This is a genomic window from Actinomycetota bacterium, assembly GCA_035759705.1.
Lineage (GTDB): Bacteria > Actinomycetota > CADDZG01 > JAHWKV01 > JAHWKV01 > JAJCYE01.
In genome coordinates, this window is sequence record DASTUJ010000107.1 from 1 (window position 1) to 48,893 (window position 48,893).

The following is a 48,893-nucleotide window of genomic DNA, read 5'->3' on the forward strand; positions in this document are numbered from 1 at the left end:
ATCCTCGAACGCGACATCGCGGCCCTGCTCGCCGTGCTTGAGCAGCGCGCCGTCGAGTTCAAGGACACCCTCTGCATGGGCCGGACGCACGGCGTCCACGCCGAGCCGACCACCTTTGGCCTCAAGGTCGCCGGTTGGGCCTTCGAACTGGACCGGGGCCGGGATCGCCTCCGGCGGGCCCGCAAAGCGGTTTCAGCCGGAAAGTTGTCCGGCGTCGTCGGCACCTTCGCCGGCGGGGACCCGGACATCGAGGTCTACGTCTGCGAGAAGCTCGGTCTCGACCGGGACCCGGGCTCGACGCAGGTGGTCTCCCGGGACCGCCACGCCGAGTTCACCGCCGCGATGTCGATCCTGGCCGGGACGCTCGACCGGATCGCCACCGAGATGCGCCACCTCGCCCGCACCGAGGTCGCCGAGGTCCAGGAGCCGTTCGTCACCGGGGAGCAGAAAGGGTCATCGGCCATGCCTCACAAGCGCAACCCGTGGCGCTTCGAGCGGATGAGCGGCATGGCCCGCATCGTCCGGGCGGCTCTCACGCCGGCCATCGAGAACCAGGCCCTGTGGCACGAGCGGGACATCTCCCACTCCTCGGTCGAGCGCGTGATGCTGCCCGACGCCTGCCTGGCGCTGGACTTCATGCTCAACGAGGCCACGGTGCTGCTGGACAAGATGAGCGTCGACACCGAGAAGATGCTGGAGAACATGGACATCTCCTACGGGCTGATGTTCTCGCAGAACGTGCTGCTGAAGTTGATCGACAAAGGTTTGCAGCGGGACGAGGCCTACCGGGTGGTCCAGAAGGCTGCCGGGACCGCCTGGGAGACCCGCTCCCACCTGCGCAGCGTGCTCAGCCACACGCCGGAGGTTACATCTGCGTTCCGGGCCACCGAACTGGACGACTTGTTCGACGAAGCGCGGTATCTTGAGCACGTGGACCACGTGATCAAGCGGCTCGACGAGATCGAGTCATGAGCCCCACCGCCGCCACCTTCGACCTGCCCCTCGAGCTGATCGCCACCGGCAAGGTGCGCGACATCTACGCGCTGGACGACGAGCGCCTGCTGTTCGTCACCTCCGACCGCATCTCGGCCTACGACGTGGTCATGAACGAGCAGATCCCGGACAAGGGCCGGGTACTCACCGGCATGACGAAGTTCTGGCTGGAGCGGGCGGCGGGCGTGCCCAACCACCTGATCTCGATGTCGGTATCCGATCTTCCAGACGAAGCGCAACCCTTCGCCGAGGACCTCAACGGCCGGTTCATGATCGTCCGCCGGTTGAACATGATGCCGGTGGAGTTCGTCGTCCGTGGTTACCTGGTCGGCTCCGGCTGGTCGGAGTACAAGCGCAACGGGACGATCGCCGGCATGCCGCTGCCCGAGGGCCTAAAAGAGGCCGACAAGCTGCCCGAGCCCCTATTTACCCCGGCCACCAAAGCCGTCACCGGCCACGACGAGAACATCTCGGAGGACGCCGCCGGCGAGATCCTCGGTGAGGCCCGCATGGCGGAGGCCCGGGACCTGGCGATCGAGCTCTACAAGTCCGGCGCCGACTACGCCGCGGGGCGGGGGATCATCCTGGCCGACACCAAGTTCGAGTTCGGCGTGGACCCGGAGGGCAAGGTCGTCCTGGCCGACGAGGTCCTGACCCCCGACTCGTCCCGATTCTGGCCCGCCGAGGAGTGGAAGCCCGGCACCAACCCGCCTTCGTTCGACAAGCAGTACCTCCGGGACTGGCTGAGCGGGCTCGACTGGAACAAGGAGCCTCCGCCCCCGGCGCTGCCTGCCGACGTGGTCAGCGGCACCCGCAGCCGCTACCTGGAGGCGTACGAGAAGATCACCGGCCAATCCTTCGACGACTACCTGAAGGAGGTCGGCTCGTGAGCAAGTTCGCTGCGCAGATCAACGTGATGCCCCGGGCCGAGATCTCCGACCCCCAGGGCCAGACGGTGGAGCGGACGCTCCCGTCGATCGGCTTCGAGGGCATCACCGGGGTCCGGGTCGGCAAGCGGATTACGCTGACCGTCGAAGCGCCGGACGAGGAGTCCGCCCGCACGATCGTCTCCAACGCCTCCGAGAAGATCCTGGCCAACCCGGTGATCGAGGACTACGAGCTGGAGCTGACGCCCCTTTGATCCCCACCGTCGGGGTGGTGGTGTTCCCCGGGTCCAACTGCGACCGGGACGCCAACTACTCCTTCGACTACCTCGGCGCGAAGACCCGGTTCATCTGGCACCTGGAGACCGACCTGGAGGGCATCGACGTCATCGTCCTGCCGGGCGGCTTCGCCTACGGCGACTACCTGAGGACCGGGGCGATGGCCGCCTGGTCGCCGGTGATGGCGTCGGTCAAGGAGTTCGCCGCCTCCGGCAAACCGGTGATAGGCATCTGCAACGGCTTCCAGGTCCTCTGTGAAGCCGGCTTGCTCCCCGGCGCCCTGCGCCGCAACAGCGGCCTCAAGTTCCGCTGCATGCCGGTGCGCATCCGGGTCGAGACACTCGACTCCCCGTTCACCTCCGGCGGCATGTGGCCGGGCCAGGTGCTGACGATCCCTATCGCTCACTTCGACGGCAGCTACTACGCCGACGACGAGACCCTGGAGGAGCTCATTGCGACCCGGCGGATCGCCTTCCGCTACTGCGACGAAGAGGGCGAGCTGACCGACGAAGCCAACCCCAACGGCTCGCGCCTGCACATCGCGGGGATCCTCAACGAGGAGCGCAACGTGCTCGGCATGATGCCGCACCCGGAGAGGGCGGTCGACCCGGCGGTCGGCGGCACCGACGGCCGGCTGATCCTGGCCTCGGTCCTTTACGCTCTGCAGCCTGCGGGCGAACCTTCCTAGTGGCGCCGGCTACCACGGAGCAGCCCCTCCACCGGTCCCTCGGGCTCACCGACGACGAGTACGAGAAGATCCAACAGATCCTCGGCCGGGTCCCCAACCACGCCGAGCTGGCGATGTACTCGGTTATGTGGTCCGAGCACTGCTCCTACAAATCGAGCCGGGTCCACCTGAAGGACCTCCCCTCCGACGGCCCGCACGTGTTGATCGGCCCGGGCGAGGGCGCCGGGGTCATCGAGGTCGACGGAGTCGCGGTCGCCATGCGGATCGAGTCCCACAACCACCCCTCGTTCGTCGAGCCGGTCCAGGGGGCCGCCACCGGCATCGGAGGTGTGGTCCGAGACGTGGTCTCCATGGGGGCCCGCCCGATAGCCCTGCTCGACTCGCTGCGCTTCGGCAACCTCCCGGGCGACACCGGCGCCGACCAAACCGCCGACCGCAACAAGTGGCTTACCGACGGCGTGGTCCACGGCATCTCCTCCTACGGGAACTGCATCGGCGTGCCGACCATCGGCGGCGAGATCAAGTTCGAGGCCTCCTACTCCGGCAACCCGCTGGTGAACGTGATGTGCGTCGGGGTGGTGCCGATCGACGGGATCATGCTGGCCCGAGCCCCCGGTCCGGGGAATGCAGTGCTGCTGCTGGGCTCGACCACCGGCCGGGACGGCATCGGCGGGGTGTCGGTGCTGGCCTCCGCCGCCTTCGACGAGGAGGCCGCCACCAAACGCCCCAGCGTCCAGGTCGGAGACCCGTTCACCGAGAAGCTTCTTATCGAGGGGTCGCTGTCGCTGATCGAGAAGGGCCTGGTCGTCGGCATCCAGGACCTAGGCGGCGCCGGGTTGTGCTGCGCCACCTCGGAGTCGGCGGCCAATGCCGGGACCGGGATGACCATCGACCTGGACACGGTCCCCCTCCGGGAGCCCAACATGGAGCCGTTCGAGATCCTGACCTCCGAGTCCCAGGAGCGGATGCTGGTGATCGTCAAGCCGGAGCTGGTAACCGGCGCCATCGACGAGTGCACCCGCCTGGGCCTAAGGGCCACCCAGATCGGTACCGTCACCGATACCGGTCACCTGACCTGCACCCAGAAGGGTGAGGTGGTCGCCGACGTCCCGGCGGCGTCGCTGGGCGACGGTCCCCTCTACCACCGCCCGTTCACCGCCCCCACCCAACGGCCGGTCCACCAAGTCGACGCCCCCGGCCCGGACACCAAGCCGGACCAGGCGCTGCTCAAACTCCTCGGCTCGGCCAACATCGCTTCCAAGCGCTGGGTGTGGGAGCAGTTCGACTACCAGGTGATGCTCAACACGGTCGCCGGGCCGGGCAGCGACGCCGCCATCCTCAGGCTGCCGGGGACGCAGACCCGCATCGCGGTGACCGTCGACGGCAACGGCCGCTACGGACAGGTCGACCCCCGGGAGGGCGCCCGCCACTCGGTCGCCGAGGCCTACCGCAACCTGTGCGCGGTGGGCGCCGAGCCGGTCGCAGTCACCAACTGCATGAACTTCGGCAACCCCGAGATCCCCGAGGTGATGTGGCAGTTCGTCGAGGCGGTCCAGGGCATGGGCGACGCCTGCCGGTCCCTCGAGACGCCGATTACCGGCGGCAACGTCTCCTTCTACAACCAGACCCTCGACGAGGCGATCTACCCGACGCCGATGATCGGCATGATCGGGATCATCAAGCCGGGGGTACTCGCCCCGCCGGTGGCGCTGCAGGACGAGGAGGACGCGATCGTCCTGCTCGGCCGGACGAAGGACGAGATGGGCGCTAGCGAGTACCAGCGGACGATCCTCGGAACCCTCGAAGGCCCCCTTCCGGACCTCGACCTGAACGCCGAGGCGTCGCTGGGATGGCTGTTGCGGGAGCTAATCGGACGCAACCTGCTCAAGAGCTCCCACGACTGCTCCGAGGGAGGGGTCGGCGTCGCCCTGGCCGAGATGGTCGCGCAGGGAAAGTTCGGCGCCGAGATCAAGCCGGAGCCCGGACACGATCTGACCCGCTGGCTGTTTTCCGAGACGACCGCCCGTGCGGTGGTAGCCCTGGCCCCCGGCGACGTCGCCGAACTGAAGAGCCTGGCGAAAGGGATCGGGTGCCCGGTCTTCGAGCTGGGATTCGTCCGGGGCCGCAAGCTTTCCATCCGGGGGATGGCGGAGATCAACCTTCGGGACCTGAAAGGCGCCTACGAAAACGGCTTTGCAGGAATGATGGGTTGACTTTCGGGGAATAGTCCTTTAAAGATCGCCGTTTTGTACCGATAGCAAACGGTACACAAGCAAGGCGGAGGGACTATGAAGAACACCGGCAAGAAACTGACCCTGGCACTCTCGGGCGTTTCCAAGTCTTCTTTTCCCCGCCGGCTCCGCGGTGAACTTCAGCTACAGGACCGCATGGGCAACGTCCTCCTTCGTACGAGCGTTCGCGGCAGCCGCTAGCACCACCTCCCGCCGGCAATCTCACGGTTAACAATCCTCTGAATCAGGTACCTTGCTTTCGTTGCGCGTCCGGGCGCAGCTAGGAGCGAAGGAGAACCGTGGCTACGAAGAACGTCGAGGAGAAGAAGGCCGACCGTGAGGACCCGGGCGAGAAGCTCGACCGGGAACTCGCCGAGTTGCACCAGGAGTTGCGAGTGACCCTTCCCGGGGTCGAGGTCCTGTTCGGTTTCCAGCTTGGGCTGCCGTTCACCCAGCGGTTCAACAGCATCACCGCCTTTCAGGAAGTGGTCTATCTGGGATCCTTCCTGGCAACGGCCGTGGTGAGCTGCCTTCTCATCGCCCCGGTTGCCTTCCACCGCCTGCGCTGGCGGCAGTACGACAAGGAGAAGCTCCTGCGGCTGGGCAACCGGATGCTTGTGACCGGTCTGGCTTTTCTGGCCGCGTCGCTCGCCGGCATGGTCTTCGTGGTGACCGACATGATCCTCGGCCGCAGCTTCTCGGCCGTCATGGCCGGGGTTCTCCTCTTGCTGTTCGCCTGGTTGTGGTTTGCCCTGCCGCTCAGCCGCAGGTTGCAGGAGGACGACTGATCTGCCACTCAGGGTGTTGGCTGTTACTCTCTAAGTAGGCCATTTTCATCGAGCGGGCCGGGTAGGAGACGGTTTTTGTTGCACCAACCACTCTCCTTCAGGAGGGCTTTCGCCTCTCTTCTGATGCTCGCCGCCATTTTTACGACGGTGGTCACCTTCGCACCGCCGTCAGCCGCTGCAACCGGGTTCTCGGTCAGCCCCGACTTTCCTACTGCTGTGACTCCCGGCCAGACCAACGTCCCGGCCTCGGTGTTGCTGGTCAACAACTCGAACCTCATCGAAGCGATCGGGGAGGTCCAGGTGACCTCCCTTCGCATGGTGCCTTCCTGCTCGAACCCGGCCGACACGGGGTGCGACGACCCGGGATCGGTAGCCGACCCGGGCGCCTTCGTAGTCAGTCCCACCGGAACCGGGCGAGCCGGCACCGGCTGCGCCAACCAGTCGTTCGACATCACCACGACCTCACCCGCCACCGGCGAGGTGAGGTTCGCACCCATCAACCAGGGCCTTTTCCTGCTCCAGCAGCCTCTGTTGTCGAACGAACAGCACCGCTGCGTCATCGACTTCACCTTCAGCGTGAACCGGGTCCCCAACCACGATGCCAACGCGGTCGCTCTCGGAGTCCAGACCTCCCAGGTGGCGCGGGTTGAGGGGGCCCACTGGCTGCTCGGCTCGCCGGGCGCGGCCGCGGGCACGGACGTCACAACCGTTACGCCCCCGCCCCGGTCGGACTCGGCCCTTGCCGATTTCAACGGGAATGGGAGCACCGACGTCGGGGTGTGGCGTCCATCCTCGAGCCAGTGGTTCATCAAGGACCAGTTTGTGCGGAGTTGGGGGTGGACCGGCAACATCCCGGTTGCGGGCGACTACGACGGCAACGGCACCAGCGATGTCGCGGTGTTCCGTCCCCCGAGCGGCCAGTGGTTCGTCGCAGACCAGAGCACGACCTTCTGGGGCCTGCCCGGTGACGTCCCGGTGCCCGCCGACCACGACGGAAACGGCTCGACCGACATCGCCGTGTGGAGGCCCTCCTCCGGGCAGTGGCACATCCCAGGGCAGCCGGCCGTCAGCTATGGCCTCTCCGGCGACATCCCGCTCCCCGCGGACTACGACGGCAACGGCACCGCCGACCTGGCGGTCTGGCGCCCTTCCAGCGGCCAGTGGTTCGTCCGCAACCAGCTGACCCAGAGCTGGGGCCTCTCCGGCGACATCCCGGTTCCTGCCGACTACGACGGCAACGGCACGGCGGACCTGACGGTTTGGAGGCCGTCGAACGGCGCGTGGTACACGTTCAACGGGCCGATAGTGAGCTGGGGCCTGCCGGGCGACGTCCCGGTTCCCGGGGACTACGACGGGAACGGCACCATGGACCGGGCCGTCTACCGCAACGGCCAGTGGTATTTCCACGTCAATTCGACGACCCTCAGCTACGGCTTGAGCGGCGACGCCCCCACGCCGCTTCCCCCCGCCCTCTATATGCGCCTGGTCGGCCAGGGAGGTTGACGTCCCCCGGGGTCTCGTCTAGACGCACATTTCTCTGCAATCGACCCGGCCGTACGGCTAGATCAGGCACTGTGTTTCCCGTTCCGGTTAAGGTGGAAGCAAGGAGATGCGATGACTTCGGGCGACGATAAACCTCAAGAGGCGTGCGGAGTCGTAGGTATCTACGCTCCGGGGCAGGAGGTTGCCAAACTTACCTACAACGCCCTTCTCGCCCTCCAGCACCGCGGCCAGGAGTCGGCCGGCATCACCGTCGTCGACAACGGACTGATGACCACCTTCAAGGAGATGGGCCTCGTCGCCCAGGTCTTCAACGAGAACGTGCTCAACTCGCTGACCGGCGACATCGCCATCGGCCACGTCCGCTACTCCACGACGGGCTCCAGCACCTGGGAGAACGCCCAGCCCATCTACCGTCACTACGGCAAGCTCGGCGCCGCCCTCGGGCACAACGGCAACCTGGTCAACACCATGCAGCTTGCCGCCGACCTGGCCGGTGACGACGAACGCCAGCGTGGGGTGTCCAACGACTCGGACGTGATTGCCGAGATGATCGTCACCTGCGGCAAACCCACAGTCGAGGAGGGCATCCTCGACACACTCCCCAAGCTCCAGGGAGCGTTCAGCCTGGTGGTCCTGGACGACCACACCGTCTTCGGTGCCCGTGACCCTCACGGCCTTCGCCCGCTGGTGCTCGGCGCCCTGGGCGCGACAGGCTACGCCCTGGCCTCCGAGACCTGCGCCCTAGACACCATCGGCGCCACCTTCATCCGGGAGGTTGAGCCGGGGGAGATGGTGGTCATCGACGACACCGGCGTCCGCAGCCACCGCTACGCCGAAGCCACTCCGTCGCTCTGCGTATTCGAGTACGTCTACTTCGCCCGCCCGGACTCGATCCTCTACGGCAAGAGCGTCCAGAAGGCCCGCTACCAGATGGGCATGAAGCTGGCCGAGGAGAGCCCGGCCGACGCCGACATCGTCATCCCGGTCCCCGACTCCGGCCGGGGGGCGGCAGCCGGCTACTCGCAGACCTCCAAGCTCCCCTACGTCGACGGCTTCGTGAAGAACTCCTACGTCGGCCGCACGTTCATCCAGCCCTCCCAGGCGATCCGGCAGCGGGGCATCGGCAACAAGCTGAACCCCATTGCCCACCTGATCGAGGGCAAACGCCTGGTGGTCGTCGACGACTCGATCGTCCGGGGCAACACCACCCGGCAGATCGTCCGCCTGCTCCGCCACGCCGGGGCGAAGGAGGTCCACATGAGGATCTCGTCGCCGCCCATCAAGTGGCCCTGCTTCTACGGCATCGACACCGCGAACCGGGACGAGCTAATCGGCGGCCACAAGAGCGTCGACGAGATCTGCGCCCACATCGAGGCCGACTCGCTGGCCTACCTCTCCGAGGAGGGGATGATCGAGGCCACCGAGACCGCGGCCGACAAACTCTGCACCGCATGTTTCTCCTCGAACTACCCGATCCCGGTGCCGGTCGAGGTCAAGCTGACCAAGAAGATGCTTGAAGTTGAGGGTGCCCCGCAATGACACCCCGCACGACGCTGATTTGACCCCCGAAACCCCCACCGGTTCCCGCTCCGCCACCTACGCCGACGCAGGCGTCGACATCCAGGCCGGCGAACGTGCCGTCGAGTTGTTCAAGAACCGCGTCCGGGCGACCGACCGTCCTGAGGTGGTTGGAGGCATCGGCGGCTTCGCCGGGCTGTTCTCTCTCGGCCGCTCCAAGTACTCCCAGCCGATGCTGGTGTCGGCCACCGACGGCGTCGGAACCAAGCTGATGATCGCCCAGGCGCTGGGCAAACACGACACGATCGGGATCGACCTGGTGGCCATGTCGGCCAACGACGTCGCGGTACAGGGGGCCGAGCCGCTGTTCTTCCTGGACTACATCGTCACCGGCAAGGTGGTTCCCGAGACCATCGAGCAGATCGTGTCGGGTGTCGCCGAGGGGTGCCTGCAGGCGGGCTGCGCGCTGCTGGGCGGGGAGATTGCCGAGCACCCCGGCCACATGCGGGAGGGCGACTACGACCTGGCAGGCTTCTGCGTCGGGGCGGTCGACGAGCGCAAGGTTCTGACCGGCGCATCCATGGTGCCGGGCGACGTGCTGATCGGCTTCAACTCGTCCGGCCTGCACTCCAACGGCTACTCGCTGGTGCGCAAGGTCATCGAGGAGAGCCTGTTCGATCTGAACGACCATCCTGCCGAGCTGGACCGTCCGCTCGGCGAGGAGCTGCTCACCCCCACGATCATCTACTGGAACGCGGTGGCCGCCCTGCAGGCGGAGGGGCTGGCCCGGGGGTTCGCCCACATCACCGGCGGCGGGCTGGCCCACAACCTGGGGCGAATCATCCCGCCCGGGTTCCAGGCGGTGGTCGAGCGGTCGGCGTGGACGATCCCGCCGATTTTCCGGGTGATCGCCTCCGAAGGGGTCTCGGTGCCCGAGATGTTCAAGACCTTCAACATGGGGATCGGGATGGTCGGAGTGGTTGACGCCGACGACGCCGGCCGGGCGCTGGAGGTCATCAGAGAAGCCGGCTACAAGGCGCAGCAGATAGGCGTGGTTCGGGCCCGCCCGGACGGGGACCCCGAAGTTATACTGCCCTGAACCTTGCTTTACCCCGGGGAACTTCGGGGAAGCGGCTCTTCGCTGCGGCCCCGATGTCGTTAGGAGGATCCATGCGAAAGTCGGTCGCATTGCTTGCTGCTTTGTTCCTGCTGCTCCTTTCCGCCTGCGGCGGGGGAGACAGCGACTCGGGATCGGACACGGCGGAGCCGGAGGCTACCGCCACCGCGTCGAACATCGAGGATAGTGCCGAGGACCCCACCTGTGAGCCTCAGGGAGCCGAGGTGAACGTGGTCTCCAAGGACAACGCCTTTGACTCGGACTGCTACGCCGCCCCGGCGGACACCGAGTTCAAGCTCACGCTGAAGAACGAGGACCCATTCGCCCACAATCTTTCGATCTACAAGACCAAGGGGGGTGACCGGTACTTCGAGGGTCCCTACGTCCAGGGAACGGAGACCCAGACCTTCGACATCGGAGGCCAGCCGGCACAAAATGCTTACTTCGTGTGCGACATCCACCCCCAGATGGAGGGGGTGTTCATCTTTGGCTAATTCCAATCGTTTGCGGCTGGGAGTCCTTGCGGCGGTAACCGGCTTGCTCCTGATCACGCCCGGGGCTGTGTCGGCGCAGACCGGCGATGATGACCTGCGTGCGCCGGCCGGGCCCGAGGTGGGGTTGGAGCTTCTCGCCGATGGTTTGACCTCACCGGTGTTCCTCACCGAGTCGCCGGACGACTCCGGAAGGCTGTTCATCGTCGACCAGGCGGGACAGATCCGGATTCTGGACGAGGAGGGGTCCCTCGTCGACGAACCGTTCCTGGACCTGTCCGACAAGCTGGTTGAGCTGACGCCGGTCTACGACGAGCGTGGCGTGCTCGGCCTGGCGTTTCATCCGGACTACGCAAACAACGGCCGGCTGTTCGTCTACTACTCGGTGCCGTTGCGCGACGGAGCGCCCGAGGGCTGGAACCACACCGCACGCTTCTCCGAGTTCAAGGTCGACTCAGACGACGAGAACCGCGTCGACCCCGAGTCGGAACGGGTTGTTATGGAGATCGACAAGCCGCAGGCCAACCACAACGGCGGCCACATTGCGTTCGGCCCCGACGGGTTCCTGTACATCCCGATGGGCGACGGGGGCCGGGCCAACGACGTCGGCCTCGGGCACTCACCGGGGGGCAACGCCCAGGACCTTACCAACGTACTCGGCGACATCCTGCGGATCGACGTCAACGGAGCGGAGCCCTACGCAGTCCCTCCCGACAACCCGTATGTGGGCCGGGCGAACGTAAAGCCGGAGATCTGGGCCAACGGCTTCCGCAACCCGTACCACATCAGCTTCGACCAGGGCGGTTCCCGCGAGCTGTTCGCCTCGGACGCCGGCCAGGACCGGTTCGAGGACGTGAGCATCGTCACCAAAGGGGGCAACTACGGGTGGAACATCAAGGAGGCCGCCCACTGCTTCGACCCCGAAAAGCCGGCCCAGCCGCCGGCGACCTGTCCTTCGACCGGGCCGGCGGGTGAGCCGTTGATCGATCCGGTGATCGAGTACGGCAGGCTGGAGATTCTGGGCTCGACGGTGGTCGGAGGCTACGTTTACCGGGGCACCGAAATTCCCGAGCTCGACGCCGCCTACGTCTTCGGCGACTACAGCCGCGACCGGGTCAAGCCGGACGGTACGCTGTTCGTCGCCCGCCGGGCCGAGTCGGGCCTATGGCCGGTGGAGGAGGTCAAGCCCTACCTCCCAGCGGAGGACATCGACGGGACGCTCGGTGAGTTCGTCCTGGGCTTTGGCCAGGACAACGACGGCGAGATGTATCTTCTGACCAAGGACGCCGGAGGTCCCGAAGGTGAAACCGGATCGGTTTACCGCTTCGTACCCCGAGCCTCGGTCGAGGCGGCGCCCGATGGGGCCGGCAGCGACGAAGATTCGCCGGGCGGTGGGATCAGCCCGTGGATCTGGGCGATCGGCGTTCTGGTTCTGATCGGCCTGGCGATAGTGATCGGCAGCATGAGGTCTTCGGACAGCTAGGAAGCCATCGAGCCCGGGCCGCCCCACCTCACTAAAGGGGAGGGGCGGCCCGGGCCATCCTGTCCCTGTTCCTGCTACGGTGGAGGGATCACCTACCGGAAGGCAATGGACATGGCGGCCAAGTTCAGCATCCGTACCAGCAAGAACGACCAGTTCCACTTCGTGTTGGTTGCAGGTAACGGCGAAGCGGTCGCCAACAGCGAGATGTACGCCTCGAAGTCCGGAGCGGTCAAAGGCGCCGAGGCCTGCCAGCGGGCCGCCGCAGCGGCAACAATCGTCGACGACACCGGAGCGTAACTACCAGCCGGGAGAGAGCTCTCCCGACGGCGACACGAAATGCGGCGCCCACGCCAAGGCCAGCAGTTGGACCGAGATATCCGTCTTCTTCGGTTTGACCGTAACCTTCTCCAGCGTCTCGGTCATCGGATCGGCTGCTGCCGACAGGGCGTTGGCGTCCTCCTGAAACTGCACCTCCAGGGCGTCCAGCTGGGACCTTAGGGCCCCTACCGTCTCCTCGGCACGCTTCACGTCCCCCGACTGCTGAACCGCCCGGCCGACGCCCCGGGCGGCCGTAGTGGCGCGACCCAGCGACCCCAGGCCCTTCTTCCGGCCCAAGAACGCTCCCAGCACCGTTCCGCCGATGGAGATGGCGGTCTGCAGCTTGGCCTGCTTGGCCTGCTCGGCCTCACGTTCGGTGGCGGCCATCGCCTTGCGCAGCCGCTCCTGGAGCGTGGCGGTCTTGGCGGCGTACTTCTTGCGCAGCTCCTCGGCGCCGGCGTCCCGCTTCTCCCGGCCGGCCTGCTGGAGCCGGATGCGGAAGTCGGCCTCCGACTCGTCCGGGGTCGAGAACGCTTTGTAGGTAGGACTCGAGAACAGCTCGATCGACTGGCTGCCGTAAACCCACTTCGCCAGGTCCCGCTCCCAACCGGCATAAGAGGTCTTCTTTCCGGCGGCGGCGGGAAGCTCGCCGTAACCCGAGCTCGGCTCGGGCTCGGACTCCAGGTCGGAGGGACCGAACTCACAGGGGACCGACTCGTCCCAGTCGGCCGGCACCGGCCGCTCGATCAGGGGCGTAAGCAGGTTCAGGCTGGTTGAGGTGTCGACCCCGGTCTTCGCGTCGGCAAACCGGACTTCGACCGCCCCGAACAACATCGGCTGGTAAGCCACCTCGCCCTGTCCCCTCACCGGCAGGAAGTACTGCGGGATGTCCGGGGGCAGGACCGGCCGGGAAGCCGGGAGTGGTCCGTCGGTTGTCGCAACCGGGGCGGCTGCCGGAACCGCAGGTGCGGGAGCCGCCGGCGGTTCGGAAGCATCCCTGTGAGCCGGCAGCCCGGCCTTCACCGGGTCCATCAGGGTCCGGATCTGGGACTGGGTGATCGGCCCCGCCAGGTAGGACAGGGTCCACCGGGTCTGGAAGATCACCGGCTCGTCCTCGTGGACGTTGTTCATCAGGAAGACCCGCTTGCCGAGGCCGGCCAGCGTCTCCTCCATCGCACCCCGGTCGAAGCCCGCCGCGCTGCCCGCTGAGGCGCCTTCAAGTCCTTCGAGCACCCGTTCTTTGTCCCGGGCGGTCTGCAGCCGGCCGATAAGCCAGGTCCCGGCGTTCGAAAGTCCCTTGTAGTCCAGGTCGACCGGGTTCTGGGTCGCCAGCACCACTCCGACCCCGAACGCCCGAGCCTGCTTCAGCAGGGTGAGCAGCGGGGCCTTGGACGGCGGGTTGGCGACGGGCGGGAAGTACCCGGCGATCTCATCCATGTAGATCAGGGCTCGAAGGCTGGTCGTGCCTGCCTGTGAGCGGGTCCAGGCAAGCATCTCGGAGAGCACAAGCGAGACGAAGAACATGCGCTCGGTGTCGTTCAGGTGGGCGATGGAGAGGATCGAAAGCCGGGGCCTGCCCTCCGGGGTTCGGAGCATCGCGCCGATGTCCAGCGGCTCGCCCTCCATCCACGCCTCGAATCCGGGAGAGGCAAGCAGCGCGTTGAGTCCGAGGGCCAGCTCGAACCGGTCCTTGGAGGGGAAGAAGCTTTCGACCTCCATCACCCCGACCCGGGTGACGGGCGGGTTCTGGATCAGCTGGATGAGGTCGCCCAGCTCCAGGTTGCGGCCCTCCCGCCACGCGCCGCCGACGATCGTCGACAGCAGGATGTGCTCCCGGCTGCGGATGGGGTCGGCCTCGATCCCGGCCAGCGACAGCAGGGCGCTCACCGTGCCGGAGACCCGGTCGCCGAGCGCTTCGGGGTCGGCCATTATCGCCGGCGAAGGAGCGGTGAAGGACTTGAGGACCGACACCGGGATGCCGGCCCGGCTGCCCGGCGTGTAGATCGCCACCTCGGCGGCGTCCTTCAGCCGGCGGATGCGTTCGCCGTCCTGCCCCCAGTCCGCCAGGCCGTTCCGCCAGAGATCGGCCTGCTTGGCGGCAAGCTCGGGCACCGAGATGCCTTCCGAGGCGGCCTGGTCGGCGTTGACCCACGGTTCCAGGTCGGCGGGCGCCAGGTCGGGGAAGGTCAGCATGAGGTTGGCGAGGTCGCCCTTGGGGTCGATGAGGATCGCCGGGATGCCGTCGATCGCCGCTTCCTCGATCAGGCCCAGGCACAGACCGGTCTTGCCGCTGCCGGTCATGCCCACGCAGACCGCGTGGGTGGTCAGGTCCTTCGAGTCGTAGAGGAGCAGGTCGGGTTGGCGCTCGCCGGCGGCCAGGTCGAACTTACGGCCGAGGTAGAACGACCCGAGCTTTTCGTAGTCGGTATCCATGGGTTCGGCCATGTTATCGGTATCGCAGCCCCATCTCTTTCAGCTCCAGCCGGGCGAGCGGGGCGTAGTCGCCGGTGTGGAAGGCGCGGATCGCCTGCCGGGCGTCCTTGGTGCGAAGTTCGGTCAACGGCCGGTTGGAGATCGCCCGCAGCGCGAACAGGTAGAGGTTCTCCGGGTCCTCCCGGAGTCGTGCGGCCGCGGACGCGTCCCGGATCCAGCCGGCTCGCCTCCACAGCCACACCGTCAGCGCCAGCAGAATCGGCAGCAGCGCCACAATGACCCCCACCCAACTCGACAGGGTGTCGACCGTGGCCACCTGGCTGTTGCCCGAGTCCTGCAGCGACTGCCCGACGCCCACCAGCCCGTCGAAGCGTTCCTTCAGGAAGCTGCCCAGGACCGGGACCCTCACGACTGTACCCTGCACCGAGGAGGCGGTTCCCTCCAGGTCCTTTCCGGCGTCTATCAGCATCCGCCCGGCGGCGGACAGCTTCTCCACCAGGTCGTTCATGTACATTCCGACCCGGATCCAGGCCCAGCACCAGGCGACCAGGAAGAGGTCGAAGAATGCCTGCCGGGACCTCTGGGTAGGGAGTTCGGCGTAGAGCTTCATGGTGTCCTCCAAAGCTTCCGGCGGCGGGGATTCGTCCGGGTTCTAGAATCGCACCATCGAAACCTTTCAGGAGAAACGAATGATCGTTCGCTTACACATCGCCAACGTGGCGCCCGACGTCACCGAGGACGACCTCCGCGAGGAGTTCGGCATGGTGGCGGAGGTGATCGACCTGAGGCTGGTGATGGACGACCTCACCGACCGGCCGACCGGCACCGCATGGGTCCAGATGGCCAGCCAGCACGACGCCGACGAGGCGGTCAGGGCTCTCGACGGCGCCAAAGTCGGGGGCCGGACCCTCCGGGTGTACGAAGCGGACGACGACTAGATCAGTTAGAAGCGGGGCTTCCGGTCCACGATTCGGCGTACTGGACCGGCGTGCCGTCGTTCCTGACCAGCTTCTTGCCGTCGTTCAGGGTGAGCTCGTAGGTACCCGACCCTTGGGCGTCGCCCTCGGCGTTGACTGTGCCCTCGAAGGTGCCTTCGAACGTGAGCCGGTTCGGGGGGAAGCCCGGCTGCACCGAGGTCTCCACGCCGTTGACCAGCCTCCCGGTGATCCGGCCTGAGGCATCGACGGTTGCGTCCACGTCGAACCGCAACTCCCCGCCGTTGTCGTAGGGCAGCCGGCAGCTGCCGGTGACCTTTCCCGCCTGGTAGTCGATCCGCAGGCGCAGATGGTTGTCGTACGCGCCGTTTTGGACCCGCCCGCAACCCACCCTGCCGCCGCGGTAGTCCACCACCACCTCGATGTTGGGCCGAGCGCTCGGCGTCTGGTCGTCGCTGCCCCTTACCGTCAACGAAAACGGGATCGGGGCGGGAGGGGCGCCGGCCGCGGCGGTCGAGGGCCCGGCCAGCCCGAACACCAGCGCGACGATCTTCACCTTGCCCAGGTTCGGGGAAAACCGCCTCAGCCTTCCCACCTCAACCGTGGCCGTGTCCTCTCCTCCACCGAGAAGGCCGATGGCGACGGCGTGTTTGCGAAAGCACGAGATGACCTCTTTGGTTCGGGCGGTCTTTTCTTCGGGGCCAATCGACTGGTTGCAGTACGTGAGGTTGTCGGAGTCGTCGCCCTTGACGGCGAACAACAGGGTCCGCACGGCCTCCGCTTTGCCCGACGACACCCCGAAGGTCAGTGTGTCCCCGTCGCTCGCCCGGTCCATCTGCCCCATCTGCAACCTGACCAGTTTGTGGCCCAGCACCGGGACCGTGCCGTCGACCTTCGAGGGAAGCGAACCCCAGGAGACCGTGGCGTCGTTCCGGGCCACGTATCCGAGTGCCGCGTTGGTCCGGTGGTTGACCCCGCTTCGAATGAACCCGGGAAAGTGCAGGTCGGTTATCGCCCGGAGGTAGATCACGTTGAACTTGTTCAGGTCGACGCCGCCGGAAGGGTCGGCCGCCAGAGTCTTCAGCAGCGACTGCGAGGAGCTGACCCCCGGCGCAGCCTCCTTTAACCACCGGAGCATGGTCGTAGGGTCGTCGCCGGTCTGAAAGACGGCCTCGTCGGCAAAGAAGCTAGCTTCGTACGCCTTCTCGTAGTTGGCGTCGGTCACCGACGGCCAGTCGAAGTAGCCCACGTCGAGCAGGCCGGCTCCGAACGACGAGTAGGCGTTGGGGTCCGGGTACTGCCTCTGCGTGAAGGTCGCGAAGCTCTCGGTCTGCCAGTAGTAGCCGGGCCGCTGGAACAGCTCCGACTTGCCCAGAGCCCTCAGCAGGTACATGTGAGCCACGTGGAATACCTCGTGGGCGATGCGCGGGCGGTCCATCGGCTGGTACTCGCCGGACTTCCACTGGGCGGGTTCGAAGTAGATCATGACCTGCGGGATACATTCCGCCCGGTCCTGCACCGGGGCGTTGCTGCACGGGTTGGCGGCGCCGTGCCGGAACGAAGCAACGTGGGTCATCGCAGCGAACGGCCTGCGGTCGGTGGTGATCAGGACCCCGAAGCGCCGGGCCCTCGCCGCGTCGACGAAGTTGAACGCCGGGTCCGGGTAGAACGCGGCGAAGTGGGCGGCCCCGCCCGCAACGCCCTGGCCTACGAAGGTGACGAAGTCCGGCGGCACGTCGCCGTCGACCCGGACGTCGGCGATCTCCGCCAGAGGCGGCGGGGCCGCGGCGGGCTGCGCCCGGAGAACGATCTCTTCCAGCGACGGAGGCGGGGCGAGGTAGTGGGGCTCGGCCGGGGGGCCCGGGGCGGAGAACAGCGTTGCGAGTGCTGCATCGTCCATAAGAAACGGTTCATCGAGCCCGGCGGTCAGCTGCTCCGACAGCCGGTCCTGGTCCTGGGAACCGTCGACGGTGGACCCACGGTCGTCCAGACGGGGGATGATCACAGCAGCCGCAACGGCAACCACCGCTGCCACCGCCAGCGGGAGCTTCCCGCGCCTCCGCCGCCCGGCGATGTCGGGATCCCTGGGCGCCTCCTGCCGGGAGGCGGGATCGTCCAGAGATTTCCCGCACCAGGGACAGAACTTCCCCGGGTCTTCCAGCGGCTTCCCGCACCAGGGACAAAACGCCATCCGTGCGCCTAGAAGAAGCTGTAGGCGGCCCGGGCGAGCTTGAAGCCTTTGCCCGAGGCGAGGTTGGTGCAGGTCACCCCTTGTTCGGACACGTCACACCGGAAGTTCCCCCGCTGGGCCGAATTCCCGTAGCCCAGCGTCACCGGGCCACCGAGAACGGTGTCGCCCGCGCATACGGTGTGTGCCCCGACGTCCCTGACCATCAGGCCCTGACCCCAGTCCAGGTTGCACAACGGGGGCTTCGGCGGCGTAGGCCAGTCCTTCTCGGCAATGTCGCATCGAGCGCCCTCGGCGTCCAGGTAACAGCCGATGTTGCCCGAAGGCGTGACGAAATGTTCCGGGCCTGTGCCGGAGGGGGTTACGACGGTCTGGATGACCACCGGTTCAGTCGGAAAGACCGGAATGGTCGGCTGGGTCTGCGACTCGGTCGGGCTGGGTGAGGGGCTCGACCGGGCGGTTGGCTGCGGTGTGTCCTTTTGGGACTGGTCGACGTACCAGTAGAAGATCAGGAACCCGATGATCAAAAGGGCCCACCAGAGCTTCTTGACCTTCGAGGGCTTGGGTTTGCCGGCCTCGGCGGGACTTGCTCCAACCGGCACCGTGGGTGTGTCTTCTTTGCCGGACACTGCGGCGCCGCAGTTCCCGCAGAAGGGCGCCCCGGGGACAAGCTCGGCGCCGCAGTCTAGACACCTGCCGGACGTGGGGGGCGGCTCGGAAGGGGGTGGGGGAGAAGGCGCCGGCGGGGGAGGCGGCGGTGGAGGCGACTCGGAGGGACGCGGCGGAGGCTCGGGCGGAGGCGGCGGAGGCGGAGGAGCCTCGGACGGAGGCAGCGGAGGCGGAGGAGGCTCGGGCGGAGGCGGCGGCTCCGAGGGCGGAGGGCCCGGCGGCGGCGGGACGGAGCTCAAACCGCACCCCGCCCTTCCAGCCGCCGGCCGTCGACCCAGCCGGTCCAGCCGTTCCAGCCCCTGACCTCGGCCCACGATCCCCACTCCCGGATCAGCTCCAGCTCCACGCCCGGCTGCAACTGGGCGACCGGCGGCTGGGTTCCATCGGCTGCGGCCCACGCGCTCATTCCACCGGCGGGAACCGTGTGGGTCGCCCGCCAGGAGGGAGCCGGGTCGGCAGCCGCTGGAGAGCCAACCGCCTGCCCCAGCGCGGTGCCGCAGATCAGGCATTGGGTCAGCGCCCCGACGTTGAGCGACCCACATCCGGTACAGACGATGCCCTTCATCTCGACCTTCCTCGCCTATCGTTTGCCCACGGCTATTTTGTCTTCGAGCTCGACTTCAGAGCCTGAAGCTTCTTGGTGGCCTCGTTCAATCGCTTCAGGTCGTTTGCCCGATCCTCCTCGGCCTGGACCGCAAGCTCCCTGACGTCGTTGGTCACCGGTTTGTTCGCCTTCTCAAGCTGGGCGACCTTTGCCGATGCCTGGTCGGCGGCTTTCACCGCGTTGTCGTAGCTGAGCTTCAGTCTCGCCACCTCCTTCTCGGCCGTGTCGATCTGCTGGGCCGCCGCCGTCTGGGCCGGGTCGGGGGGCTGCGGCTTCATCGCTGCATCGGCCTTCTTCAGCAGGTCCTCACCCATCTGGATCCCCTTGTCGGTGGCAAAGTCCTTGAACGCCTGCGAACCGGTCACCTTGTCCGCAGCCGCATCCTTCAAGGTCTTTGCACCTTCGGTGATCTTGTCCCCGGCGTCCGAGAGGGCTTTACCGATTGACGTCGGGTCGATCCCTTTGGCCAGCTCCATCGCCTTGGCCACCGCGTCGGCAGCGGCCGGCTGCGAGGTGGCGGGGCCGGGAGCGGCCGGGGGCTTGAGTGCCTCCCGGATTCTCCGCTGCTCGTAGAGGCTCTCGATGTGGGCCTGTTCCGCCCGCAGACGGTCCAGCTTCGCCTGGTCGATCTTCTGCTGGAGGTCGGGGGAGATGCCGCCTGGGCCGGAAGCCTTCTTGCCCTCCTCCCGCAGCTTGCCCTCCTTGCGCCGGGCGTCGTCGTAGCCCTTCTTCAGGTCCTTCGACCGCTTCTCCGCCTGGTCCAGGTCTTGCTGGGTCGGGGGCGGCGGCAGCTGCCGGACGATCTCCTCGACCTTTCCGGAGATCGCGGTGCGCGCCTGGTCGACGCCCTCTGCGATCTTCGTGGCGGCGTCGCCGATTGCGTCCTTGGTGGAGCCCCACGGGTCCGGAACCGGCGGGGCGGGCGGAGCGGGCCAGGTCTGGGTGACTATGGGCCGGTTGGGGTCGAAAACCGTCTTTCCGTCCACCTCCTTGGTTCCGAAACTCCCGCCTGCCCAGTTCTCCGGCAGGTTCTCGGGGACCTCGACGTAGGTGTTCCCGTCCGACCCGGTGTGAAGTCTGGGGTCGGCCCCCAGCCCCTTGAGGTCGCCCGCCAGCTTGTTGGGGTCGAAACCGCCCGCCGGCGGGTCCAGCTGGCCGGTCACGGGAGGTGTGGCCGGGTGGGTCCAGTTTTCGACTACGGCGATCGGCTGGTCCGGGTCGAGGACCACCTGGCCGTTGGGCAGCGTCCTGGGGTTGCCGGCAATGCCCTTGATCCCGGGCGGGAGGTCGTTGGGCCAGGGGAGCGGCGCCGTCGGGTCGTAGGGAACGCCCGGGTTGGAGGCCTCCCAGATGCGCTGCCTGGCGTCGTCCCCGCTGATGACCCGCTCGTCCGTGACCATCGGGTCGCCGCCCTGCGGAGGAGTCGATGCGGCTCCGGGCGAGGTTACGGATGGGCCGGAGACCGGGCCGACGTCGGGCACCGCCATCGGCCCCACCGGGTACCCGAGCGGCGGGGTGCCGAAGGGACTGAAGGGCCCCCCGGGCGGGACCGGAGCGTCCGGCGCCGGTTCGGGCGGGCCGGTCGGGCCGCCGCGGGCCGCATCCTCGAACGCCTTGCGTATTCGGCCGACCAGGTCCCCGATCGCCTTGCCGCCGGCGGCGCCGGCTGCCGCGGCGATCGCTCCTTTGACCGCGTCGACGAATATTCCGGTGGTTCCCTCGCAATCCAGCCACTGCTCGGTCTGCTCGCCGCTCAGCACCCCGGCGAGCGTCACCATGCACTCGGCAAAGTCGCCGTCGTCGGCGAAGGCGGGGGAGGCTCCGAGCACGATTCCCAGTGCCGCCGGCCAGATCAGCAGTGCGGCGGGCCCGGCTCCGGGCGCCCCGGGTTTGCGCCCGGAGGCCATCGCGCCGGCCGCGGCCGCGATCGCCAGGACCAGCTTGATCACCGGGCTCTGGATCACAAAGCCCAGGGCGAGCGCGGCAGCGCCGCCGAGGAGTCCGACGATCGCTGCGAGGGGCCGGTCCAGGGCCCGGGCTCGGCCGGGCGAGATGCGCCCGGCGACCGCCCCCCAAACCCGCTGGACCAACCCGGCGAGGATCAGGCCGATGAAGGTCGGCACCGCAAGCAGCACCCCGGTAGCCATAACTGCACCCAGCCAGGGTGCGATGAACTGCGAGGCGACCAGCCCGGCGGCCAAACCCCACAGAAGGTGGCTGCGGGCGTCCTGCCCGTCGTCCTCGAATATTCTGCCTATCGTCTTCGGAAGGCCGCGGACGTCCCGCCAGAACACCTCGGCGCCGACCGCCCGCCGGTACCCGAAGAGGCTGAAGAGCACCATCATCCCGAGCGTCCAGGTCAGCCCGCCGGTGATCGTGTTGTCGTTGCTGGTGACCGGGCTACCGGGAGGGGCGTTGGACCCGCCGTACCGGCCGGCGATCAGCAGGACGTTGGCGGCGTAGCCGATGACCGCGCCCACCGCGGCGGTGACTACGGTCGAGGGGAGGTTTGAGAGCAGCGACCGCTTGACGGCGGAGGCCAGCTCCCGGAAGGTGGCGGGTGCGGCCGGCGAGGAGCTCACGGCCGGGCCTGCGGTTCGACGATCACGAAGCCTCCCGAGTAGGGTTCGTCGGCGATCTTGACCCGCTGAACCACCCGACCACTGAAGCAGACGCGCTCCCGACCCCCCGCCTCTAGGGGGGTGCCGTCGCCTGGGCCGATTGTGTAACTCCGCTCGTCAAGATTCAAGATGGTGGCGCATCTTTGGGAATCCACCCGCAGCCACTCCGGGAAAAAGCGCCCGCCGGAGATCACCGCGCTCGGACCCGGAGCCACTTCCCGGCCGGCCCGGACCAGCTCGGGGACGGCGAACGGCCGGTGCCATGACGCCAGCGCCCCGACCAGCACAGCCAGGGTCCATGCGACGGAGTGGGGACCGACCTCGCGCAGGTGGGACATCCACTCGTCGGCCTTCCGGACGACGAGCCCAAGGGCGAGGCCGTACGGGACGTGCGCGGCGTAGGCCAGCCCGACCAGGTCCCACTTGCCGGCGATCCCGTAGAAGTCAGCGAAGGGCGTGACCACGGTTGCGGATTCGAGCACCATGGCCCAGGCCAGGCCGAACCCCCAGTGCCTGCCCCGGAACAGCGAGGCATAGAAGATCGCAAACCCCACACCGTTCAGGAAGTGGTAACCCCAGCCGGCAAATCCGGTGAGCGGCGACGACCCGTCGGCGTTCAGGATCAGCAGGCCGTAGGAGTCGATCGGGGCGAGCAGGCGGAACCCCATCAGTGAAAAGGGCACCCGAAACAGGTCGTACCCGATGGTGCCGATGAGCCCGGCCGTGAAGCCGACCGCGAGCGTCTGCCGGGTGGAAGGCAGACGCTCGTTCCGGGAGGAGAGAACGGCGAGGGCCAGCAGCCCAATGAGAGCGGGGGCCGCCACCCCCCAGAACCATTTGTGAAATGGGCCCAGGCCGTAGACCCAGGCGAGCAGCGGAACCACGGAGGCCAGGCCCAGCAGCCCGCAGGCGGCCGCGACCACACCATCGGTAACGCAGGTTTCGCTGCGATTGTCGACCGACCCGGGGCGAACCAAGCCTTGTGAGCCCCCCATTTTGAGATGCCAATCCTCTTGCCGGAACCGCGTGAACGCAAGAGTGAACTGGGGAGGATGCTGAATTGTCTGTGCGGGGTGGCGCGCTCCCACCCGGTTGCGAGTGAGGGAGGGGAGTGGCCAGGGCCGGAATCGAACCAGCGACACCGCGGTTTTCAGCCGCGTGCTCTACCGACTGAGCTACCTGGCCGGGATGCGGCCTGCACGGCGGGAGAAGACCTTCCGAGCAACCGGTCCAGCGTGCCCAATGAGGATACTACGGGCAGTCCGGGTGTTTGCGCGCCCGGCCGAGGGGTGTACCTTCCACTCATGGCCAGAGCGGTCCAGTTCCGGTTCCTCGCGGGCCTCGAGCCCTCGAACCTGATCGACCTGCCCTGGCACTCCCCGCTCGCAAGCTGGGATCACCCCTCAATCGTCCACCGGACCCGGGGACAGAGCCGCCACGTCGTCAGATTCGTAAACGACGGCAGCCGGACCTTCGCCCTCAAGGAGATCGACGAACAGGTGGCACAGAAGGAGTACCGGCTGCTCCGGGAAATCCGGGGGGCCGGCCTTCCGGTGGTGGAGGCGGTCGGCGTGGTCACCGGGAGGGAGGACGCCGAAGGCGAGCCGATCGAAGGCGTCCTGGTCACCCGGTTCCTCGACTACTCCCTGCCCTTCCGGTACCTGTTCAGCATCGAGGAGGGCGAGCCGCTCAGCGCGAAGCTGATCGACGCGGCCGTTGTGCTGCTGGTCCGTCTCCACGTCGAGGGCTTCTACTGGGGCGACTGCTCGCTCTCGAACCTGCTGTTCCGCCGGGATGCCGGAGCGCTGATGGCCTACCTGGTGGACGCCGAGACCTCCGTGCGCCGCCGGCCCATTCCCGACGGGATGAGGGAACATGAGCTCGACGTCGCCCGGGAGAACTTTGCCGGAGGCCTGATGGACCTCGCCGCGGAGGGCCGGTTGCCGGCCGAGTTCGACGTCATCCACCTGATCAACCTGCTCTCCGAACGCTACACGCTGCTGTGGCACGAACTGACCGGCGTCACCGAGATCGACGCCCGGGAGCGTCACCTGATCGACCACCGCATCCGCCGCCTGAACGAGATGGGGTTCGACGTCGACGAGCTGGTGGTCGAGCGAGACCCCTCTGGGGACCGCCTGAGGGTAATCCCGGCGCTGGTGGAGGAGGGCCACCACGCCCGGGAGCTCAGCCGCCTGACCGGTCTGGAGGTGCAGGAGAACCAGGCCCGCCGCCTGCTGAACGACATAGCGTCCTACGGCGCCTACCTGGCCCGGGTCGAGGACCGGGCGCCCACGCCGCCCATCGCGGCGGCCCGGTGGATCGCGGAGGTCTATCAGCCGATCGTCTCCCAGATCCCGGAGGAACTGAGGGGACGGCTGGAGCCGGCGGAGCTTTTCCACGAGCTCCTGGAGCACCGCTACTACCTCTCCGAGGCGGCCGGTTACGAGGTGGACAACGACACCGGGCTGCGTTCCTACCTTGAGTCCGTGCTGCGATTTCGGCCGGCGGAACAGGCCTTGTTTCCCGACGAATAGGGCGGGGTACGCAACCGCTTGCAACCGCATCGGGCGAAGTCCAGAATGTGGCCTGCAGATTCCGGACGGCCCGCCTAGCAGGGGCGGTCGTTTCCGGGGGGACGCAAAGGATTCGTGTGGCAATGGGAGCCCGGGTCGCGGTTGAAGGTCTCTCCGCTTGACATCACGCCGCCCTGCCGCAGCAGCCCTCTGCCTACTGCTTTTCGGATCGGTTCTGGCCGGGTGCGGCAGTGAGTCCGGCACCCCCACCCTCAACTGGTACATCAACCCGGACAACGGCGGCCAGGTGGACCTCGCCGAGAAGTGCTCCGACGGCTCCGGCGGCGCCTATGACATCAACGTCTCGGTCCTCCCCAACGACGCCACCGCCCAGCGGGAGCAGCTGGTACGGCGCCTGGCGGCCAAGGACGCATCCATCGACCTCATGAGCCTCGACCCACCCTTCATCCCGGAGTTTGCCTCGGCAGGCTTCCTGCGCCCGTTCTCAGAAGACGAAGCAGGCGAGTTCACCGAGGGGGTGCTGGAGGGGCCGGTCGAGCACTCGACCTGGGACGACGAGCTGGTCGCCGCTCCGTTCTGGGCCAACACCCAGCTTTTGTGGTTCCGGAAGTCGGCCGCCCAGCGAGGCGGCCTGGACCCGTCGAAGACCACCGACGCCACCTGGGCCGACCTGGTGACCGCCGCCGAGAAGGCAAACGCCTCGGTCGAGATCCAGGGCAACCGGTACGAGGGGTACATGGTGCTGCTGTCGGCTTTGATCTCCTCCGCCGGCGGCGAAATCCTGGTCAACCCGGAGGCCGGGAAGGACGTCAAGACCTCCATCGCCTCGGACGCCGGACGCAAGGCGGCCGAGGTCGTCGCCATGATCGCGGACTCGCCGTCGCGCAACCCCGCCATCTCCACCACCGACGAGGAGGCGGGCAGGGCCGCCTTCCAGTCCGACCGAGGGGGCTACATGGTCAACTGGCCGTACGTCTACGGCGCCGCCCAGGAGGCGGTCGCCGCGGGCTCGCTGCCCCAGTCGGTCGTAGACGACATCGGGTGGGCACGCTACCCCCGGGTCGACAAGGCCCTGGAGAGCCAGCCCCCGCTGGGCGGGATCAGCCTCGGGATCGGCGCCTTCGGCGAGCACCACGACCTGGCGCTGGACGCAGTCCGCTGCATCACCTCGCTGGAGAGCCAGACCGAGTACATGGTCGGCGCCAAGAACCCCGCCGCCCGGGCCGCGGTCTACGACGACGCCGAGGTCCGCGAGATCTTCCCGATGGCCGACCTGATCCGGGAGTCGATCGGGGCGGCCGCCCCGCGGCCCAAGACTCCGTACTACACCGACGTGTCGACAGCAGTCGTGCGCAGCTTCCACCCGCCATCCTCGGTCGACCCGAAGTCGCCGGAGCGGGCAGCGAAGCTCATCGGCGACGTCCTGAACGACCGGGTGCTGCTGTGAGCGTCGAAGCGGCGCCCGTCCCGGGCCAGGTTCCGAAGGCCAAGTCGAGCGACCGCTCGGTCAGCGAACGCCGTCTCGGCTGGAAGCTGGTCGCCCCCGCGGTGATCATGATGCTGCTGGTCACCGCCTACCCGATGCTGAACGCCCTGTACCTTTCGCTGTTCAGCTACCGGCTGACCGACCCGGCCGGCAAGGAGTTCGTCGGGCTCCGCAACTACGCGGTGGTCCTGGGGGACAGCCTGTGGTGGCGGGACGTGGCCACTACCGTGACGATCACGGTCATCACCGTGGTGGTCGAGCTGGTCCTCGGCTTCGCCTTCGCCATGGTCATGCACAAGATCATCTTCGGCAAGCGGGGCGTGCGGACCTCGATTCTAATCCCCTACGGGATCATCACTGTGGTCTCGGCATTCGCCTGGCGGTACGCCTTTGCGCTCGACTCCGGCTTCGTGAACGAGTGGTTCAACCTCGGGGACAAGTCGTGGTTCGGGGAGCGGTGGAGTTCGCTGTTCGTCATCTCGATGTCGGAGATCTGGAAGACCACGCCGTTCATCTCGCTGCTGCTGCTGGCCGGCCTGGCTCAGGTGCCGGAGGTGCTGCAGGAAGCGGCTCAGATCGACGGCGCCACCTGGAGGCAGCGCCTGCTGAAGGTCACGCTTCCAAACATGAAGGCCGCGATCCTGGTGGCGGTGCTGTTCCGGACCCTCGACGCCTACCGGCTCTTCGACAACGTCTTCATCATGACTGCGGGGGCCCAGGAAACCGAAACCGTCTCGTTCCTCGCCTACCGGCAGATGATCAGCCGGACCGCCCTGGGCCTTGGCTCGGCGGTCTCGGTGCTGCTCTTCCTGTCGGTCCTGCTGATCGCCGCGCTGTTCATCAAAGGGTTCAAGGTCGACCTCAGCCAGGTGAGGGGCGGATGAAGCGAAAGGAAGGGGCCTGGACCGTCCTCGGCGCGATGCTGATCATCCTCTGGGCGCTCGCCCCGGTGGTGTGGATCTTCTCGCTGTCCTTCAAGGCCGGTGACGACATCAACAACAAGAGCTTCTGGCCCAGCCAGTTCAGCACCGAGAACTACGAAACCGTCTTCAACACCCCGCTGTTCACCAGCGCTCTCCGCAACTCCATCGGGATCTCGCTGATCTCCACGGCCCTGTCGGTGGCCATCGCCACCGTGGCGGCTTACGCCATCGCCCGGCTGGACTTCCCCGGCAAGCGGGCGGTGCTGTCGATCGCCCTGGCCATCGCGATGTTCCCGGCCGTCTCCCTGGTCGGCCCGCTGTTCAACATCTGGCGGACCGTCGGGCTCTACGACACCTGGATCGGCCTGATCATCCCGTACATGTCGTTCACACTCCCTCTGTCTTTGTGGACCCTCTCGGCGTTTTTCCGGGAGATTCCCTGGGAGATGGAGGAGGCGGCGCAGATGGACGGGGCGACGCCCTGGCAGGCGTTCCGGAAGGTGATTGTGCCGCTGGCGGCGCCCGGGGTGTTCACCGCAGCCATCCTGGCGTTCTTCTTCGCCTGGAACGACTTCGTGTTCGGCATCTCCCTCACCTCCACCAACTCCGCCCGCCCGGTGCCGGCGGCTCTGGCGTTCTTCACCGGCGCCTCGCAGTTCCAGCAGCCGGCGGGCGCGATCTCGGCGGCGGCGGTAGTGGTGACCATCCCGGTAATCGTGCTGGTCCTGCTCTTCCAGAAAAAGATCGTCGCCGGCCTGACCAACGGCGCCGTTAAAGGCTAAGGAGCGACTTCGTATGGCATCGATAACCGTTAAGAACGTGTTCAAGGAGTACGGCGACGGCTTCAAGGCGGTCAACGACGTCAGCCTCGACATCGGCGACGGCGAGCTGATGATCCTGGTCGGCCCCTCGGGGTGCGGCAAGTCCACGCTTCTCAGGATGATCGCCGGGCTGGAGGACATCTCGGCCGGCGAACTTTTGATCGGCGGCGAACGAGCCAACGAGAAGGCGCCCCGGGACCGCAACCTGTCGATGGTGTTTCAGAACTACGCGCTTTACCCGCACCTGTCGGTGTACGAGAACATCGCCTTCCCGCTCAGGCTGAGCGGCAAGTTTTCGGAGGACGAGATCCGGGCGAAGGTCAACGAGGCGGCCGACACCCTGGAGCTCAAGGACCACCTGGAGCGCAAGCCGAGCCAGCTGTCCGGCGGCCAGCGCCAGCGGGTGGCGATGGGCCGGGCGATCGTGCGGGAGGCCGAGGCGTTCCTCTTCGACGAGCCGCTCTCCAACCTGGACGCGAAGCTGCGCGGCCAGATGCGCACCGAGATCTCCCGGCTGCAGCGCCGCCTGGGAATCACGACGGTCTACGTCACCCACGACCAGACCGAGGCCATGACGCTGGGGGACCGGGTCGCGGTCCTGCGCAAAGGGGTCCTGCAGCAGGTCGACACCCCCCGGGAGCTGTACACCCGCCCGGTGAACCTGTTCGTCGCCGGCTTCATCGGGTCCCCTCCGATGAACTTCGTCCCGGCCACCGTCGAGGGCCGGACGATCACGCTGCCCTTCGTCTCGTTCGAGGTCTCCCAGGAGGTTGCCGACAAGCTGGGGGAGCGCGACCTGCTGATCGCAGGCATCCGCCCGGAGAACTTCGAGGACGCCGCCCTGGTGGACGAGGACAAGCTGGCGCACGGCGTAACCTTCAGCGACCACGTCGACGTGACGGAGTGGCTGGGCAATGAGCTGTTTGCCTACGTCCCTTTCGAGACCACCACCGAGATCCACGACCGCCTGAAGACGCTGGCCCGGGAGCTGGACAGCGAGTCTCTTAGGACCCAGCTGGTGGTGGCGCTCGACGCGGAGAGCCGGATCTCCCACGGCCAGGACGCTAAGCTGACCTTCGATGCGAGCAAAATGCACTTCTTCGACCCGGCGTCGGGTGAGAACCTCACCCGCGACCTGGCGGTAGTGGCCCACTGAACCAGCCGGCCCCGTCGACGGACTCTTCTTCGCGCGCCTGGTGGCGCAGCGCGGTCATCTACCAGATCTATCCCCGCTCGTTTGCCGACGGCAACGGCGACGGGGTCGGCGACCTGGAGGGCATCCGCAGCCGGCTGGAGTACCTGGCGTGGCTCGGGGTCGATGCGATCTGGATGTCGCCCTTCTACCCGTCGCCGATGAAGGACTTCGGCTACGACGTGTCCGACTTCTGCGACGTCGACCCGCTCTTCGGGGACCTCGCCGCATTCGACCGGCTGGTTGAAGAGGCCCACCGGCTGGGCATCCGCGTTCTGGTCGACCTGGTTCCCAACCACACGAGCGACCAGCACCCCTGGTTCGTCGAGTCGCGCAGCTCCCGGGACAACCCCAAGCGGGACTGGTACATCTGGCGCGACGGCACCCCGGACAAGCCGCCGAACAACTGGAAAGGCGCCTTCATCGGCGGCCCGGCGTGGACCTGGGACTCCACCACGGAGCAGTGGTACCTGCACTTCTTCCTGCCCGAGCAGCCCGACCTCAACTGGGGCAATCCCGAGGTCGAGGAGGCGATGCACGATGTGGTCAGGTTCTGGTTGGACCGGGGCGCCGACGGATTCCGGATCGACGTGGTGCACGGCATCGGCAAGGACCCGGAGTTGCCCGACTCGCCGCCCGAGCTGATCCTGGAGCCCCGCTCGTCGGTGCACGACGACCCGGCCACCCACCCGATCCTCCGCCGGCTGAGGGCAATGGCCGAGCAGTACCCCCAGAACCCGGTGCTGGTGGGGGAGGTCCACCTGCTGGACACGGTGAAGATCGGGGCCTACTACGGCAACGACGACGAGCTGCACCTGGCGTTCAACTTCCCGGCCCTCTACGCCCCATGGAGCGCCGAGGCGTGGAAGAAGGAGCTGGCCGATGCCGGCCGCGTGTTCGGGCCGGTCAACGCCTGGCCGACCTGGGTCCTCAGTAACCACGACGAGCCCCGCCACCGCACCCGGTACGGGTCGGAGGAGCGGGCACGGGCGGCGGCGGTTCTGCTGCTGACGCTTCGAGGGACGCCGTTCGTCTACGCCGGCGAGGAGCTGGGGCTGGAGGATGCGGTGATCCCGCCCGAACGAAAGGTAGACCCCGGGAACCGGGACGGCTGCCGGGCCCCCATCCCCTGGGATGCGTCGCCCGACCACGGGTGGGGCTCCGACCCCTGGCTGCCGTGGCCGCCGGACCCGGAGACCCGGAACGTGGAGTCGCTGAAGGGCGAGCCGGACTCGATTCTCAACCTCTACCGCCGGCTGCTGGCCCTGCGCCGGGAGTCGCCCGCATTGAACCGGGGCAGCTTTACCGTGCTGGAGTCACCGGAGGGGACGCTGGTCTACGAGAGGGCCTTCGAAGACCAGAAGTTCGTCGTGGTCATCAACTTCTCAAGCTCCACCGTGAGGTTCGGCGACGGTGTCGAAGGTCGGATGCCGGCCGGCGGCGAGCTCGTGCTGGCCAGCTACCGTACCGGCGCCGGGGCGGAGGGCACGATCCCCCCGGAAGGGGCGTTGATTCTCAAGCCTTAAGGACCGGCCGGCGCTTCCGGCTCACGCCGTTCGACCTCAACCGTCCACCTGGCGGCGAGGGCCCCGATGGCGCCGATCGCCGCCACCACCGGAGCGGCAATCGCCCCGACCACGCCGATCGACACCGGGACCTCCATCACCGTGTGACCTTTGTCGTCCTTGATGATGATGCGGCGGACGTTGCCCTCGTGGATGAGCTCCTTGACCTTGTTCTTGAGCCCCTCGGCATCGACCTTGAAGCTGTCTCGTTCGAACTCGACGTCCATTCAAGCCTCCTTTGTTGGCACCAATTGAGTGTCCCACCCGGGAGCGATAGTTCCTATCGGGGATCTCCATGAAAAAGCCCCTGCAGCGACGATGGGCCTCAGGGGCCTTCTCTTTAGCCGCGAAGCTCGTCCGATTTCGTCTCAAGCCACTCGCGAACCGTCAAGGCCGAAGGCAGGAGTTCCCGGGTCAGGGTGGTGTCGGTCGGAACCTCGTTCTTGCCCAGCCAGGTCCACATCCTGCTCAGGTCCCCCCGGGTGAACCGGTCGAACAGCCATAACGGCATGGACGAGGAGCGAGGTGGGTGGCCCGCCACCTCCTCGTAGATCGAGCGACACTCGGCGAGCGTCCGAACGTCGGCCGCCAGGTTCAGCTCCCGGCCGATGAACTGCTCGGACCCGGCAAAAACCCGCTCCGCAATCGCTCCAATGTCCGAGACGGCGATCCAAGGGATCGCCCTTTCGTCGCCCATCAGCCGGGGCCAAATGTTCCAGGTGCCGACCGCGGGCGAGAACTTCTTGTCGGTCATGAGCTCCATATAGGCGGTGGGCCGAAGGACGGTTACGGGGAGGGCGAGCTCTTGTATGTACTCCTCGATAGCCATCTTGCCGTCGAACGAGCCGACGCCGGTCCGGCCGCCGCCGGTGATTGTCGACAGGTACACCAGGTGCGGAACCTCCGCAGCCTTTGCCGCATCGGCGACATTCCGGCCCTGCCGGATCTCTTTGTCGAAGCCGGCCTTCAGCCCGTTCTGGACGCTGAACACCCCGTAAGCGCCGGCGAACGGTTTCCGTAGTGATGCCGGATCGTTCATATCGGCCTTGATTACGTCTGCGCCCAGCCCGGCAAGGGCGCGGGCCGGCTCACCCTTGGGCTTCCGTGTAAGGGCCCTGACGCGCCATCCATGCTCGATAAGACTTCGGGCGACCGCGCCACCCACTCTCCCTGTGGAGCCGCAAACTGCAACAGATTGCTCTCGGGAAGCTGTCTCCATAAGTTCGTTTCTACGCCGGGCAAAACAAAACCGCTCTAAGGAATTCTTGCGGCTGACAACAAAGTGTCAACCAAAGATTCCTTAGAGCGGTAGTGACGTGCTTAGAGCAACCATTTGAGAATCGTTTGGTTGCTCCGGGCTGCGCGGGCGACGGGCTTCGATCCCGCGACCTTCACCTTGACAGGGTGACGAGCTAACCGTGCTGCTCCACGCCCGCAGTGCTGTCGGTAACTATCCTAACGCTACTCGGGCTCACCCCTGCGTGCCGCACGCTTCCGCAGGCACATTTCGACCACCACGGCCCAGCACAGATGGTCGGGCAGCTTGAGGCTGGGGTCTTCGTCGAGCATCGGCTGGGGCGCCAGCAGCTTTATGTCGACCGCCCACAGCGCGACCCCGAAAGCAGCGGCCCCGATGAACGAGGGCTTTGGAAGGCGACGCCGAGCCCAGCAGGAGTAGAGCACGCTTCCCGACAGTGAAATCGCCATGTGGGTGGCCGCCCCCGCCACCCGGCGGCTCCAGCGGGAAGTCAGGTGGGAGTTGCCGGGTACCAGGTGGGCGATGGAGCGAACCGACCGGTCGAGCTCGGGCAGCGTAAGCGCCAGGGTGCTCGGCAGACCCCCGATCAGGCCGGCGACCGCCCCGGCGAACAGCCCGTCCACCAGGCACTCTGACCGGCCTACGGCCAGGTTGCCTCCAGCACCGGGAACAGCAGGGCTCCGGTGCCGTTGTTGGTCAACGCGAGGATCGATGAGTCCTCGGCCTTGAGGGTCGCCCCCACCGAGACCGATCCGGGGCCGGCGCTCGACGCCGAGGTCGCGGATGAGACGACGGTGTACGCCGGCGGGGTCGCGGCGGTACCGGTGTCCGGGGCCGGTACGGCCGTCCGGATGTCCACCAGCGCCGAGCCCGCTTCGCCCCAGCTCGCAGTCGCATTCAGGTCGCCGTCGCGGGCCGGGTTCATCTCAAACGAGGGGCAGCCCCGGGGGGCGCAGGTGGCGTCCGCCGGGGCCGGCTGGAGGTTGGGCAGCAGGAACTTCACGCGCCGGTCGGTTGCGGTGAAGCTGAGCGCAATCTCGTCGAGGTCCACCAGCGGGGACCTTCCGGCAAGGGATATCTCCGCCCCCCGGATCCCGGGAGCGGCGGGCAGGTCGACCGGCCTACCGGACACCGGCAGCACGCACTGGGTGCTCGGCGGCAGGCTGGTCTCGTCGGTCACCGAGCACACGGTCACCGATCTTCCTTCCTGGTCGATCGGCCCGGTGAGCGTTATTCGCAGGTCGGGGGTGGCGTTGTTCACCATGATACGAAGGCGGTCGCCGCCCTTTTCGGTGCCGGTCGTCAGTTGAAGCTGGTAGATCCGAACCGTGGCCTGGGCGTCCTCGTCGACCTCCTCCTCAACCGCGGACGGCGATGCGGAAGCGGCTCCGGACTCTTCCCGGGCCCCGCTTCCCGAGGTGCGTTCGCCGGACCCGCAGGCGGCCAAAAGCAGGGCCAGGGCCGGCAGCAGCGCAAAGAGTTTTAGAGGGGGGAGCACCAAGACAGGGTACCCAGCGGGCCGCTCTCGCCAAACTCCCCCGGGTCGCGACGTCCTGTAACGCCGTGGTTTAGCTTTCCAACCCTATGGGGAGACTTTCCAACTAGACTTATGGCCCCAGTAGCACCTATTTTCCAGAGGAGGGAATCCATGGTGCAGACCGCCGCAACAGTTGACACCGCTACCCTTAGGTCGTACCTAACCGACCACCTTGCAGGCTCGGTCGCAGGCGTCGGAGTAGCCGAGAAGCTTGCCGAGCAGAACCCCAACAACGAGTTCTTCCAGGGACTGGTCAAGTCCATCAAGGCGGACCAGGACACCCTCGAGCGGATCATGGACAAGGTCGGAGCCGAGGAGAACCCCATCAAGAGCGCCGGCGCCAAGGTTGCGCAGTCAATCGGTACCGGTCTCTCAGGCGCCAGCGGCGCAGGTAACGCCGGCGACATGGGATCGGTTCGGGAGTGTGAGGGCCTCATGATGGGGATCACGGGCAAGCTCGGCCTGTGGACCACCCTGAACGAGATTGCCGAAGCCGACGAGCGCCTGTCTGCATTCAGCTACGACAAGTTGATCCAGTCCGCCATCGAACAGCGGGACGGCCTCGAGGTCGAGCGCCTAAAGATGTCCAGGAAGGCGTTCCTGCGCTGATACTCTGGCCCTCATGTTGAGGGCCGAAGCAGAGAAAGTCGGCTGATCCGTGGCCTCGCTGGACGATGAGGTCACGGATCTTGCGCGCCGGATCGCCGACCTCGGCGCCGGGGAGCAGGCCAGCGTCTTCAACATGTCGTGGTGGAGCGAGCGCATGCTCGAGTGGGCCATGGCGCATGCGGCGTTCAAAACCCGGCTCTTTCACTTCGTAGACGTCTTCCCGGCGCTCAGGTCCGACGAAAACGTCGTCCGCCACCTCGAGGAGTACTTCGAGGGGGTCGAGGTCCCCTCCCAGCTCAAGCTCGGGCTCGACCTTGCCGACCGGGTTCCCCTCGGAAAGGCGACCTCCGCCCTGGTCGCCCGGAGGAACATCCGGCGCATGGCCCGGCAGTTCATCGTCGGCGAGTCTCCGCACGACGCCGAGGACGACCTGCGCCGCCTCTGGGGTCACGGCAGCAGCTTCACCGTCGACCTGCTCGGCGAGAAAACCCTAACCTCCGGCCAGGCCGACGCCTACGCCGCCCGCGTGCTGGAGATGCTGGAGGCGCTGGGGTCCTCCACTCTCAAGTGGGAGGCGCAGTCGCACCTGGAGCGGGACGACGTGGGGCCGCTGGCCCGGGTCAACCTCAGCGTGAAGCCGACCGCCCTCAGCCCCAAGTTCTCCCCGCTGACCGCCGAGGAGGGTCTGGAGCAGGTGAAGTCCCGGCTCCGGCCGATCCTTCGCCGGGCGCAGGCACTGGGGGCGTTCATCAATCTCGACACCGAGCACTACGACGTCAAGGCCCTGACCTACCGCCTGGTCAAGGAGCTGTGGGGAGAGCCGGAGTTCGAGGCCATGGAGGGCGGCGTCGTGGTCCAGGCCTACCTGAAGGAGTCGGCCGGGGACCTTCAAGACCTGATCTCCTGGTCGGGGAGCCGGTCCCGGCCGTTCACCGTCCGGCTGGTCAAGGGCGCCTACTGGGACACCGAGACGGTAGTCGCCCAGGCGGAGGGGTGGCCAATCCCGGTCTACGAGCACAAAGCCCAGACCGACCTGAACTACGAACGCTGCGTACGCCTCCTGCACGACGCCCACGGCACCATCAAGGCGGCCTTCGCCAGCCACAACCTTCGGTCCCTGGCCTACGCCGTGGCCTACGCCCGGGAGAAGGGCATCTCGGACCGGGGATACGAGCTGCAGATGCTCTACGGGATGGCCGAGCCCATCCAACACGCGATTCGCAGCCTGGGGCTTCGCCTCAGGATCTACGCCCCGGTGGGCGAGCTGATCCCGGGGATGGCGTACCTGGTCCGCCGGCTCCTCGAGAACACCTCCAACGAGTCGTTCATCCGTCACCGTTTTGCCGAGAGCTGGTCGCTGGAGCAGCTGGTCGCCCCGCCGGCCGCCCTGGAGCTGCCCGACCCGGAGCGGGGCAGTCTTCGCCGTTCGACCAACCCTTCGTCGCCGTCGGCATACGAGCCCGAGCCGCTGGCGGAGTGGCGCCGGCCGGGGATGATGGAGGCGTTCGGGGCCGAGATCGAGCGGTGTTCACTCGGCTTGGAGGTCCCGGCGGTGATCGGCGGGCGGGAGATCTGGACGCGCCGGACCATCACCTCGGTCGACCCGGGGGACCCGTCGACGACGGTCGCAACGTCGGCCGCATGCGGGCCCGAGGAGGCCGCGGGGGCCATCGCTTCCGCCGCTTCCGCCTGGCCGGCCTGGAGGCGCGCCCCGGCCGTCGAGCGTTCGGCCATCCTGTTCCGGGCGGCCCACTGGATGCGGGAGCGCAGAGGTGAGCTGGCGGCCCTGCAGATATTCGAGGCCGGCAAGCCGTGGAAGGAGGCCGACGCCGACGTCTGTGAGGCCATCGACTTCTGCGAGTACTACGGCCGGGAGATGATCCGGCTCGACAAGGGGGGCCTGGTCCAGTCTCCGCCGGGCGAGCGGAACCGGTTGACCTACGCCTCCCGGGGGGTGGGCGTGGTCATCGCTCCGTGGAACTTCCCACTGGCCATCCCGATGGGGATGACCGCGGCGGCGCTGGTCGCCGGCAACCCGGTGGTCCTGAAGCCGGCGGAACAGAGCCCGGGAGTCGCCTGGCAGATCGTCCGGGCGTTCAAGGCTGCCGGCCTGCCGGACGGCGTGCTGAACTTCCTGCCGGGCTACGGCGAGGAGGTCGGCCCGGCGCTGGTCGAGCACCCGGAGGTGTCGTTCGTCACCTTCACCGGCTCTCGCGCGGTCGGCCTGGGGATCGTGGAGAGCGCGGCCCGGCACAAGCCGGGGCAGTCGCACGTCAAGCGGGTGGTGGCCGAGATGGGGGGCAAGAACGCGATCATCGTGGATTCGGACGCCGACCTGGACCAGGCGGTACCGGGCATCCTCCACTCCGCCTTCGGGTACGCAGGTCAGAAGTGTTCGGCGGCGAGCCGGCTGATCGTGCTCTCCTCGGTTTACGACGAGACCCTGGAACGCCTGGCCGCAGCGGGGGAGGAGGTCATAGTCGGGCACCCTCGGAAGTCCGGCGTGACCGTCGGGCCGCTGATCGACGAGGACGCCTACAAACGCGTGCACGACTGCATCCAGCAGGGCCGGAAGGAGGGCCGGGCGGTGCTGGTCCGGGAGGACGTCCCAGCGGAAGGCTACTTCGCGGGCCCGGCGATCTTCGACGGCCTTAGCCCCGAATCGGACCTGGTCAAGCAGGAGATATTCGGGCCGGTGCTGTCGGTTTTGAAGGCGAAGACCTTCGACGAGGCGATGAAGCTGGCCAACGACACCGAGTACGCCCTGACCGGCGGTCTGTACTCCCGGCTGCCCTCGCACCTGGAGCGGGCGGCCGACGAGATGCGGGCCGGCAACGTCTACCTGAACCGCCCGACAACCGGCGCGGTCGTCGGCCGCCAGCCGTTCGGCGGGTACGGGATGTCCGGGGTCGGCTCGAAGGCCGGGGGGCCCGACTACCTGATGCAGTTCCTGAACCCCAGGGTGGTCACCGAGAACACGCTGCGCCAGGGCTTCGCGCCGTCGGAGGAGGCGGGCGGGGTCTAAATCACTGACCACGAGGCGACGAGATTCGACAGGAGGGACACCATGAGCACGCCCGCCAACCCGAGCAGAGCCCTTACCGGCAAACCTCCAATTGTCGACATGGCCACCTGGCAGGCCGAGCGCGAGAAGCTGCTGGTCCGCGAGAAGGCCCACACCCGTGAGGGCGATGCGATCGCAGCGGCCCGGCGGCGGCTGCCGATGGTCGAGGTCGATGCCCGGGCCGTGGTCACCGGCGCCGACGGGCCCGTCCCGTTCATCGACCTGTTCCAGGGTCGCGACGAGCTCGTCGTCTACCACTCCATGTGGTACGACGGCGCGCCGCACCAGGGCCAGTGCGAGGGCTGCACCTTCAACCTCTGGCACATGGATGACGCCGTCTACCTCAACGCTCGGGGCGTCTCGTTCGCCGCCCTGACCTCGGGCGCGTGGGAGGAGGTGGCTCCCTACGTCGAGTTCATGGGGTACACCCAGCCGTGGTACTCGGTGCGGGGCGTGGAAAAGTCGATCGCCACCGAGGAGGGGCACATCGTGTGCTGGCTGCGCGACGGCGACCGTGTGTTCCTCACCTACTCCACGACGGGCCGGGGCAACGAGCCTGCCGACACGACGCTGGGCCTGCTCGACATGACGCCCTACGGCCGCCGAGAGGCGTGGGAGGACAACCCCGAAGGCTGGCCCGAGCCTGCGCAGGTCAACTCGCCGGTCGGGGGGCACGGCGCGCAGATTTGCTGGTACTGGCGCTCGGACGCCGACGGCGCCGCCAGCTGGGCCCCGACCAGCCGGCCCGTGCCGCAGTGGACCCGCCCCGGGGCGACCCGTGAGGAGACCCTAGGTCGCCAGGGCGAACATCAACCGACGAGTAACTAAGGTGTTAGCTCTCTCCGCTCGATCCTTGCGGGAACCGCCCCTTCTATGAAAGTCGAGGGCGGTTTAGCTCTCTCCGCTCGATCCTTGCGGGAACCGCCCCTTCAGGTCGCAAGGTGATGCCGGTGAACAGCTTCACCGGGCCCTCGGGAGTCGTCACCTTGAAGCTCTGCATCAGAAGCGCGGTTACGACCGCCGCCTCCAGCATCGAGAAGTACTGGCCGATGCACGCCCTGGCGCCCCCTCCGAACGGGAAGTAGGCGTAGCGCGGGCGGGCCTTCTCCCGTTCCGGCGTGAAACGCTCCGGGTCGAACTCCTCCGGGTCCTCCCAGAAGTCCGGGTGCCGGTGGGTGGCCCAGGTGCTGCAGAACACGCTCTTGCCGGCAGGGATTTCGTAACCGCCGATGGTGTCGCCGTTCTTGCAGAACCGGGGGATGCCGTAGGCCGCCGGGTAGAGGCGCATAGCCTCCTTGATCACCATCGTGGTGTAGCGAAGATTCATCACGTCCTCGAGCGTCGGCTCGGTCCGGCCCTGCAGCACCCGGTCCACCTCGGTCTGCAGGTAGGACTGGATTTCGGGGTGCTGGCCCAGCAGGTGCAGCGTGAAGGTCAGCGAGGTTGCGGTGGTCTCGTGGCCCGCCAGCAGGAAGATCAGTACCTGGTCCCGGACCTCTTCGTCGTCCAGTCCCTGGCCGTTTTCGGGGTCGGTTGCCTGCAGCAGCAATCCCAGCAGGTCCTCGCCCTCGGCGGGCTTGGTCCGGCGGGCGGCGATCAACTCGTCGACCACGTCGTACAAAGCCTTCTGGTACTTCAGAGCCTTGCGGTTGCCCGGCGTCGGCCAGGTCTCCGGGATGGCGACCGGAAAGAGGGCCCGGTGGATCGCCCGCTCGCTGAGGAACGGGACCGTCTGCCGGATGACGGCAACCGCACCCTCGACGTCGGCGCCGAACAGCGCCCTTCCGACCACCGACAGGGTCAGCCGGGCCATCTCGTCGTTCAGGTCCACGGTGGCGCCGGCATCCGCGAACCGGTTCCAGCGCTCGACGGCGGAGCGGGTCTCGTCCGCCATCATCGGGACGTAGGAGGCGACCCGGCGGTGCGTGAAGATCGGCTGGATCATACGCTTCTGGCGCTTCCACTCCTCGCCCTCGCTGGTCAGAAGGCCGTCGCCCAACAGGTGGCGAAGTTCGTTCCAGACGCCGTCGTCCTTGACGTATCCGGCGGTCTTGGAGGTCAGGACCTGCTGGATGTGGTCGGGATGGAAGACTCCGTACGCCTCCTCCTGGAACCGCCCGGCCGGGCCGACCGTGAAGCGGACCACGTCGCCGTACTCGAGCATCGCCCGGTGGGTGGTGCCGAGCAGGTCGTTCTTGAGGTCAAGGGCCGATCCGAGAATCGGTGAGCCCTTCGGACCGGGGGGAACCCGCTTGCCCGCTTCCCGGATTTCGTCTGCCTGAACCGCCATCTTTGCCTCCCGACCCATCAAGACATTCAACAATGCGACATCAGTTGATGTAATGGTACCCCCTCACCCGGCAAAGTCAACCCGGCTATGGAGTGTTGTGGGGTAAATGTGGGTACCACAGGCGCATGGCTCACTCACTGAAGAAAGGCGCGACCTTCGAGGGTCCCGGGGAACCCATCCCGACCAAGACCGAGGACACCGGCGGCCCCGACTCGCCCCTGGACCTGACCAAGAGCGACTGGAAGGCCACCGCCAAGCGTGTGATGAAGGAGTTCAAGGAGGACCGGGTGACGATGGTCGCCGCCTCGTTGGCCTTCTACTTCTTCCTGGCGATCTTCCCGGCGCTCATCGCAGCGGTCGGGATCGTCGACCTGCTGGGCCTGGGCTCGCAGTTGATGGGGTCGGTGAACGACTCGATCGGCACCACCGTCCCGGGCGGAGCGGGCAAAATCCTCACCACCGCCATCGACAGTGCCCAAAGCGCTTCCAAGGGGACCTCGGTGATGGCGGCGGTCATCGGTATCGCGATCGCTCTATGGAGCGCAACCGCCGGCATGAACGCGCTGCAACAGGGGCTCGACGTGGCGTACGACGTGCCCAACGAGCGCAAGTTTTTCAAGGCTCGGGCCATCGCACTCCTGCTCGTCATCGCCACCGGCGTCCTCGGAGCCATCCCCTCACCGTTCTTCGCGGCCAAGGGCGTCATCTGGTCGGTGATCGGCTGGATCGTCACCGTCGTCGTTGTGATCACCCTGTTCGCCGTCTACTACTACCTCGGCCCCAACCGGGAGAAGCCGAACTGGAAGTGGGTCAGCCCGGGTGGGCTGTTAGGAGCGTTCCTGTTCCTGCTGGCATCGGGCGCCTTCTCGGTATACGTCGGCAACTTCGCCAAGTACGGTGAGACCTACGGGCCGCTGGCCAGCGTGGTAATCCTCCTTTTCTGGCTCTACCTGACCGGCCTGGCGATCATGCTGGGGGGCGAGCTGAACGCAGAGTTGGAGCGCCAGACCGCCATGCGAGAGGGCAGGGCCTAGACTCCGGCGCCGCTCAACGCTAATGTCGCCGGGTGACCGATTTCGCCGCCTGGCCGCCTCTTCCCTACGCCGACTGGACCGACACCAAGCAGACCCTCCACCGCTACGCGCAGACGGTCGGCAAGATCAGGATGGCGCTCGTACCCTTTCGCAACCACTGGTGGCACGTGACCCTGTACGTCGGCACCCGCGGACTGACGACCGGCCCCATGCCCATGCCCGACGGCCGGTCCGTGGAGATCCGGTTCGACTTCGTCGACTCCCTCCTGCACGTGATCACCAGCGCCGGGGAATCCGGGTCGTTCCAACTGCGCCATGGGCTGACCTGCGCGAGCTTCTACGGGCAGCTGTTCGATGCGCTGGCCGATCTGTCGTTGGAAGTGGAGATCTACCCGGCCCCGTTCGACCTCGATGGGCCGCTTCTTTCGGAAGACACGGTCCACGACGCCTACGACGAGGAGGCGGTGGCCCGCTACTGGACCGTCCTCCGCCGGACCGTCGACGTCATGAACCGGTTTGCCGGCGGATTCAACGGCAAGCAGAGTCCGGCCCACCTGTTCTGGCACAGCTTCGACCTGGCGTACGCCCGCTACTCCGGCCGCCCCGCTCCGGCCCGGCCCGGCGCCGACCGGGTGACGCTGGAGGCGTACTCGCACGAAGTCATATCGTGCGGCTTCTGGCCGGGGGACGACAAAACGCCTGCGCCCTCCTTCTACTGCTACACCGCCCCGGCCCCCGAGGGCCTGACCGCGCAGCCGCTGGAGCCGTCGGCAGCCTTCTGGAACGAGCAGGCGGGGACTGCCTACCTTCCCTACGACGAAGTCAGGACTAGCCCCGAGCCCGAGGCGACGCTGCTGGGTTTTTTCGAGAGCGCGTACCGGGCGGGCGCAACGACCGGCAACTGGGATATCGAGGCCTTCACGGCCTCCGGCGGATCGGAGATCAGATGAAACGGATGAGGTGGTTCGCTTGTGTTGTGCTGCTCTGCCTTTCGGCCGGGGCGTGTCGCACGGAGGATCCGGCGGTGGCGCCCTCTCCGTCCGCCTCAGTCACCGCAGGTGAAACCGGCTCTCCCGCGGCCACCCCAACCGCCGATCCCCTGACCCTGGCCCAGGGATCCGGCGGCCCCGGACTCGAATACGAACTCAAGCTGGTCCCCGGAGACCCGGTCTGCGTCCAGCTGCGACGGCTGGAGGAGGCGGGCGACTTCATGATCTGCGACGAGAATTCGGAACAGGACTTCAACGGCGACGACGACCTGCGCTACGCCTTCGGCGGGCTGAACCCGGAGCAGGTGCCGAAGTTCGTCATAGGGATCACCGACGAGAAGGTCGCGAGGGTGGTGGTCAACCTTGCCGAAGGTCCAAGCCCGGAGGTGGCGACCCTTTCGTCGACGGAAGTGCCCGACCGGCGGTTTTTCGTCGTCATGCTGAACCCCGACCCGCCGCAGCACGTGCAGGCAGTGCGGGGGCTCGACGCCGGGGGGAAGACCGTGGCCGGCTTCAGCCTGGGGGAGGAAGGCCCTTCGCCCCTGCCGACCGGTTAGGTTCCCGGGAGGCTATTTGCCGGTGACCGGCTGGTCCGGGGCCGCGAATCCTCCACCCCCGAAGTTCTTGAGGACGACGCCCTCTGAGCGGACCATGTCCTTGCCGCACTTGGGGCAGGGCTCGCTGCCGGTGGAACTGTCCTCCATCATGTCGAGACCGCAGTCCTCGCATCTAAAGTTGGCCATCCGGTGCTCCTTCGCCAGTTCGGTGTCTGTGCGGAAATCATGCCACGTTGTTTCCCATCAAACGCTTGCCTGCCATCCGGGGCCGGTTCATTGTGGTCTTTCGCGCACTTATCGGGACCGGAACAGAACGGGGGATCTGATGATTGGGGAAGCCAAGAAGGCCATAGTCCGGCGGGTTGCGGTCCTGCTGGTCGCTGTCGTCGCTGCTGCAGGTTGTACCCAGGACGATCCGGTTATCGAAGGGTCCCCGACCCCCGCCGCTTCCGCCACGGCGTCGGCCGAGCCTTCTGCTCCAGCTTCGGCGGAGCCGAACGCGTCAGGCACTGCGGATCCCCAGAAGCTCACCGATCCGGAGGAGGCGGCCAAGCATCTGTTCGAGGCGTGGAAAGCGGGCGACAAGGCCAAGGCGTTGAAGTTCGCCGACCAGAAGGCGGTGGACGAGGTTTTTTCCCGTCCTTACACCGGGCCAGACCCGGAGTTCATGGGGTGCGACCACGAGGTCGACCACTATTTCTGCCGGTTCCGGTACGAGGGCGGGTCGACGACCTACCGGGTGGACGGCGGCGTGTCGGCCGGTTACATGGTGACGGAGGTCACGCAAACCGCCGACTAGATCCGGGCTCGGATCCAGTCCTTGGCGGCGGCGTCGAGCTGTTCAAGCGTCATGTCGAACCGCTTTTCGAGGAGTCTCGCGGCGATGGCCTCGGCCTGCTCCCGGGCGGTCTCGTGCCGGATCATCGCCCAACTGAGTTTCTCGAGTTCCTCGTCGGTCTGCTCCTCGTCGCACGATTCCAGGAAATCAAGGACGGCCTTCTCCCCGAACCGTTCTACGAGGTGGGAGATGGCGGCACCGCTGATTGCATAATCGGAGACCGATAGGCCCCGCCACTGGCCTTCGGCCATCTTCATAAGCGACCGCTCCTGTAATTCTTCGGGTTTGCGCCGGATAGCCTCCAAACCGGGTTCTCCAGAGAAGTAGACGGCAACGCCTTCGCCTACCCAGTCGGGCACGAGCGCCGAAGTCACCGGGGTGAGGATGGCGTGAGTGACCTCGTGCAGGATCAGGCTCCGGCGGGTCGGAGGGTCGGCGTCCTCCCAGTCACCGAGGTTCACGAGCAACCACGGTTCCGAGACGGTGAACTCTCGGCCTTTGGTCGAGTGGACGCTGGTAACCGAGGCGGCACCGCCGCCGCCGACCAGGTCAAAGTCCCTTGAGTCCCCAGGAACCAGGACCAGGTAGGTCTTGGAACGCACGTCGGAAAGGCTCTTGCCCAGGTTCGACCGAGCTTCGGCCACCAGCGTGCCGAGCTCGGCAGCGTCAAAGTCCGGCGGGTGAAAGATGAGCGCTGCGGGGGTTTTCGTGCGGGTCACCGTATTTTCGACCGCCCAGGCCGGCTCCAGCTCCCACTCCAGGTACCCGAGCTGCCAGCCGTCTTCCCCGACGGGATCGACCCGGATGCTCGCAGAGAAGGGCAGGTCGACCGTTACGTCCTTCAAACGATACGAGCCCGACAAGGACCGGTGGTGCTCGGAGCGGTCATGCTCCTTCGTATCCATCTTCAGGCTTACCTTGTTGACCCCGAAATCCCGGGTTCGGTCCACCGCGAGCAGAATTCGCTCCATGTAGCGGTCTTTGAGCCCGGTGCTGATCGGGGGCAGGGCCTTCCTGTCGGAGGTTTCGAAGGCTTTTTGGAGCGGCCCGACGATCTGGTGGTTGATCTCCCGGACGATCTTGTCCTCGCTGGGCGAACTCTTGGCGGCCTTTGGCAACGAGGTCGTTTTGGGAGAGGCCGTGGAATCGAGACGGCTGCAAGCGGCCGGAAGCAGCAGAAGAAGACAGATGATGGCCCGGGCGGCCCCCGCTCGCCGAAACATGCATAGATTTTAGGCGGGAGGTCGGCCGTTTTGAAGGCTGAAGTTTCAGGTCTGGAGAAGCCGGCGAAACCTGGCGGCGATCTCCTCGACCGACTGCCGGCCGGCCGCAACCTCCATCACCAAGCTGTACACGCCGTCATTGGGGGCGGCTGTTATGGCCACGCCATTGATCTCGAGAAAGGCGGCGGCGGCGAGCCACCCCAGCCGCTTGTTTCCATCGACCAGCGGGTGACTCTTTACGATCGACTGAAGGAGCGCCGCGGCCTTGGTCCAAATGTCCGGATAGGCGTCTTCACCCGATACGGTAACCGCTACCCTCCCGGCCGCAGCGCCCAGGAGACCGTGATCTCTGATGGGCGGCGGGTCACCGAAGAGCGCCCGCGCCAGGTAAATCAGATCGTTGAGGTCGAGGTACTCGAACTCCTCATCACTCGCCAAGGCGGTTCAAGGCGTCCGCGTGAGCGTCCATCACTTTGCGAGCTGCCTCGGAGACCCGCTCGCGATGCCGGCCGCTCGCCACGTAGTCCCGAACCGCTCGGCGTGCCGCTTCCTGCATCGAGATGCCGTCGGCCTTTGCACGCGCCTGCAGAGCCTTCTGCTCCTCAGCCGTCAATCGCAGGGTCATAGCCATGCGTCGATGGTATCAAATTGATACCTGAACCTGTACCTGCCATAGTCATCGGATGATCGACCTGGAAGTCACCAACGACGAGACATCCGGCCGGTTTCACACCGTGGTCGACGGGTACACCGCCGAGCTCACCTACCGGCTCACCGGTGACCGGATGGTCATCACCCACACCGGCGTCCCTCCGGCCATCGAGGGCCGGGGCATCGGGTCGGCCCTGGTTCGGGCCGCCGTCGAGGACGCGACCGCCCGGGATCTGACGATCGTCCCCCTGTGTCCGTTCGTCGGCGCCTGGCTGGACCGCCACCCCGAAAGCAAGGTCAAGGTGGACCGGCCGGGGTGATAGCAGCCGCCGGGCGCATAATTCTGGGCGATGAACGCGCTTCGTAAGGCCTGGGTCGACTGGGCCGTCGATCTGACGGTCGCCGCCTTCTCGACGGCCGCAGCCGTAGTGCTCCACCTCGAAGTGGCAGGCGATTCGGTGTTGCCCGCCGGGCTGGTCACCTCCGCGTTTCACGGCGGATCGGTGCTGTTCCGCCGGCGCTACCCGCTCCCGGTGCTCGTCTTTCTCGCCGCCACCGCTGCGCTTTACGTCGTCCTGGGTTTTCCCGTCTTCATGCTGGGCCCGGCGGTCCTGTTTGCCATGTACAGCGCCGGCGCCGGACTGCCCGGCCGCCGGTCGGCAGTTGCGGCTGCGGCCATGACGGCGGTGGTCGCCCTCCTGGTTATGGTCGGGCCGGCCTTTCCGGGGTTCGCATCGGTGGTCTTCTACTCGGTCCTGGCGGGCGTCGCCTGGTGGCTGGGCCACCTGGTCCAGCGTTCCCGCACTGCTGCAGAGGAGCACGCCCGCCGGGCCGACGAGCTGGCCGCCACCCGGGAGGAGCTTGCCCGGTACGCGGTGTCGGAGGAGCGCCGGCGCATCGCCCGGGAACTGCACGACGTGGTCGCCCACTCGATGACCGTGGTCGCCATGCACGCCGGCACCGGTCGCTTGGTCGGGGCCGACAACCCGAAGGCGGCGATCGAGGCCCTGTCGACCGTCGAACGGCTGAGCCGGGACGCCCTGCAGGAGATGCGCCGCCTGGTGGGTCTGCTGCGGGAGGGAGCCGAGGACGATCAGGGGCTGGCGCCCGCACCGGGGCTCGGGGACCTGCACCGGCTGGTCGCCGAGGTGGTCGCCGCCGGAATGGCGGTGGAGGTGCACGCCGAGGGCCCGCTGGACCGGGTTCCGCCGGGGCCGGCCCTGGCGGCCTACCGGATCGTCCAGGAAGCCCTGACCAACGCAGTGAGACACAACGGAGCCGTCAAGGCCGAGCTGACGGTGAAGGTCACCGACAGCGAACTGTCTCTGCTCATCAGCAACGAACCGTCCGGCGGCGGCGCCGGCGGGCAGGCGGGCGGCGGGATGGGAATGGTCGGGATGAAAGAGAGGGTGCAGCTGTACGAGGGGACGCTCGACGCCGGCCCCGTGCCGGGCGGCGGCTACCGGGTGCAGGCGCGCATCCCCCTCAGCCTGGGGGCCGGATGATCCGGGTGGCCATCGCGGACGACCAGGGCCTCGTCCGGGCCGGCCTTAGAACCCTGCTCGACCACGCCGGTGATATGGAGTGCGCCGGCGAGGCGGCCGACGGGCTGGAGGCGGTCGACCTCGCCCGCAAACGACAACCGGACGTGGTGGTCATGGACGTCCGCATGCCCCGGTGCGACGGGATCGAGGCTACCCGCCGCATCGTCGCCGACCCCGACTGCGCCGGCGTGAAGGTACTGGTGCTGACCACCTTCGACGCCGACGAAAACGTCTACGCCGCCCTGCGGGCCGGCGCCAGCGGGTTCCTTCTGAAGGACGCCGCACCGGAGGACATCCTGGGCGCCATACGCATCGTCGCCGGAGGCGACGCCCTGCTCGACCCGGCGGTCACCCGCCGCCTGATCACCGAGTTCGCCCGCCGCCCGGCGGCCGCCGACAAACGGTCGGCCCTTGCCCTCGAGCAGCTGACCGAGCGGGAGCGCCAGATGCTCGGGCTGGTGGCCCGCGGCCTGTCGAACGCCGAGATCGCCGAGCTGGAGACGCTCAGCTACGCCACCGTGAAGACCCACGTCTCCCGGATCCTCACGAAGCTCGGGATGCGGGACCGGGCCCAGCTGGTGGTGCTGGCATACGAGTCCGGGCTGGTCACCCCCGGAGGGACCTAGTACCTCTGGGGATGTACGCCCAAGTGCACTCCCCGGACCGACGATTTCCACCCGCCGTTTGCCTACCTTGGGAGGTGTCCACTTCCAAACCAGCGGGAGGCACCATGGCAGCAATCGAGGTATCCGGTCTGATCAAGCGGTTCGGCGACGTGACCGCAGTCGACGACCTCAGCTTTTCCGTCGACCCGGGTACGATCACCGGGTTCGTCGGCCCCAACGGAGCAGGCAAGTCCACGACGCTGAGGGCGATCCTAGGCCTGGTGCGGCCCGACGCCGGGACCGCCCTACTGAACGGCGTCCCCTACCGGCAGCTTCCCAACCCGCCGGCGACCGTGGGGGCGGTTCTGGAGACCGGAGCCTTCCACCCCGGCCGCCGGGCCCGCGACCACTTGAGGGTGCTTGCTACGGCGGCCGGGGTCCCGCTCGACCGGGTGGACCCGACGCTGGAGGAGGTCGGCCTTGCGGGGGCCGCTTCCCGCAGGGTCGGCGGATTTTCGCTGGGCATGAGGCAGCGCCTCGGGCTGGCCGGCGCCCTGCTGGCCCGTCCGGAGATCCTCATCCTCGACGAGCCGGCCAACGGCCTGGACCCGGAGGGGGTCCGCTGGCTCCGGGACACCCTGCGCGCCCACGCGTTGGGCGGCGGGACCGTTCTTTTGTCGAGCCACGTGATCGCCGAGCTCGCACTGTCTGCCGACCACCTGGTGGTGGTGAAGCAGGGCCGGCTGGTGAGGCAGGGGACGGTGGAGCAGATCATGTCGACCGGTCAGGCCGCCGCCGTCAGGGTACGGACCCCGGACCGGGAGGCGCTGGTCAAGGCTTTGACCGACGCGGGAATGAGGCCGCTCGCCGGCGACGACGGTGAGGTGATTGTTGCCGGCGCCACGCCGGAGGAGGTCGGCCGGGTGGTCGCCCGCACCGGGATCGTCGTCTACGAGATGCAGATGGACCGCCCCCAACTGGAGGACGTGATCCTGGATCTCACCGTTGGAGGTGTTCAGTCATGAGCAGGTTGATTCGAGCCGAGTTCCGCAAGCTATCGACCGTCCGGACGTTCAAGGGGCTTATCGCCGGAGCGGTGGTCTTCAGCCTGGTCCGGTTCACGATGATCGTGGTGTCGGCGGGCAAGATCGAGGCGGCGCCGCTGGGGACCGCGGCGAGTACGAAGGACATGCTCCTGGCGGCGGGGTCCGGGACGATCGTCTTCCTGGTGATCGGAGTTCTTTCGGTCAGCACCGAGGTCCGGCACGGGACGATCGACTGGACCTTCCTGGCGACGCCCGACCGGTGGCGGGTACTGGCTTCCAAAGTTGCCGCAGTGGTTCTGCTCTCGGCGGTCTACCTGGTGGCCATGGGCGCGGTGCTGGTCGGGTTGACGGCAGCGGTCTTCTCCCGGGAGGGCATCCCATTCGGCGCAGTGGTGAACAAAGAGATGCTGGCGGTGCTCGGCGGCGTGATGATCGGCATGCCCCTTTACGGCGCCCTGGGCGTCGGGCTGGGTGCTCTCATCCCCAACCAGATCGCTTCGCTGATGATCCCGCTGGCCTGGATCCTGGTGGTCGAGACCCTGCTGCCCAGCTTCGGCCTGATGGGGCTGATGGCGTGGATGCCCGGTGGGGCCACCGCTTCACTCGGCCGGGCCGACCTGCCCGGGCTGCTGCCGATGTGGGCCGGGGCGGTGCTCATGGCGGGGTACGCCGCAGCGGCCGTAGCCGCCGGAGGCGCCGCAATCACGAAGCGGGACTTCACGTGAGGCGGGCTTTCGCCCTGCTGGCGGTGCTGGCCCTGGCGGCCTGCCGGCCGGCGGCTCAGGCCTCGTCTCCGGGCGACGACCTGGAGCGGGCGGTCGAAGCGTGGCGGGAGAGAACCCCGGTCCCCGGCGTGGTGGCGATTGTGTCCGGCGAGGGCGCCGGGGAGCGCGTCCTGGTCTCGGGCACCGAGCGGCGCGGGGGCGGCGAGGCGATCAGTGCGGACTCGCAGTTCCGGGTGGCCTCGATCACGAAGATGCTGGTGGCGACGGTGGTCATGCAGCTGAAAGAAGAGGACCGCCTCTCTCTTGACGACCCGGTCGTCGACCACCTGCCGCGACCGACGCCGGTCGCCAAGTTGCTGGACGGGGTAACTGTCGAGGACCTGCTTGCCCACACCAGCGGGCTGCCCGACTCCGGCCGCAGCACCGAGCTGGTCGATGCTCTGGTCGATCACCCCGAACGCGCCTGGTCCGTCGACGCCGTCCTGAAGATTGTGGCCAAGAGCGAGCCAGAGTTTGCCGCCGGGTCGGCGTACGCCTACTCCAACACCAACTACCTGATCCTCGGCGAGGTGATCGAGGGGGCCACCGGCCGCCCGTGGCACGCCGAGGTCCGGGAGCGGATCCTCAACCCGCTGGGCATGACCGCCAGCTACATA

General features: G+C 67.3%; 48 protein-coding genes and 2 tRNA genes. 32 read left to right on the forward strand and 18 right to left on the reverse strand.

The features are described 5' to 3' along the window. The 12 genes from purB to VFV09_07255 all read left to right on the forward strand — a co-directional run. A partial coding sequence (gene purB / locus VFV09_07200) for an adenylosuccinate lyase (GenBank protein ID HEU4867498.1) occupies positions 1 to 972 on the forward strand: 972 nt, incomplete at its 5' end. Then, on the forward strand, positions 969 to 1,883 hold the full coding sequence (locus VFV09_07205) for a phosphoribosylaminoimidazolesuccinocarboxamide synthase (protein HEU4867499.1): 915 nt from the start codon (positions 969 to 971) through the stop codon (positions 1,881 to 1,883). The genes purB and VFV09_07205, both read left to right, overlap by 4 nt. Continuing rightward, positions 1,880 to 2,134, forward strand: a complete 255-nt coding sequence (gene purS / locus VFV09_07210; GenBank protein ID HEU4867500.1) for a phosphoribosylformylglycinamidine synthase subunit PurS — start codon at positions 1,880 to 1,882, stop codon at positions 2,132 to 2,134. Before VFV09_07205 ends, purS begins: the two co-directional genes overlap by 4 nt. Next, a complete protein-coding gene (gene purQ, locus VFV09_07215) occupies positions 2,131 to 2,844 on the forward strand; it encodes a phosphoribosylformylglycinamidine synthase subunit PurQ (GenBank protein ID HEU4867501.1) in 714 nt (237 codons plus the stop codon). Before purS ends, purQ begins: the two co-directional genes overlap by 4 nt. After that, positions 2,844 to 5,057 carry a phosphoribosylformylglycinamidine synthase subunit PurL gene (gene purL / locus VFV09_07220; GenBank protein HEU4867502.1) on the forward strand — a complete coding sequence of 738 codons (2,214 nt, stop codon included), beginning with the start codon at positions 2,844 to 2,846 and terminating at the stop codon, positions 5,055 to 5,057. Before purQ ends, purL begins: the two co-directional genes overlap by 1 nt. Positions 5,058 to 5,374: 317 nt before the next feature. Beyond that, positions 5,375 to 5,863: a DUF6328 family protein gene (locus tag VFV09_07225; protein HEU4867503.1), complete on the forward strand. Its 489-nt coding sequence runs from the start codon at positions 5,375 to 5,377 to the stop codon at positions 5,861 to 5,863. 123 nt (positions 5,864 to 5,986) lie between these two features. Further along, entirely contained in the window at positions 5,987 to 7,366 is a 1,380-nt protein-coding gene (locus tag VFV09_07230; protein ID HEU4867504.1) for a VCBS repeat-containing protein, read from the forward strand. A 111-nt stretch (positions 7,367 to 7,477) separates the two neighbouring features. After that, positions 7,478 to 8,905, forward strand: a complete 1,428-nt coding sequence (gene purF / locus VFV09_07235; GenBank protein ID HEU4867505.1) for an amidophosphoribosyltransferase — start codon at positions 7,478 to 7,480, stop codon at positions 8,903 to 8,905. Between the two features lie 19 nt (positions 8,906 to 8,924). Then, positions 8,925 to 9,983 carry a phosphoribosylformylglycinamidine cyclo-ligase gene (gene purM / locus VFV09_07240; GenBank protein HEU4867506.1) on the forward strand — a complete coding sequence of 353 codons (1,059 nt, stop codon included), beginning with the start codon at positions 8,925 to 8,927 and terminating at the stop codon, positions 9,981 to 9,983. A gap of 71 nt (positions 9,984 to 10,054) precedes the next feature. After that, positions 10,055 to 10,495, forward strand: coding sequence for a cupredoxin domain-containing protein (locus VFV09_07245; protein HEU4867507.1), 441 nt, complete (start codon positions 10,055 to 10,057; stop codon positions 10,493 to 10,495). Next, positions 10,488 to 11,975 carry a PQQ-dependent sugar dehydrogenase gene (locus VFV09_07250; protein ID HEU4867508.1) on the forward strand — a complete coding sequence of 496 codons (1,488 nt, stop codon included), beginning with the start codon at positions 10,488 to 10,490 and terminating at the stop codon, positions 11,973 to 11,975. Before VFV09_07245 ends, VFV09_07250 begins: the two co-directional genes overlap by 8 nt. A gap of 111 nt (positions 11,976 to 12,086) precedes the next feature. Beyond that, the gene (locus VFV09_07255) at positions 12,087 to 12,272 is read left to right on the forward strand and encodes a YegP family protein (protein ID HEU4867509.1); all 186 of its coding nucleotides are present in this window, start codon (positions 12,087 to 12,089) and stop codon (positions 12,270 to 12,272) included. Here VFV09_07255 and VFV09_07260 read toward each other — a convergent pair whose 3' ends face one another. Both VFV09_07260 and VFV09_07265 read right to left on the reverse strand, forming a co-directional pair. Then, positions 12,273 to 14,726, reverse strand: coding sequence for an ATP-binding protein (locus VFV09_07260; protein ID HEU4867510.1), 2,454 nt, complete (start codon positions 14,724 to 14,726; stop codon positions 12,273 to 12,275). Between the two features lie 13 nt (positions 14,727 to 14,739). Continuing rightward, complete coding sequence (locus tag VFV09_07265) at positions 14,740 to 15,336, reverse strand: hypothetical protein (GenBank protein HEU4867511.1); 597 nt, start codon at positions 15,334 to 15,336, stop codon at positions 14,740 to 14,742. Positions 15,337 to 15,415: 79 nt separating this feature from the next. Here VFV09_07265 and VFV09_07270 point away from each other — a divergent pair, with 79 nt between their 5' ends. Continuing rightward, positions 15,416 to 15,664 (forward strand): RNA-binding protein, encoded by a 249-nt coding sequence (locus VFV09_07270; GenBank protein HEU4867512.1) that lies wholly within the window; start codon positions 15,416 to 15,418, stop codon positions 15,662 to 15,664. 1 nt (position 15,665) lies between these two features. On the opposite strand, the gene VFV09_07275 is transcribed toward VFV09_07270, so the two are convergent. The 6 genes from VFV09_07275 to VFV09_07300 all read right to left on the reverse strand — a co-directional run bounded on the left by VFV09_07275 (position 15,666) and on the right by VFV09_07300 (position 22,928). Continuing rightward, positions 15,666 to 17,852 carry a zinc-ribbon domain-containing protein gene (locus tag VFV09_07275; protein ID HEU4867513.1) on the reverse strand — a complete coding sequence of 729 codons (2,187 nt, stop codon included), beginning with the start codon at positions 17,850 to 17,852 and terminating at the stop codon, positions 15,666 to 15,668. A gap of 8 nt (positions 17,853 to 17,860) precedes the next feature. Continuing rightward, a complete protein-coding gene (locus VFV09_07280; protein HEU4867514.1) occupies positions 17,861 to 18,478 on the reverse strand; it encodes a hypothetical protein in 618 nt (205 codons plus the stop codon). A 275-nt stretch (positions 18,479 to 18,753) separates the two neighbouring features. Continuing rightward, positions 18,754 to 19,083 (reverse strand): hypothetical protein, encoded by a 330-nt coding sequence (locus VFV09_07285; protein ID HEU4867515.1) that lies wholly within the window; start codon positions 19,081 to 19,083, stop codon positions 18,754 to 18,756. 32 nt (positions 19,084 to 19,115) lie between these two features. Then, the gene (locus tag VFV09_07290) at positions 19,116 to 21,704 is read right to left on the reverse strand and encodes a hypothetical protein (protein HEU4867516.1); all 2,589 of its coding nucleotides are present in this window, start codon (positions 21,702 to 21,704) and stop codon (positions 19,116 to 19,118) included. After that, the gene (locus tag VFV09_07295) at positions 21,701 to 22,738 is read right to left on the reverse strand and encodes a hypothetical protein (GenBank protein HEU4867517.1); all 1,038 of its coding nucleotides are present in this window, start codon (positions 22,736 to 22,738) and stop codon (positions 21,701 to 21,703) included. The genes VFV09_07290 and VFV09_07295 overlap by 4 nt, the downstream gene beginning before the upstream one ends. A gap of 117 nt (positions 22,739 to 22,855) precedes the next feature. After that, positions 22,856 to 22,928, reverse strand: a tRNA-Phe gene (locus VFV09_07300). Positions 22,929 to 23,047: 119 nt separating this feature from the next. Between VFV09_07300 and VFV09_07305 the strand changes: the two genes are divergently transcribed. From VFV09_07305 to VFV09_07330, 6 genes are all read left to right on the forward strand, one after another. After that, positions 23,048 to 24,280: a DUF4032 domain-containing protein gene (locus tag VFV09_07305; GenBank protein ID HEU4867518.1), complete on the forward strand. Its 1,233-nt coding sequence runs from the start codon at positions 23,048 to 23,050 to the stop codon at positions 24,278 to 24,280. Between the two features lie 157 nt (positions 24,281 to 24,437). Beyond that, positions 24,438 to 25,727, forward strand: a complete 1,290-nt coding sequence (locus VFV09_07310; GenBank protein HEU4867519.1) for an extracellular solute-binding protein — start codon at positions 24,438 to 24,440, stop codon at positions 25,725 to 25,727. Then, positions 25,724 to 26,650 (forward strand): sugar ABC transporter permease, encoded by a 927-nt coding sequence (locus tag VFV09_07315; GenBank protein HEU4867520.1) that lies wholly within the window; start codon positions 25,724 to 25,726, stop codon positions 26,648 to 26,650. The genes VFV09_07310 and VFV09_07315 overlap by 4 nt, the downstream gene beginning before the upstream one ends. Further along, a complete protein-coding gene (locus VFV09_07320; protein ID HEU4867521.1) occupies positions 26,647 to 27,471 on the forward strand; it encodes a carbohydrate ABC transporter permease in 825 nt (274 codons plus the stop codon). Before VFV09_07315 ends, VFV09_07320 begins: the two co-directional genes overlap by 4 nt. Positions 27,472 to 27,484: 13 nt before the next feature. After that, positions 27,485 to 28,666, forward strand: a complete 1,182-nt coding sequence (ugpC, locus tag VFV09_07325; protein ID HEU4867522.1) for a sn-glycerol-3-phosphate ABC transporter ATP-binding protein UgpC — start codon at positions 27,485 to 27,487, stop codon at positions 28,664 to 28,666. Continuing rightward, on the forward strand, positions 28,663 to 30,228 hold the full coding sequence (locus VFV09_07330) for an alpha-amylase family glycosyl hydrolase (protein HEU4867523.1): 1,566 nt from the start codon (positions 28,663 to 28,665) through the stop codon (positions 30,226 to 30,228). Before ugpC ends, VFV09_07330 begins: the two co-directional genes overlap by 4 nt. Here VFV09_07330 and VFV09_07335 read toward each other — a convergent pair. From VFV09_07335 to VFV09_07355, 5 genes are all read right to left on the reverse strand, one after another. Further along, a complete protein-coding gene (locus tag VFV09_07335; GenBank protein ID HEU4867524.1) occupies positions 30,225 to 30,494 on the reverse strand; it encodes a DUF4342 domain-containing protein in 270 nt (89 codons plus the stop codon). The two genes, VFV09_07330 and VFV09_07335, sit on opposite strands and share 4 nt — an antisense overlap. 113 nt (positions 30,495 to 30,607) lie before the next feature. After that, positions 30,608 to 31,486 (reverse strand): NmrA/HSCARG family protein, encoded by an 879-nt coding sequence (locus VFV09_07340; protein HEU4867525.1) that lies wholly within the window; start codon positions 31,484 to 31,486, stop codon positions 30,608 to 30,610. 142 nt (positions 31,487 to 31,628) lie between these two features. After that, positions 31,629 to 31,703 (reverse strand) — tRNA-Asp (locus tag VFV09_07345). 25 nt (positions 31,704 to 31,728) lie between these two features. Next, on the reverse strand, positions 31,729 to 32,148 hold the full coding sequence (locus tag VFV09_07350) for a hypothetical protein (protein HEU4867526.1): 420 nt from the start codon (positions 32,146 to 32,148) through the stop codon (positions 31,729 to 31,731). Between the two features lie 17 nt (positions 32,149 to 32,165). Beyond that, positions 32,166 to 33,023 carry a hypothetical protein gene (locus VFV09_07355; GenBank protein ID HEU4867527.1) on the reverse strand — a complete coding sequence of 286 codons (858 nt, stop codon included), beginning with the start codon at positions 33,021 to 33,023 and terminating at the stop codon, positions 32,166 to 32,168. A gap of 150 nt (positions 33,024 to 33,173) precedes the next feature. Here VFV09_07355 and VFV09_07360 point away from each other — a divergent pair, with 150 nt between their 5' ends. From VFV09_07360 to VFV09_07370, 3 genes are read left to right on the forward strand one after another with little or no spacing between them, the layout of a single operon-like run. Further along, positions 33,174 to 33,671 carry a hypothetical protein gene (locus VFV09_07360; GenBank protein ID HEU4867528.1) on the forward strand — a complete coding sequence of 166 codons (498 nt, stop codon included), beginning with the start codon at positions 33,174 to 33,176 and terminating at the stop codon, positions 33,669 to 33,671. Positions 33,672 to 33,720: 49 nt separating this feature from the next. Next, complete coding sequence (locus tag VFV09_07365) at positions 33,721 to 36,696, forward strand: proline dehydrogenase family protein (GenBank protein ID HEU4867529.1); 2,976 nt, start codon at positions 33,721 to 33,723, stop codon at positions 36,694 to 36,696. Between the two features lie 42 nt (positions 36,697 to 36,738). Further along, positions 36,739 to 37,563: a DUF899 family protein gene (locus VFV09_07370; protein ID HEU4867530.1), complete on the forward strand. Its 825-nt coding sequence runs from the start codon at positions 36,739 to 36,741 to the stop codon at positions 37,561 to 37,563. 43 nt (positions 37,564 to 37,606) lie between these two features. Here VFV09_07370 and VFV09_07375 read toward each other — a convergent pair whose 3' ends face one another. Next, positions 37,607 to 39,025 carry a cytochrome P450 gene (locus tag VFV09_07375; protein HEU4867531.1) on the reverse strand — a complete coding sequence of 473 codons (1,419 nt, stop codon included), beginning with the start codon at positions 39,023 to 39,025 and terminating at the stop codon, positions 37,607 to 37,609. Between the two features lie 125 nt (positions 39,026 to 39,150). Here VFV09_07375 and VFV09_07380 point away from each other — a divergent pair, with 125 nt between their 5' ends. From VFV09_07380 to VFV09_07390, 3 genes are all read left to right on the forward strand, one after another. Then, complete coding sequence (locus VFV09_07380; GenBank protein HEU4867532.1) at positions 39,151 to 40,059, forward strand: YihY/virulence factor BrkB family protein; 909 nt, start codon at positions 39,151 to 39,153, stop codon at positions 40,057 to 40,059. Between the two features lie 32 nt (positions 40,060 to 40,091). Beyond that, complete coding sequence (locus VFV09_07385; GenBank protein ID HEU4867533.1) at positions 40,092 to 41,009, forward strand: DUF5996 family protein; 918 nt, start codon at positions 40,092 to 40,094, stop codon at positions 41,007 to 41,009. Positions 41,010 to 41,083: 74 nt separating this feature from the next. After that, positions 41,084 to 41,605: a hypothetical protein gene (locus tag VFV09_07390; GenBank protein HEU4867534.1), complete on the forward strand. Its 522-nt coding sequence runs from the start codon at positions 41,084 to 41,086 to the stop codon at positions 41,603 to 41,605. Positions 41,606 to 41,617: 12 nt separating this feature from the next. Here the strand turns inward: VFV09_07390 and VFV09_07395 are convergent, their stop codons facing one another. Then, positions 41,618 to 41,791 (reverse strand): hypothetical protein, encoded by a 174-nt coding sequence (locus VFV09_07395; GenBank protein ID HEU4867535.1) that lies wholly within the window; start codon positions 41,789 to 41,791, stop codon positions 41,618 to 41,620. Positions 41,792 to 41,930: 139 nt separating this feature from the next. On the opposite strand from VFV09_07395, the gene VFV09_07400 reads away from it, so the two are divergent. Then, on the forward strand, positions 41,931 to 42,404 hold the full coding sequence (locus VFV09_07400; protein HEU4867536.1) for a hypothetical protein: 474 nt from the start codon (positions 41,931 to 41,933) through the stop codon (positions 42,402 to 42,404). Here VFV09_07400 and VFV09_07405 read toward each other — a convergent pair. Genes VFV09_07405 through VFV09_07415 form a run of 3 tightly spaced genes read right to left on the reverse strand, consistent with a single transcriptional unit; the run spans position 42,401 to position 44,297 of the window. Continuing rightward, positions 42,401 to 43,666 carry a hypothetical protein gene (locus tag VFV09_07405; GenBank protein HEU4867537.1) on the reverse strand — a complete coding sequence of 422 codons (1,266 nt, stop codon included), beginning with the start codon at positions 43,664 to 43,666 and terminating at the stop codon, positions 42,401 to 42,403. The two genes, VFV09_07400 and VFV09_07405, sit on opposite strands and share 4 nt — an antisense overlap. A 45-nt stretch (positions 43,667 to 43,711) precedes the next feature. After that, on the reverse strand, positions 43,712 to 44,104 hold the full coding sequence (locus VFV09_07410; protein HEU4867538.1) for a type II toxin-antitoxin system death-on-curing family toxin: 393 nt from the start codon (positions 44,102 to 44,104) through the stop codon (positions 43,712 to 43,714). Continuing rightward, positions 44,094 to 44,297, reverse strand: a complete 204-nt coding sequence (locus VFV09_07415; GenBank protein ID HEU4867539.1) for a hypothetical protein — start codon at positions 44,295 to 44,297, stop codon at positions 44,094 to 44,096. The genes VFV09_07410 and VFV09_07415 overlap by 11 nt, the downstream gene beginning before the upstream one ends. A 52-nt stretch (positions 44,298 to 44,349) precedes the next feature. Here VFV09_07415 and VFV09_07420 point away from each other — a divergent pair, with 52 nt between their 5' ends. From VFV09_07420 to VFV09_07445, 6 genes are all read left to right on the forward strand, one after another. Beyond that, positions 44,350 to 44,637 (forward strand): GNAT family N-acetyltransferase, encoded by a 288-nt coding sequence (locus VFV09_07420; GenBank protein HEU4867540.1) that lies wholly within the window; start codon positions 44,350 to 44,352, stop codon positions 44,635 to 44,637. Positions 44,638 to 44,667: 30 nt separating this feature from the next. Then, on the forward strand, positions 44,668 to 45,822 hold the full coding sequence (locus tag VFV09_07425) for a sensor histidine kinase (GenBank protein ID HEU4867541.1): 1,155 nt from the start codon (positions 44,668 to 44,670) through the stop codon (positions 45,820 to 45,822). Then, the gene (locus tag VFV09_07430; GenBank protein HEU4867542.1) at positions 45,819 to 46,487 is read left to right on the forward strand and encodes a response regulator transcription factor; all 669 of its coding nucleotides are present in this window, start codon (positions 45,819 to 45,821) and stop codon (positions 46,485 to 46,487) included. The genes VFV09_07425 and VFV09_07430 overlap by 4 nt, the downstream gene beginning before the upstream one ends. Positions 46,488 to 46,591: 104 nt before the next feature. Next, positions 46,592 to 47,491 (forward strand): ATP-binding cassette domain-containing protein, encoded by a 900-nt coding sequence (locus tag VFV09_07435; protein ID HEU4867543.1) that lies wholly within the window; start codon positions 46,592 to 46,594, stop codon positions 47,489 to 47,491. Next, positions 47,488 to 48,237, forward strand: a complete 750-nt coding sequence (locus tag VFV09_07440) for a hypothetical protein (protein HEU4867544.1) — start codon at positions 47,488 to 47,490, stop codon at positions 48,235 to 48,237. Before VFV09_07435 ends, VFV09_07440 begins: the two co-directional genes overlap by 4 nt. After that, positions 48,234 to 48,893 (forward strand): serine hydrolase domain-containing protein (locus tag VFV09_07445; protein ID HEU4867545.1); only part of this gene is annotated, 660 nt, incomplete at its 3' end. The genes VFV09_07440 and VFV09_07445, both read left to right, overlap by 4 nt.

Bases quoted from the DNA above. Each gene is read 5' to 3' on its own strand.
- VFV09_07335 (HEU4867524.1), bottom strand. From the start codon at position 30,494: ATGGACGTCGAGTTCGAACGAGACAGCTTCAAGGTCGATGCCGAGGGG.
- VFV09_07270 (HEU4867512.1), top strand. From the start codon at position 15,416: ATGATCGTTCGCTTACACATCGCCAACGTGGCGCCCGACGTCACCGAG.
- purF (HEU4867505.1), top strand. From the start codon at position 7,478: ATGACTTCGGGCGACGATAAACCTCAAGAGGCGTGCGGAGTCGTAGGT.
- ugpC (HEU4867522.1), top strand. From the start codon at position 27,485: ATGGCATCGATAACCGTTAAGAACGTGTTCAAGGAGTACGGCGACGGC.
- VFV09_07360 (HEU4867528.1), top strand. From the start codon at position 33,174: ATGGTGCAGACCGCCGCAACAGTTGACACCGCTACCCTTAGGTCGTAC.
- VFV09_07230 (HEU4867504.1), top strand. From the start codon at position 5,987: ATGCTCGCCGCCATTTTTACGACGGTGGTCACCTTCGCACCGCCGTCA.
- VFV09_07380 (HEU4867532.1), top strand. From the start codon at position 39,151: ATGGCTCACTCACTGAAGAAAGGCGCGACCTTCGAGGGTCCCGGGGAA.
- VFV09_07285 (HEU4867515.1), bottom strand. From the start codon at position 19,083: ATGAAGGGCATCGTCTGTACCGGATGTGGGTCGCTCAACGTCGGGGCG.
- VFV09_07405 (HEU4867537.1), bottom strand. From the start codon at position 43,666: ATGTTTCGGCGAGCGGGGGCCGCCCGGGCCATCATCTGTCTTCTTCTG.
- VFV09_07295 (HEU4867517.1), bottom strand. From the start codon at position 22,738: ATGGGGGGCTCACAAGGCTTGGTTCGCCCCGGGTCGGTCGACAATCGC.
- VFV09_07420 (HEU4867540.1), top strand. From the start codon at position 44,350: ATGATCGACCTGGAAGTCACCAACGACGAGACATCCGGCCGGTTTCAC.
- VFV09_07370 (HEU4867530.1), top strand. From the start codon at position 36,739: ATGAGCACGCCCGCCAACCCGAGCAGAGCCCTTACCGGCAAACCTCCA.
- VFV09_07430 (HEU4867542.1), top strand. From the start codon at position 45,819: ATGATCCGGGTGGCCATCGCGGACGACCAGGGCCTCGTCCGGGCCGGC.
- VFV09_07395 (HEU4867535.1), bottom strand. From the start codon at position 41,791: ATGGCCAACTTTAGATGCGAGGACTGCGGTCTCGACATGATGGAGGAC.
- VFV09_07440 (HEU4867544.1), top strand. From the start codon at position 47,488: ATGAGCAGGTTGATTCGAGCCGAGTTCCGCAAGCTATCGACCGTCCGG.
- VFV09_07275 (HEU4867513.1), bottom strand. From the start codon at position 17,852: ATGGCGTTTTGTCCCTGGTGCGGGAAGCCGCTGGAAGACCCGGGGAAG.
- VFV09_07245 (HEU4867507.1), top strand. From the start codon at position 10,055: ATGCGAAAGTCGGTCGCATTGCTTGCTGCTTTGTTCCTGCTGCTCCTT.
- VFV09_07340 (HEU4867525.1), bottom strand. From the start codon at position 31,486: ATGGAGACAGCTTCCCGAGAGCAATCTGTTGCAGTTTGCGGCTCCACA.
- VFV09_07400 (HEU4867536.1), top strand. From the start codon at position 41,931: ATGATTGGGGAAGCCAAGAAGGCCATAGTCCGGCGGGTTGCGGTCCTG.
- VFV09_07305 (HEU4867518.1), top strand. From the start codon at position 23,048: ATGGCCAGAGCGGTCCAGTTCCGGTTCCTCGCGGGCCTCGAGCCCTCG.
- VFV09_07435 (HEU4867543.1), top strand. From the start codon at position 46,592: ATGGCAGCAATCGAGGTATCCGGTCTGATCAAGCGGTTCGGCGACGTG.
- VFV09_07320 (HEU4867521.1), top strand. From the start codon at position 26,647: ATGAAGCGAAAGGAAGGGGCCTGGACCGTCCTCGGCGCGATGCTGATC.
- VFV09_07415 (HEU4867539.1), bottom strand. From the start codon at position 44,297: ATGGCTATGACCCTGCGATTGACGGCTGAGGAGCAGAAGGCTCTGCAG.
- VFV09_07260 (HEU4867510.1), bottom strand. From the start codon at position 14,726: ATGGATACCGACTACGAAAAGCTCGGGTCGTTCTACCTCGGCCGTAAG.
- VFV09_07265 (HEU4867511.1), bottom strand. From the start codon at position 15,336: ATGAAGCTCTACGCCGAACTCCCTACCCAGAGGTCCCGGCAGGCATTC.
- VFV09_07425 (HEU4867541.1), top strand. From the start codon at position 44,668: ATGAACGCGCTTCGTAAGGCCTGGGTCGACTGGGCCGTCGATCTGACG.
- VFV09_07375 (HEU4867531.1), bottom strand. From the start codon at position 39,025: ATGGCGGTTCAGGCAGACGAAATCCGGGAAGCGGGCAAGCGGGTTCCC.
- VFV09_07205 (HEU4867499.1), top strand. From the start codon at position 969: ATGAGCCCCACCGCCGCCACCTTCGACCTGCCCCTCGAGCTGATCGCC.
- VFV09_07255 (HEU4867509.1), top strand. From the start codon at position 12,087: ATGGCGGCCAAGTTCAGCATCCGTACCAGCAAGAACGACCAGTTCCAC.